The organism is Sphingosinicella xenopeptidilytica (genome assembly GCF_042676985.1).
GTDB classification, from domain to species: Bacteria; Pseudomonadota; Alphaproteobacteria; order Sphingomonadales; family Sphingomonadaceae; genus Sphingosinicella; species Sphingosinicella xenopeptidilytica.
This window is the reverse complement of sequence record NZ_JBHTIK010000006.1, coordinates 1-57,671: the sequence shown is the minus strand read 5'-3', so window position 1 is coordinate 57,671 and position 57,671 is coordinate 1. Positions and strand designations below refer to the sequence as shown.

Below are 57,671 nucleotides of genomic sequence, written 5' to 3'. Positions count from 1 at the left end.
CCTGCCGCCGTGTTCGACCGGTTCTATGTTGCAAACGTTTCTTCCGGATCGGCGACTTATCAACCGATGCCTTTCCTGCTGCGCAGCAAAAACAGCACCGAGAAGGGATTAGGCCTGCCGCTGCCTGCCGGTGCGGTCACGATTTTCGAGACGAGCGAGGGGAACGATCTTCTGGTCGGCAGCGCCGATCTCGCCGATCTTGCCGTGAACGAGCGTGTCGAGTTCCCGATCGGACAGAGCCCGGATGTGCAATGGCGGCTGGTGAAGGGTCGGGAGACCCGGAAGCGACAGGATTGGCGCGTCGATCTCACCAACGCGAAGCCTGTTCCGGTTCGTGCCGAAATCATCGTGCCCTTCGATCTTGCGGAACGCCTGCCGGGAATCGAGCGGGGCCAGGGTGGCTGGGTCTTGCCGGTTACCGTGCCGGAGAACGGCTCAGCCTCACTCTCCTACACTATAAAGCTGGAGCGGCCTCGCTGAGCTCTTCGCTCAGTCGGCATCGTCATTGGCAGGCTGCTCAATGTTTGCGACCAGAACCTGCTGAACATTTCTGACATGATCAGCAATCGATTGCACGGCTTCGTCCACGGCACCCACGGCGATAAGATCCACGATGCGGCGGTGCTGGCTGATGGCCTCCGCCATACGCGCACGCGATGAAGGCAGCCTGTGCCGGAGCGCGCGCATCTTGAGCGCGAGTCGCGAATAGCTTTCCAGCAGGTAGCGGTTGCCGGAGAGTCTCAGCAGCGTTTCATGGAAACTCGTATCGAGCGCTTCCACCGTTTCGAGATCGCTCTTTTCCACGGCAATGGCGGCCTGGGCGACGATCCTGCCGAGCGCCACGATGAGCTTGTCGGGATCGGACTGCATACCGAGCCGTAGCGCATCGGCTTCGAAAAGGCCGCGCGCAATGCAAATTTCGGCGATCTCTTCCGCATCGGGATTGAAGACATAGGTACCGCGCTGCGGGCGCACTTCCACAAGGCCTTCGCTTTGCAGCTGGAGAAGCGCCTCGCGCACCGGCGTGCGGCTCGCGTTGAGTTCGAGCGCGATCTCCTTGTCCGATAACTGCTCACCGGGTTTCCGTCGCCCCTGAATAATCCAGTCGCGGATCGTCTGCGTGATCGTCGTCTTGAGCAGTGAGCGCGGCTCGCTGGGTCCGTCTGGCACTGATTGGACGCTCATCCGTCTGAAGTCTCCGTATCGCACCTCGACGATAGGGCGCGGGCCGCCGCAAGTCGATACTGCCGGTTCGTGGCCGCCGTCATTGCGGGCCGCCGTGACGGGCGAACCAGCCGAGCAGGATGTTGATTTCCGATACGCGGTTGCTTGGATAGCCTTGAATCTCGTGGGCTTCATCGGGGTAGCGCACAAGGGCCGCTTCGATCCCGCGCAGCTTCAGCGCCGTATAGTACATCTCGCACTGGTTGATTGGCGTGCGCCAGTCTTCTTCGCTGCAAACAAGAAGCGTGGGCGTCTTCACGTTACCGACAAGGGAGAGCGGCGAGATCGACGTGTAGTGAGCTCCGTTCGTCCAGGGGACGCCGCCCGCCCAATGCTGCGTGTAGATCGCGGGGTTGTCGGAGAGCAGGCTCCACGAGGTGTAGTCGACCACGGGGTACTCGCTCGCCGCGGCGCGGTAGCGATTGGTTCGGCCGACGATGTAAGCGGTGAGCGTTCCGCCGCCCGAACCGCCGGTCACGTACATGCGGTCCTTGTCCACGAAGGTCAGGGCAGCGAGATAGTCGGCCGCGGCTTCGAATTCCGGATAGTCCGCGCCGGGGAAAGCCTTGTCCGTCGCCTGCGCGAACGCCTCGCCGTAGCCGGTCGAGCCGCGCGGGTTGATGTAGGCGACGACGTAGCCCTTTCCGGCCATCACCTCGTGGCGGTAGTCCCAGCGCGGGCCGAAGTAGAGATGCGGGCCGCCGTGGATGCTGAGGATCAGCGGATATTTGCGGGTGGGATCGAAGCCGGGCGGTTTCACGAGCCAGCCGGCGATCTCCACGTTTTCGACCTTGAACGTGAAGGGTTCGATGGTGGACGGTGCGCGGGTGCTGAGGAAATCGTCGCTGAGACGAGTGATACGGTGCGTACCGGGTTTTCCGACCATGCCGGCGGCGACGTCGCCGGGGGTGCGTTCGTCGGCGGTGGTGATGACGAAGGCGCCGTTCGGGGCAACCGAGAAGCCTGCGCCCCAGACGTAGGCGAGCGCCCAGCTTCCGAGTTTTTCGGCGATCGGCCGGATGCGCCCGTCGAGGCCGAAGCGGGCGAGGCGCGAGATGCCGCGGTCGTCGTAGCTCGCGAAGACGGCGCGGCTGTCTGCCGACCATTGCAGACCGCTGACGGGTCGATCTAGCGGCGCCGAGAGGATTTTCATCGCGTCGCCGCCGGCCGGCACGACCGCGAGCTTGGGGTCCTGATGATTGAGCGGGCTGCGTTCCGTTCTGAGGAAGGCGAGCCAGCGTCCGTCCGGGGAGATCGCGCCGCGGGCTTCTCCGCCGGGCAGGCTGGTCAGCTGCTGAACGGCGCCGCTTTGCGTGTCGACGCTGTAAACATCGCTCTCGCGCGGCGTGTAATCCGCTTCGTGCGCCGTATGCGCCGAGGTGACGAGGAAGCGGCCGTCAGGGGACCATGACAGGGTCCCGGCGACGCCGAGCGGCCCGCCGAACAGCGCCTCGCCGTGCGTGAGGCGGCGCACCTCGCCGGTGGCGACGGTGGCCACGAACACGTCGTGTGTCTCGTTCCCGATGAGGCCCGCGCCGTCGAAACGGAAACGCAACCGCTCCGTGATGAACGGCTGCGGCTGCCAGTTCGCGCCCTCCGGCGGCTTCTCGACCGTGCCGAGCGTCGGGGCCGGCGCGGAGACCTTCATGACGAAGGCGATGCGTGCGCCGTCTGGCGACCATGCGATGCGAGAGGGATTGGCCGGCAGCGTCCCGATACGACGCCTTGTGCCGTCGGTGGGCGAGAGGACGTAGATCTGGCGCGCCTCGTCGGTGGCGTCCGAAAGTGCGACGAAGGCGAGCGCGCGCCCATCCGGCGACCAGCGCGGTTCGGCGACGTCATCCGCCTCACCGCTTGCGGCGCGCTGTGATTTGCCTGCGAAATCCGAAAGCCAGAGCTGACTGCGATAGGTGTCGGCCTTCGGGTCCATCCATTCCTTGAGATAGGCGACCGTTTTCCCATCCGGCGAAAGGGCCGGGTTCATCGCATACGCGATGCCGAACAGGTCGGTCGCGCTGATGGGCGGCTTGGCGAATGCCGTTGAAATCGCGGCAGCGGTCAACGCTGCGCCGATCATGATCGGCTTTGCTTTCTGAAATATCACGTTTCTCACCCCTACCCCGCAGGCTCCATCCAACACCTGAATCTTCATGTTGTTTCATCTGATATATTTCTTTACGGTCCCTGACGAGAGGGAATGCGGACCGCAAGGATGCGCGCAAGGGAAGGGACAGAACACCCGTCATGACAGGCCAGGTTTCCATTAAAAGACGGCACCTCGCGGGCATTGTGATGGGCAATGTGCTCGAATTCTACGATTTTACGGTGTTCGGCTTCTTCGCGCTGCAGATCAGCCGCAACTTCTTTCCGACCGACGACGCGTTCAGCGGGCTTCTGCTCGCGCTCGCCACCTTCGGCGTCGGTTTTCTCGGCCGCCCCGTGGGCGCGCACTACATCGGGCGCTATGGCGATAGGGTGGGCCGCAAACCGGCGATGCTGCTGAGCTTTTCGCTGATGGGCGGCGCGCTGCTGGTGATCGCGTTGACGCCGCCGCATCACATGATCGGCGTTGCGGGCGCTGTCATCGTCGTGATCGCCCGGCTGGTGCAGGGGTTCGCGATCGGCGGCGAGGTCGGGCCGACGACCGCGATGCTGATCGAGGCCGCGCCGCGCGGCCGGAAAGGCATGTATGGCGGCTGGCAGATCGCGAGCCAGGGCATGGCGATCCTGCTCGCCGGAGGCGTCGGCCTTACCATTTCATCGCAGCTGCCGCCTGCGGACGTGGACGCATGGGGCTGGCGCGTGGCGCTGCTTCTGGGCGCCGCATTGCTGCCACTCGGCTTCTGGCTGCGCCGGACGCTGCCGGAAACCCTGCCCGAAGACGTCGCGGCGGCGGATCATCAGCCTTCGCAATCCGCAAGCCTCAGCTTCATTTCGCTGGGGATCGTGCTGATCCTTTCGGGCACGGTGGTCAACTACACGCTCCAGTACCTGACGACCTACGCGATCACGACGCTGGCGCTCGATCCGGTGACGGCGTTCGCCTCCACCTCGGTTGTCGGCGGATGCCTGATGCTGTTCGGCCTCGCGGGCGGTTTCCTGTCGGACTTCACCGGCCGCAAGCCGATGGTGATCCTGCCGCGCATCCTGCTGCTTCTGCTCGCCTATCCGGTGTTTTCGAACCTTGTGGCGGCACCAAGCGAGCAAGGCCTGCTGATCGGTGCCGCGATGCTGGCCGCGCTTTACGCGCTCAGCACGGCAGCCGCGAACGTCAGCGTCGCTGAAGGGCTGCCGCGCGCGCAGCGCAGCCGGCTCTATGCGCTGATCTACTCGATCGCCGTCGCGGTTTTCGGGGGCACGACGCAGTTCATCATCGCGGCGCTCATCAAGTGGACGGGCAATCCGGTGGCGCCAGCCTGGTGCATGGTGGCCGCCAGCATCGCGGCGATCGCGGTTGCCTTCGCGATGCGCGAAACGGTGGGCGAACGCCGCCGCTTCCGCGCGCCGAAGGCGATTGCGGAGGGCGCCGGCGCTTGACGGTTCAGACCGGGAGGAGCGCCTCGGCGAGCGCGCGCCAGTAGCGCACGCCGAGCGGCAGCACCGCATCGTTGAAATCGTAGCGGGCGTTGTGGACGCTGAGACCGTGGCGCCCCTCGATGCCGTTGCCGACGAGCACGAAGCAGCCGGGCTTTTCGGTGAGGTAGCAGGCGAAGTCCTCGCCGCCCATCGTCGGCTCTTCAAGGTCGACGACGTTCACCTCGCCGACAAGGCCCACCATCACAGCGCGCGCCTTTTCGGCGAGCGCGGCGTCGTTGATGAGCGCCGGGAAGCCGACTTGATAGTTGATCTCGGCCTGCGCGCCGAAGCTTGCGGCCACGCCCTGCGTGATCTGGTGGACGAGCGCTTCGGCCTGCTTACGCGCGGGTTCACTCAGCGCGCGGACCGTGCCCACCATTTTCACGTCGTCCGCGATGACGTTGAACGCCGAGCCGCCCATGATCTCGCAGACCGATACCACGACCGGTTCGGCGGGGCTGAAGAAACGGCTGGAGATGGTTTGCAGGGCACCGATCACCTGCGCCGAGACCATGATGGGATCGATACCGAGGTGCGGCCGTGCCGCATGGCAGCCCTTCCCGACGATCCTGATCTCGAACCGGTCGGCGGCCGCATAGATGACACCCGGCTTGATGCCGAAGCTTCCGGCCGCGATGCCGGGTCGGTTGTGGATGCCGAAGATCGCCTCCATCGGAAACCGCGCGAACAGGCCGTCGCGCATCATCGCGAGCGCGCCTGCGTCGCGGTGCGTGCTGCCCGGCACGGCCATGCCGAGCGCCTCTTCGGCGGGCTGGAAAACGAGGTAGATCGTGCCCGCGAAGTTGCGGGTGGCGCAGAGTTCGCGCGCGGCGCCGAGCAGCATGACCGTGTGCCCATCATGCCCGCAGGCGTGCATCACGCCGGGGTTTTGCGACGTATGCGCCTCGTCGCTGTCTTCATGGATCGGCAGCGCGTCCATGTCCGCCCGAAGCCCGATGGCGCGGTCGCCCGGCTTCCCTCGAACCACGGCGACAAGCCCGGTGCCGCCGATGCCGCGGTGGAGTTCATCGACACCGAAGGCGAGCAGCTTTTCGGCAACGAAGTCGGATGTCTGCAGCTCGGCAAAGCCCAGCTCCGGGTGGGCATGGATATGGTGCCGCCAGTGAGCGAGCTCCGAAGGGGCGGTGCGCGCGTCTGCCGTCATTTCCGGCGGGTTATGGCACAGATCACGTCCTCGATCACATTTTCCGCCATCGCATAGAGCTGATCCGCCGTCCGGTTCTGCACCGGGTGCGGCACAAAGATCGAGGCGCCATCGAAGCCGATCGTTTCGCACTGACCGGCGAAGGCGCTGCGAAACTCTTCGGTGAGCACGCTGACGCCGGGCACGCCGCGCGCATCGAGATCGTTGAGGTCGTGGGTCGAGCAGGACGTGCAGGAGCCGCAATCGGAAAGCGCGACGACGACCACGTCCGCCTCCTCGGCGATCTCCTGAAGCATCTCCACGGGTGCGGTGCGCGTGTTCGTCGGCTTCTTCCAGCGCTTTGTGGCGACGCCGCGTTCCGCGAAAAGCTGTTCCAGCCGATCGATGAACTCGTCGCCGCGCATCTTGCCGATATCCATCAGCGCCACGGTGATATCATCGAGCGACCACGGCGGTGTACGGCGCGCGCGGCGGACGGGCGCGGCTTCCGCTGTCGGGTCGCGAAGCACGGTTGTGGTGCTCACAGGGCGATCCTCCTTGTCACGGGTTGCGATTCGTAGCGGAAGCGGCCGCCGGTCCAGCCGCCGCAGATCGCCGAATACAGGCCCGCCTGCCCGCCTGCGCGCACGATGAGCAGGCCTTCGGGCCAGAACTTGCTCACCATCTCACCCGCGCGATCGGCAGCGATGCCTTCACCGACGCCCTGCGCGCCGAAAACCAGCTCCGCGCCCGGGCGGACCATTTCCGCGTGAAGTTCGGCCGTGATGCGCGCGCGGTCCCACCCCGCATTGCGGAAGATCGCGTAATGCTCCGGCGAGAGGACAAGCATGGCGTTGGTGAACTCGGCCAGTTTGGGATGCCCGACCGCCAGCAGGGACATGGCGAGCGATTTCGCCATCTGTTCGGGCGTGGCGGAGCGTTGATCGACGACGCCCTGAATGCCGTCCCCCTGAAACAGCGTGACGGCATTCTCCCCGCGCTCCAGCCCGCGCGCGACCGAGAGCGGCTCCCAGCTCGGGTCCGTCTCGTCCTCCGCGAAGCAGAACGTGTATTTGCCCGGGCCGCCGAGCGTCGACCGGTCGAGATCGCCAGGTATACCGCCGCCGACGTTGCGGATAATGAGTTGCAAGGCCCGGCCGATGGTCGCGTTGGCGCGGTTGCCCTGGCCGAGCGCGTTCATGCCCCAGTTCATGCCGATGCGCTTCGCTATGGGTCCGTTCACGACGATGATCGGCCCCGAAAAGCAGGTCGTGCACAGCAGCCCGTGCATGGTGAAGACCGGCTCCAGCGCGGCTTCGACCGCGGCAATCACGACCGGCATATATTCCGGCTTGCAGCCCGCCATGACAGCGTTGATGGCGATTTTCTCGATCGTGACGGGCGAGAGATTGGGCGGGACGCGCCCGACGACTTCGTGTTTGTCGCGGCGGGTGCCGCCGAGCATCCGCAGGATCCGCTCGTCGGTGGGCGGGATAATCGGAAGGCCGTCCGTCCACCCGCGCTCGAAGGCCGCCTCAAGCGGGTCTTCGAAGCCGGTGATCACGATCTTGCGGGATTCGAGGCCGGAATCGCCGAAACGGGCGACAAGATGCTCATAGACCCCCGGCTCGCGGCTTTTCGAACCGCAGCCCGGCTGGAACGCGCGCAGATCCTCGCCGAGATCGGCAAGCCCCGTGATGCGGCGCCATTCCGCCCGATCCCAGCCGAAAACCCGCTCCGCTTCTTTGCCATCCGCGAATTTGAGCAGGGTGGGCGTGACTTCGATATCGTCGTGAAAGGACTGTTCCAGCGTCGAATCGTCGATGGCGAGCGGGGAGAAGAAGGCCGGATCGTCCTGCACGAAAACGGTCGCCTGCCCCGTTTCAACGAGCCGCGCGATCAGAGGCTGCAGGAGAGTGCAGGTTTCGCAGGCTTTTTTCACATATATCTTGAACGAAACAGCGCTTTCCATGACGTCGTGCGCTTTGTCTTCCACCCCAATGCCCATTCCATATTCCATTGTAATGAATGATATTTTCTTGATTGAGGCGATTTTCGGGAAGCACGCCGTCAGGGTCAATAAGATATATCAAAATCAAATTCTCTGAAATTTCCTAGCATCTGATTGACGTGTGTTCAACTGATATATAAGCTGCAACCAACGATTAGAGCTAAAGTTGGCAAAGAGGGGGTGAAAATGAGGGAATCCGGAACACTGAAGGTGGGAACGGCGCTTGCGACAGTGCTCGCGGGGCTAACGGCGGCGGCGCCAGCCTGGGCGCAGTCGGCAGAAACAAGGCCTGTCGCGTACGAAGAGATCGTCGTCACCGCGACGCGGCGCGCTCAGGCCCTCTCGGACGTTCCGCTCAGCATCGCCGCCTTCGATCAGGAGATTTTCGACAAGAAGGGCGCCAAGTCGATCGAGGACATGGTGCGGATGACGCCCGGCCTCAGCTTCCAGCAGGACACCGGCGGCTTCACGCAGCAGATCGCGATCCGCGGCATCAAGTCCAACGTCGGCGCGCAGACGACGGGCATCTACATCGACGGCACGCCGATCCAGGTGCGCTCGCTCGGTGTCGCCACGACCAACTTCTATCCGACGCTCTTTGACCTGGAGCGTGTCGAGGTGCTGCGCGGACCGCAGGGAACGCTGTTCGGCGCGGGCTCGCAGGGCGGCGCGATCCGCTTCATCACACCGCAGCCGTCATTCGACGGCAAGATGGACGTCTATGCGCGCGGCGGCGTGCAGGTCACCGAAGGCGGCGGGGTCGGCTACGAGATCGGTGCGGCGTTCGGCGGTCCGATCAGCGAGAACGTCGCGTTCCGCGTGAGCGGCTACACGCGGCGCGACGCGGGCTATGTCGACCAGATCAATCGCTTCAGCGGTGATATCGTGGACAAGAACATCAACAGTCAGCAGCGCACCTCGATGCGCGCGGCGCTCGCGTTCAGGCTGAGCGACGAACTGACCGTCACGCCGTCGTTCTTCATGGAGATAGACAAGGCGGACGACCGCGGCTTTTTCTGGGAGAGCTATTCGGATCCCAAAAAGGGACGTTTCCTGAGCGCGTGGAACAAGCAGCCTTTCAAGGATGAGGTGTATCTGCCCGCGCTCAATATCGAATGGAAGGGCGAGGCTGTCGAGGTCATCTCGGAAACCTCCTACTTCCGGCGCAACTTCCGGCGCTCGCTGGATTTCTCCACGTACACGCCGCAGTTCTTCGGCATTCCGCTCGCGCCGTTCGACTATCAGTCGGAAAGCATCCTGACGCCGAAGCAGAAGCAGTTCACGCAGGAATTGCGCGTGCAGTCGGCCGATCCCAACGCGCGGCTGAAATGGGTGTTCGGCGCGTTCTATCAGCGCTCACCGTTTTCGAACCTGCAGCTCGTCGTCGACCCGCAGCTTCCGGCGCTGACGACCTCGCAGGGGTGGACGATGCTGAGCTTCTGGGGCAGCAACCTCATCGGGGACCTCAGCTTCAGCGGCGATACCAATGCGCTCGACAAGCAGATCGCGGGCTTCGGACAGATCGACTACGAAATCGTCGACGGCCTCACCGCAACCGTCGGCGCGCGGTATTCGAAGACCAAGTTCAGCTTCACGAACGTCGGCCGGGGTCCGCTCTCGAACGGCGCCACGACCAGCGGCAAATCGTCGGAAACGCCGTTCACGCCGAAGTTCGCGCTGTCCTACAAGCCGGGCGCGGGCGATCTCGTCTACGCGAGCGCCTCCAAAGGCTACCGCATCGGCGGCGCCAACCGCACGGCGCTGCCGCCGGTCGCCAACTGCCTCGCGAACCTGCAGCAGCTTGGGTATGATTCGGTGCCGCCGACCTTCAAGTCCGACACGCTCTGGACCTATGAACTCGGCACCAAGAACAGCTTCGCGGACGGCCGCGTGCGTGTGGAACTCACCGGCTTCTATTCGCGCTGGAAGGACATCCAGCGCAGCGTCAGCCTTTCGGCGTGCGGGGGCAGCTTCATCGGCAATGCCGGCGAGGCGGTTTCGAAGGGCTTCGACTTCAGTGTGGGCGCGCAGCTCTCCGACAGCGTCTCGCTGAACCTTGCCGGCGGCTATACCGACGCCAAGCTCGACGAGACGATCTTCGGCAGCCGCAACACGTCGACCACGCCGCCGACACCGCGCACGATCGTATCGAAGGGAGATTCGCTGGGTGTTCCCGCGTTCACGCTTTCCGCGGGCGCGCAGTACGACGGGACGCTGATGGGCAGGGATTTCTATGTGCGGGCCGACTATGCCTACACGTCGAAGGTCTCCGGCCTTACGCCCGGCCGCAACCCGGCAAACGTGCTCGCCTATGATCCCGACCTTGTCCGCGACGATGCCGTGAGCCTCGTTTCGCTCCGCACCGGCATGCAGATCGGCGACGCGGACGTCTCGCTGTTCGTCGACAACCTGCTCGATCAGGCGCCGACGATCAGCCGGTATCACGAAGCGGTCGGCATCGACGCGTTCTTCCAGACGACGGTGCGTCCGCGCACGTTCGGGCTGACGGTGACCTACCGGCGCTAGATGGGATTTCGCTGATGCGAAACCAGTTGACCGGCGGGTTGCCGCTGCGCGGACTTTTCACAGCCGCCGCGCTGCTGCTGCTTTCCGGTCAACCCTCCCTGCCCGCGCTGGCAGACGATGGCGCGGTGCTGGCCCTTGTCGGCGGAACGGTATTCGACGGCACGGGCGCGCCGGCGCGGCAGGCAACGGTGATCGTGGCGGGGGACCGGATCCGCGCGGTCGGCCCGCACCTCGCAGTACCAAAAGGGGCAACGATCATCGATGTGAGCGGCAAGGCCATTCTGCCGGGGCTGTTCGATCTTCACACGCATTGGACACCCGAGGGAGAGCCCAGGACGACGCCGCAGATCGCCGCTGCGTATGTGGCCGCGGGGGTAACGACGGTTTTCGATTTTCACCAGCAGCCCGAAAGCTTCGAACCGCGCCGGAAATGGCTTGCCTCGCTCATAGCGCCGCATGTCCAGTTTGTTGCGCGGATCAGCACGCCCGGCGGACACGGCGCCGCGTGGGGCGATCAGAACACGACGACCTGGATCAACAGCCCGCAGGCCGCGCGCGCAGCCGTGGAAAGGCTAAAGCCCTACAAGCCCGATGCGATCAAGATCTTCACCGACGGCTGGCGCTACGATCTGTTTCCCGACAACAGCAGCATGGACGAGAAGACCCTGCACAGTCTTGTCGCGGCCGCCCACCACGCGGGCTGGCCTGTGCTGACACACACGGTGACCGTGGATCGCGGCCTCGCCGCGGCGCGGGCGGATGTCGATGTCATCGCACATGCCTTGCAGGATCGGCCGATCGACCGCGCGGCCATCGGGCAGTTTTCCAGGCACGCCACGGGCCTTGCGCCGACACTCGCGGTATACGAGCCGGGGAAGTACGCGCCGGACGCGCCGTTCGACGAAAAGCAAACCCGCCAATTCGCCCGCAAGTTCGAAACGGCATCGCACAATGTCCGGAAGATGCACGCCGCCGGTATCCCTATCGGCGTCGCGACGGATTCTGGGATGACCAACATCCGCCACGGCGTATCGACGCAGCGTGAACTGGAACTGCTGGTGCAGGCCGGACTCTCTGCATCCGAAGCGCTTGTCGCGGCAACGTCAACGAGCGCGCGGCTGGTGAAGCTTGATCATGACCGCGGCACCATCGCGCCGGGGCAGCGCGCGGATCTTCTGGTGGTGGATGGAAAGCCGTGGCAGCGGATCACCGATATTTACCGCGTGAACAGGGTGCTTATCGACGGGCGCCTGATCTTCGGCGAAGGCGCGCCCGGCGTTTTGCAGGAGACTGCCGCCACGCATCTGCCCCCCGTTTCCGTGCAACCGCTGATCGACGATTTCGAGCGCCTCGATGGTCGCACCGCGCTCGATACCGTGCGCCTCGACACCTTCGATGGCGGCGTTGATCGCTCGTCTCTGATCACGCAGATCGTGCCGGGCGGCACGAAGGGCCACATCCTGCAACTTGCAGGCCGCATGTCCGCGAAAGATGACGCGTTTGTCGGGGTGATCTTTCCCCTGTCACGCGGCTCCGTAGCGCCCGCCGATCTCAGCGGCTATCGGGGTTTGCGTTTCGATCTGAACGGCAAGGGACCGTTCACGGTGCGGCTGTATGGACCGGGTTCGAACTGGGCCGCGACCGTCGAGGGCAGCGCCGATTGGCAGACCGTCGATCTTCCCTTCTCGCGATTGGAACCCGAGACCGGCCGCCATGTAACGGCGCGCGCATGGGATGCCGGCGCGATATTCCAGGTGGAGATCAGCGCGACGCGGCCCGGTGGGTATAGCGTGTCGATGCAGCTTGATAATATGGCCTTCTATTAGGGCCGTTCGCCTTCACCGATCCGATCGGGGTCACCCTCGAACGTCACACCTCGAATGTCACGCCCTGCGCCAGCGGCAGGCTGGTGCCGTAGTTGATCGTGTTGGTGGCGCGGCGCATGTAGGCCTTCCATGAATCCGAGCCCGATTCACGGCCGCCGCCGGTTTCCTTCTCGCCGCCGAATGCCCCACCGATCTCGGCGCCCGACGTTCCGATATTGACGTTGGCGATTCCACAATCGGAACCGCGCGCGGAAAGGAAGCGCTCGGCCTCCCGCATGTCGGTGGTGAAGATCGACGAGGACAGGCCCTGACTGACGGCATTGTTGAGCGCGATGGCATCCACAAGATTCGTGTAGCGCATCACATAGAGGATCGGCGCGAAAGTCTCCTGCAGCACCGGACCTGCCTGAGAGGCCATCTCCACCATGGCAGGGCGGACATAGGCGGCATCGGGCCAGCCGCCGATCTCGACACGCTCGCCGCCCGTCACGATACCGCCCGACGCGGCCGCCGTTTCCAGCGCGCCCCGCATGGACTCCAGCGCCCGGCCATCGATGAGCGGCCCGACCAGATTGGTCTCGACGAGCGGATTGCCGACGCTGACCGATGCATAGACGGATTTCAGCCGGGCGACGAAGCCATCGTAGATCGTCTCGTGCACGAACAGCCGGCGCAGTGTCGTGCATCGCTGACCCGCCGTTCCCATGGCCGCGAACGCGACCCCGCGCAGCGCGAGATCGAGATCGGCGCTGGGTGTGACGATCGCGGCGTTGTTGCCGCCCAGCTCCAGAATGGCGCGGCCGAAGCGGCCGGCGAGCCGCTGGCCGACCTTCCGGCCCATTTCAGTGGAGCCTGTCGCCGAGACGAGCGGGACGCGCGGATCGTCGACCAAAGCCTCCCCGACTTCCCGCCCGCCGATCACGAGCCCGGCGAGGCCATCGGGCGCGCTCGAGCGGACGAGGACGCGGTCCAGCAGGGCCTGAACCGCGAGTGCCGAGATGGGCGCCTTTTCGGAGGGCTTCCAGACAATGGCGTTGCCGCACACCAGCGCGAGCGCGGCGTTCCACGCCCACACGGCAACGGGGAAATTGAACGCGGAGATGATCCCGGTGACGCCGAGCGGATGCCAGGTTTCCATCATCCGGTGATCCGGACGCTCGGTCGCGATGGTGAGGCCGTAAAGCTGGCGCGAAAGACCGACGGCGAAGTCGCAGATATCGATCATCTCCTGCACTTCGCCGAGACCTTCCGATGCGCTCTTGCCGACTTCGATCGAGACCAGCCGGCCCAGTGCCGCCTTGTGGACGCGGAGTTCCTCGCCGAGCAGGCGGACGAGTTCGCCGCGACGCGGCGCGGGCACATCGCGCCAGAGCAGGAAGGCCGCGTGTGCGGCACTGATCGTAGCCTCCACGGCCTTCGCGTCATGAACAGCAATGGAGGCGACCTCCTCGCCGGAGATGGGAGAGTGCACGCGCAGCGGACCCTCGGCGATGCCTACGCCCAATGCCGAGAGAAGATCGGCGATTTCTGCCTTGAGGTCCAAACCGTTGGAAGCCATTGCACCCTTCTCCGTGTTCAAAATCGCTCGCCCAGCGCGTGCGCGATGCACGCGCCGTGCTCGTAAATCTGCTCGCGCACGCGGCGCAGCGGCATGTGCGCGAACGGCGTTTCCGGAAGCGGCAGCGCTTCGCCGTGCAGCAGATACCGCGCCAGCGCCCTGCCGAACACCGTGCCGGGCGCAATGCCGCGGCCGTTGTAGCCCGAGATGCCGAGCACGCGGCCCAGCGTGTGAAAGCGGGGCAGCGCATCGGTGGTCATGCCGATCGTGCCATACCATTCATATTCGAAATCGATGGGCCCAAGCTGCGGGAATATCCGCGCGAGCGTACGTCGCGCCCAGTTTCGGTGCGCGGCCTTCGCTGCACCGCGCAGCGCACCGACGCTGCCGACGACGAGGCGCCCGGCGGCATCCAGCCGGAAGGAACTGAGGATCTGCCGCGTATCCCACGCGCCCTGCTTTCCGGGCAGGACGCTGCCGAGTGCGTCTTCGGAAAGCGGCGCTGTGGCCAGATTGAAATAAGGGAGGCCGGCTAGCTCTGTGCGTACCTCGCCCCAAAGGGCGCCCGTATAGGCGTTGGTAGCGCAGATCACATGTTCGGCGGTCACGGTGCCCGATGCGGTTTCGAGGCGCATGTGCGGGCCCCGTTTGGCGCAGGCCGTGACGGGGCTGGCTTCATGGATCACCGCGCCCGCCGCGATCGCCGCCGCCGCGAGCCCGCGCGCGTAGGCCAGCGGCTGGATGGTTCCGGCCCGCGCATCGAGCAGCGCCGCGCCGTAGACACCGCTGCCGATCGCGGCACGGGCTTCATCCCCGCGCAGCAGCCGTACCGGCGCGCCGCGCGCGGCCCACTGCGCATGGCGGCGTTCGAGATCGCGTTCGCCACTGCGGCCCACGGCGCAGTGCAGCGTGCCGGTGCGAACCGGTTCGCAAGCAATGTTGTGTTGGCCGATGCGTTCGAAGACGAGGCCGGGGCCTTCGCCGAGCGCACCGACAAGGCGCTCGCCATCGTCCGCGCCCATCCGGCGCACGACCTCGTCGGGCGGCAACCACAGGCCCGCGTTGACGAGACCGACGTTGCGGCCCGAACCGCCGTATCCGATGCCCGCAGCTTCGAGGACGACGACGCTGGCACCGGCTTCGGCGAGATGCAGCGCCGCCGACAGGCCCGTGTACCCTGCCCCGACGATGGCGATGTCGGCGCGCGTATCGCCGATGAGCGGCGCGGTTCGCGGCGGCGGCGGGGCGCTTGCCGCCCACAGGCCGTGCGACAGCGGATCGCGGTCCACGGTCACGGCGCTTGCCACCGCGCCAGCAGCAGTTCGGCGGCGGCGAGGTCTTCGAGCGCGAGGCCGACGGACTTGAACAGCGTTATCTCGTCGTCGTTTCGGCGGCCTTCAGTGCGGCCGGCGAGGATGTCGTCGAACAGCTTCACCTTGGCCCGGTCCACGAGGCCCGCTGCGATGGGCTGGGTGAGATCGCCCGCCGTTTCCAGCGCGCCGGGTCCATCGGCGACGATGACGGCGCGCGCGGCGAGCGCATCGTCCGCCTCGCGCATCGACGGCGTGAAGCCGCCGACGAGGTCGATGTGCGTGCCGGGGCGAACATCCGCGCCGTAGATCAGCGGCGCGGTGGACAGAGTCGCGACGCTGACGATGTCCGCCGCGCGCACGGCCTCCCCGAGATCCCGCACCGGCTCTGCGGGAATCCCTTCCGCCGCGAGGCGCGCGGCCATGGCATCCGCCGCTTCGCGACGCCGGCCCCAAACCATGATCCGCCGCGGGCGAACGACCTCGGCATAGCAGCGGCAAAGCGCGTGCGCGACCTGCCCGGTCCCGGCCACCAGCAGAACCGATGCGCCGGGCCGTGCGAGCGTCTGCGCGGCGAGAACCGAGGCCGCCGCCGTGCGTCGCTCGGTGAGCGCGGGGCCGTCGATGAGCGCGCGCGGCTCGCCCGTCGCCGCGTCGAGCGCGACATAGAGCGCCCGCACCGCTCCGCCCGGACGCGCGGCGAGCGCGGGATGTACGGTCACCAGCTTGACGCCGATGAGGCCGCCGGGATTGACGGCGGGCATGACGAGGAGATGCTGGTCGCCCTGTTCGCCGTAGCGGATCGCCATGCGCGGGGGCGCGATCGGCGGTGTGATGAATGCGGCCCGCAATGCATCGACAAGCGCGGACCAGGGCAAAAGCCGGTCCACGGTCGCGGCATCGAGATAGGGGATCGAACTCACAGCAGGCGGATCCGCAAGATCGGGATTTCGGTCGAAAGCAGTTCCTGCGCTTCGGCGGCTTCGAACAGCCTGTCAAGCACATCGAACCCCTCCACGAGTTTTCCGAACGCTGGGAACCCCTGTCCGTCGGGCTGCCGCGCGCCGCCGTAATCCAGCGAAGGCTCGTCGCGGCGGCAGATGAAGAAGCTGTGATAAACCGCGCCCGGCGCGAAGCGCGCGAGGGAGATCGTGCCGCGCTCGTGGCAAAGGCCGGTTTCCGCCGTGGACTCGTGCCGCAGGCTGGGTATGGGCGCCACCTCGGGCTGCCGAACACCGCCCTGCACCACCTCGATCGTCACGGGCTGATCGTCGTCCTGATTGGCATCGGTCGCGATGCGGTAGAAGCTCGTTCCGTCAAAAAGGCCGGCGGCGACGTCGCGCAGGAAATAGCCGGCGGTCTCGGGCGCGCGCGCCACGTCGACATGAACGCGCATGTCGCCAAGCGGCGTGCTGATCAGAACCCGGCGATCGGCGGCTTCACTCACGCGGGGAGCGCATTCTTGTGCACCGCGCCGTCCTTCATCACCATCACGAGCGCCTCGGGCCGCCCGAGGATGCCGATGTCCGCAAGCGGATCACCATCCACCACAATGATGTCGGCCAGATAGCCCGGCCGGATCGCGCCCAGCTCGTCCGCCTTGTTGATGAGCGCGGCGTTCACCGATGTCGCCGAACGCAGGATGTCCGCCGCGCGCATCACCTCGCGGCGCAGCAGGAACTCCTCCGACTGATGCGCCATCAGCGGCCCCAGCAGATCGGAGCCGAAGCCGATGCGCGCGCCGCTCGCCTGCAGCAGATCGAGCGAGTGCAGCGCGTGCTTCTCCACCTCCACAGTCTTCGCGAGGCTGACTGGGGACAGGCCGAGCGCCGCACCCTCATCGATCAGCTTGCGCAGCGTTACCAGGGTCGGCACTGCGTAGACATCCTCTGCGCCCGCCACGGCAAGTGCTGTCTCCTTGTCCAGCATCGTCGCGTGTTCGATCGACCGGACGCCCGAGCGGATGCAGCGCATCACCGCATCCGCCGTGTGCGCGTGCGCCATCACATAGGTGCGGCGCGTCGCCGCCTCGTGCACGGCGGCGGCGATCTCCTCGTCGCAATACTGGGCCATCCAGTAGGGATCGGAGGGCGACGCAACACCGCCGGAAAGAAACAACTTCACCTGCGTCGCGCCAAGCCGCAACTGCTCGCGCGCGGCCTTCCGCACTTCGTCGACGCCGTCCGCGAGCATGGTCAGCGAGCCGCAATAGGCGCAGCCGCATTCGATGCCCGAACCGCGCATGTCGCCGTGCCCGCCGGTCTGGCTGAGCGCGAGGCCGGAGTAGAAGAAGCGCGGCCCCCGGATCAGCCCGCGTTCGATGCCCATGGCGAGCGTGATATCGCCGCCCGCCGCATCGCGGACCGAGGTGAAGCCGCGCTGCAGCGCCTCTTCAAGCGCACGCCGCGCATAAAGTGCGCGGAGGCCCGGGCGCATACGATCGAGCGTGCCGAGGTTCACCTCCGCCGCATAGGCGTGGAAATGCGCGTCGATCAGCCCGGGCATCACGGTGCGGCCGCGCACATCAATCACGCGCGCGGCATCGCTGGCTTGGGGCTGCTCGTGGATCTCCACGATGCGCCCGGCGCGGATCACGAGGCTGCGCCCGGGCAGGAGCGTATCCCCCACACCGTCGAAGACGGCGCAGTTGTTGAGGATGAGGGTCACGGTGCGTCCGTTCCGTTCAGCCCGGCAGGCCGCCATAATAGCGTTCCGCCTGCTCCTTGGTCAGGAAGCCGTTGCGCAGGTCTTCGGCGATCGCCGCCTTCGGGCGCGCCTTCGGATCGCCCCAGCCGCCGCCGGTCGCCGTCACCATGCGCACCACGTCACCCTTGGCGAGCTTCGCGCCCGTCACCTTGCCGTGCACCTCGCGCGTGCCGTCGGCGCGGATGATGTCGAGGTGGTTGGGCGATCCGTCGCGCCCGCCGGCCATGCCCCAGGCCGGGTACTTGAAGCGCCCGAAGCTGCCGGTGACCGTGAAGTCGTCGGTGCGCATCCGATAATCGAGTACGACGCCCTTGCCGCCGCGGAATTCGCCGTGGCCGCCGTCTTCGTTGTGGAAGGCGTATTGATCGACATGGACGCCGTAGCGCGCCTCGGTGATCTCGATGGGCACGTTGTAGGTCTCGCCGTCGGCCGCCGCGAACTGTCCGGATTCGCCGTCCTTACCCGTGCCGCCGCCCCAGCCGCCGACGAGCGGCTGCACGAGGATCGTATTCTTGCCGCTGTCGGCATGTGTGCCGGCGAAAACGACCGAGCAGACCGACAGCATGTGCCCGGCGCCCAGCCGGTCCGGCACATGCGGCGCGAGCGCGCGCCAGATGAGATCGACGCCGTACATCAGCGTTTCCCAATAGGTCGAAACCGGCGCGGGCCGCTCCGCCGTGAACACCGTCTTGTCCGGGCAGATGATCTCTATGGGGCGGAACGAACCGCTGTTCGCGGGCACCTGCGGATTGGTGATCGCCTTGAAGATCAGACGCACCGCGGAGGTGAGCCCGGTGCGCGAATTGTTGATCGGCCCGAGCGTCTGCGGCGCGCTTCCCGAAAAGTCGGCGATGAACTTGTCGTCGGTGATGGTCACCTTCACCATCACTTTCAGCGGCGTGTCGCTGCGGCCGTCGTCGTCGATCAAATCCTCGGCGAAGAATTCGCCTTTGGGGAGGCCGGCGAGCTCGTGCTTCACCATCGCCTCACCATAGTCGAGCAGCTCGTCCTTCGCGCCCAGCACTGCATCATGACCATATTTGTCGAACAATTCACGCACGCGGCGTTCGGCGACGCCGTTCGCCGCGACGCCCGCCCACATGTCGCCGACGCTTTCCTGCGGCACGCGGATGTTGGCGATAATGATGTCGAGGATGTCCTGGCGCAGCGTGCCCGCATCGATGATCTTGCAGATCGGCATCTGGATGCCTTCCTGGAAAATCTCCGTAGCGTTCGTCGAGAAGCTGCCCGGCACCGCGCCGCCGACGTCCAGCCAGTGCGCCTTGTTCACCGCGAAGGCGACGAGCGTGCCGTCGTGGAAAATCGGCGTCGCGATGCCGAAATCGGAAAGATGCGTGCCGCCGCCCCGGTAGGGATCGTTGCCGATGTAGACGTCGCCTTCGCGAATGCCCGCGTCGCCGAACTTTTCGAGGATATCGCGCACGAAGCTGTCGATCATCGCGAGCAGCACGGTGGTGCCCTGCCCCTGCGCGATCAGCTCGCCCTTCGCATCGGTGATGCCCACCGAGAAATCGAGCGCCTCGTAGATGATCGGGCTCATGCTGGTCCGCGCCATTGTCAGGAACATCTCGTCGCCGATCGCGACGAGCGCGTTCTTGATGATCTCGAGCGTATAGGGATCGGTTTTCATGGAAGGATCCTTCAGCCGTTCAGATGGACGTGGAGGTTGCCGTAGTCGTCGACGACGACACGCCGGCCGGGGGTGACGACGAGCGTCGCCGCCGCCTCCTCGACGATGCAGGGGCCGGTGAACGCCATGCCCGGTTCCAGCCGGTCGCGGTCGTAGATGCTCGCCGCGTGGATACCGTGCTCGTCGAAATCGACCGTACGCTCGCTGACGATCGCCGTCTCCGGCGCCTTGCCGGTGGCGGTGAGCTTCTCGGGTTCGTGCTTCGGCACGTCGCCGAGCGCGACGAGATGGAAGTTCACGATCTCCACCGGCAGATCGAGGCGGAACGTGTATTCGCGCTCGTGTGTGGTGTGGAAACGCTCGGCGGCGGCAGCGACCGTCGTCGCGTCGAAGGCGACGTCGGGCAGTTCCACCTTCACGCTGTGCTCCTGCCCGAGATAGCGCATGTCGGCGAAACGCTGGAGCCGCAGCGGCAGCTTGCCCGCCCCGGCCTCGGACGCGAAGCTCGCCTTCGCGGCGTCCGCCATCTCCACGAACAGGCTTTCGATGCGCGCGCTGTTCTCGACTGCGAGCGGCACCACCTGCGTGCGGACGAAATCGCGCCGCATGTCGGTCATCAACATACCCCACGCGGAGAACACCGACGAATTGGTCGGGACGATCACCTTGGGAATCTGCAGCTCCTCGGCGAGCATCACCGCGTGCATGGCGCCGCCGCCGCCGTAGGCGACGAGCGTGAACTCGCGTGGATCATAGCCCTTGTTGAGCGACACGAGCTTCAGCGCGTTCACCATGTTGGCATTGGCGATGCGGATGATACCGCGCGCCACAGCCGCCATGTCCCCGCCGAGCTTTTCGGTGAGCGGGGCGAAGGCCGCCTTCACGTTCTCCATGTCGGGTTCGATCTCGCCGCCAAGGAAGTTCGCGGGGTTGATGCGGCCGGTGACGAGGTTGGCGTCGGTCGTCGTCGGGCGCGTGCCACCGCGCCCGTAGGCAGCCGGACCCGGCGAAGCGCCCGCGCTCTCGGGACCGACATAGAGCCGCCCGCCCTGATCGATACCGGCGATCGATCCGCCGCCATTACCGATCTCGACGATCTCGATGACGGGCGTACGGATCGGATAGCCCGGATTGGTGCGCGACCATTCGATCCGGTATTCGGTGGTGATCCGCGTCTTCGCGTTCTCGATTAGCGAGCATTTGGCGGTGGTGCCGCCGATATCGAGCGCGATGATCTTATCTTCGCTTAGCAGGCGCCCAAGGGCGGCGGCGCCGAGGACGCCGCTCGCAGGTCCGGATTCGACCATGGCGATTGGATTGCGCACCGCGCCTTCCACCGTATCGATGCCGCCGTTCGACTGCATGATATAGGGCTGATGCGGGTAACCGGCGGCCGCGAGACTGCGGCCGAGCGTTTCGAGATAGCGCTTGGCGGCGGGATGCACATAGGCGGTGAGCACCGCGGTCGACGTGCGCTCATACTCGCGCCATTCGCGCGAAATCTCGTGCGAGGCGATCACGGAAACCTCCGGCCAGCGCGCGCGGATATAATCACGGGCGATGACCTCGTTTTCCGGCGAAACATAGGCGTGGAGGAAGCAAAGCGCGATCGCCTCGACACCCTCCTTGCGGAAATCCTCCAGAATGGGATCGAGCCCTGAAGGATCGAGCGGCGTCATCACATCGCCGAGATAGCTGCTGCGCTCATCGACCTCGCGGCGCAGATAGCGCGGCACGAACGGCTCCGGCTTCTTGAAGGCGAGATTGAACAGATCGGGCCGGTTGCCGCGCGCGATTTCCAGAACGTCGCGGAAGCCCTTCGTGGTGATCAGGGCGGTTTTGGAACCCTTACGCGACAGCAGCGCGTTGATGACCACGGTGGTGCCGTGCGCGAAGAAATCGAACTGCGCCGGATCGAGCCCCGCCTTGGCGACGGCGTTCATCACGCCCTGATCGAACTGCGGATAGGTCGTGTCGGTCTTGGCGGTCCGCAGACCCACCACCCGTCCGCTTGCCTTGTCCACATCGTAGCAGACGAGATCGGTGAAGGTGCCTCCAACATCGGTGGCCACGCGCATGTCTGTACTCCCGAACGTTCAGGCGCGCCGCTTCAGGCGTCGCCGATGGTGAGCGTAAATATCCGTGTATCGGCACGGACATGGAAGAAGTGCGGCTCTCCCGGCGGAACCATGACGAGATCGCCTTCGCTGAGCCGGGCAATTTCACCGCCGCTTTCGAGATCGAACGAACCCGAAAGAATGAGCGAGATTTCGGTCACGTCGTGAACGCTGAATCCGTCCTCCGGAACACGAAGCCCGGCCGCGAAACTCGACACGAGCGTCTGGCAGCGCACATTGCCCCGGGCACTTTTGTGATCCACGAGATTCAGAAGCGCTTCGGTGGCGAGGATCGCCGGTACGACCTTCACGCCGAAGGCTCCGGTTCCTCGCTCGGCGGGAACAGCACAGGCGTGCCGACCCACAGCACCTTCACCGGTTCATCGCCGCGGTTCTGCATCGAATAGCTGTGCCGCGCATCGAAGTGCAGATTGTCCCCCGGCCCCAGATCGAAGCTTTCCTCGCCGACCTCGAAATGCAGCTCGCCCTCCAGAACATAATAGAAGGATTCGCCGTCGCGGTGGACGCGCGGAAAGATCGGCCCCGGCGGGATGATGAAGATGAAGCTGTCCATCTTCTGGTTCGTATGTCCGGCGCTCAGCCGGATGTACGTAACCGGGGAATCGATCGGGTAAAATTCGGGCTCCGCCGCCCGGTGCATGATGTTGTTGGTTTGGGGCGGCGCCAGAAAATAGCTGATGTTGACGTCAAGCGCCTGCGCGATGCGCGACAGCGACACGATCGACGGCGTCGCCTTGCCGCGCTCGGCGAGCGATATGAACGACACCGACAGGCCGGATTGCATGGCCACCTCGTTGAGCGTGAGGCGCAGCTTCTTGCGGCGGTTCCGCAGAAGCTCGCCGAACGACATCATCGGATCGCTCGTCGGCGCCGGGGCACTTGCTTTCACCATGGTTTTCCGGCTTTCCACCTGTTCCTGTTCCACCCCAAGGCCGCTCAGAACGTCTTGATGACGTCGATACCGTAGCTGCGCGGCCGCGCCTGGAAGTTATAATCGGGCACGACGACCTTATCGTAGTATTTCTTGTTCGACAGGTTCTTGCCCCACAAGGACGCGCTCCAGCCGCTGTCGAGGCTGATGCGGATCTGGCCGTTGAAGAGGTCGAGCGCGTCGCGGACCGGCACGCCGATCGCGGTGCCGCCTTCGTGGAAGTAGGTCTTGCCGCGGTGCTCCCAGTCGCCGCGCACCAGGAGGCCGAGCCCGTCGCCGATGTCCGCCGAATATTGCAGCGACAGGTTGCTCTTGAACTTGGTGATGTTGGGAAGCTGGTTGCCGACCGTCGCGGGGCTCACATCGTACTTGCGGATTTCGGAGTCGATGTAGCCGACACCGCCGATCAGTTCGAAGCCGGCCGGTAGCAGCGCGCGGAACTCGAACTCGGCGCCGGTGATGCGGGCCTTGTCGATGTTGTTCACGATCTGCGCGTTGACGGCGCCGTTGAAGTTGAAGACCTGCAGGTCGTCCGCCTCGGTGCGGAACACCGCACCGCTGATCGACAGCGCACGCCCGAGCGGCTGCGCCTTGAAGCCCGCCTCGTAATTCTCCGACACTTCCTTGCGGAAGATCGCGTCGGCGACGCGCGTGCCGCTCGACGGGTCGAATTCGGTGCCTGCCGCATTGAAGCCGCCCGAACGGAAGCCCTTTGCGTAGCTGACGTAGAACGAAAGCGTCTGCAGCGGCCGGTAGTTCACCGTGAACTTCGGCTGCCAGGAATCGAACTTTTCCTTGCGCGTGCGCGGATCGGTAATCGGCCGCCAGAGGCCATCCAGCCGGTAGGCGTCCGGCCGCGGGTCCGTCTGCTCGCGGTGATCGGCGTCGTAGCGCATGGCGGCCGAGAGCTCGAGCGTATCCGTGAGGTCGTAGTTCGCCTGAACGAATGCGGCGTAGGCCTTGTCGTCGTTGTTCTCTTCGAAATAAGCGCGGGTCTGGTTCGCCGTCGCGGGATCGAAGTCCAGCTTGGGAATGATCCCGAAGCCCTTGTCTTCCTGTGTCGCCGTGACGAGATCGCGCTCGCGCTTCAGGAAATAGGCGCCGACGATGTAGCGGAACGGCAGTTCGGACGGGCTCGTGAAGCGAAGCTCCTGACTGAAATTCTGCTGGCCGTACACCTGGAACGTCGTGTTGAACGCCGCCGTGAAGAACGGCGTGCCGCCGCCGAGTCCGCCGAACGTGATCTGCGGCGTCGCGCAGGCATAGGGCGTCGAGAGCGGCGCGGTCAGCTCGAAGCAATTCTGGTTGTCCGAATAGTCGTAGCCGTCGAATGTCGTCAGCATCGACACGTCGTCATAGGACGTGATCGACGACAATGTCCCCGCGCCCGTTTCGTAATCGACCTTGAGCGAGACGTTCTTGAGGACGCGTTTGTTGTAACCAAGGTTGTTGCTCGTCGGCGCGATCACCGTGTTCGCGACGCCGTGCGCGTCGGTGATGACAGTGCCGCCGCTGGCATTGCTCGAACGCACGAAATAGGCGGCGCCGCCCGTCGTGCGGCCATAATGCCCGCGCAGATCGAAGGTCAGCACGTCGCTCGGCTTGAACAGCAGCTTCAGATCGCCGGTGAAATTGCGGAAATCATCGACCTTCCTGTCGAGGAAGGTGTTGGTGATCCAGCCATCGGCCTGACGGTGCGAGATGCCGGCGCGGAACAGCAGCTTGTCCTTGACGATCGGGCCGGAGACCGAAGCCTCGGCGCGCGTCGCATCGCCGTTTCCGTAACCGAAGGCCACGCGGCCTTCGTATTCGTTGGTCACCGGCTTGGTGGTGATGTTGATCGCGCCGGCGATGGCGTTGCGCCCGTAAAGCGCGCCCTGCGGGCCCTTCAGCACCTCGATCTGTTGGATGTCGAACAGTTCCTGATTGAACTGGAACGCGCTCGTCTGCAGCACGCCGTCGACGGAAACCGCGACAGGCGTTTCGCCGTTCGGCACCTGCGTCACGCCGCGCACCACGAGGTAGGTCGTGCCTGCATCCTGCGCGGTGTTGAAGGTGACGTTCGGTGTCAGCGCCACGAAATCGCCGGGGCGATCGATCTTGGCGTTCTCGATCTCCTTCTCGCCGAACACGGAGATCGACGCCGGCACATCCTGAAGCGATTCCGAACGCAGGCGCGCGGTGACAATGATCTCCTCGACCGCAGGCGTCTCCTGTTCCTGCGCGATGGCCACATGCGACGTTCCGCAAAGCATGGCGGTAGCGGCCACGCGGTACACGACCCCGACTGATGTCTTCATTGAGACCCCCTCTTGTTGATTCCCATTCCCGTTGGAATCAACTTCTCAGGATCAAACATTTACGTCAACTCAAATTTTGAGTATATAAAAAATATGCACTTAGCCCTCAAACAGGGCTCGGGCCTGAAAAAAACGTCATGAAAATGGAAATGACGGGAAAGCGCGCGAACCGACACAGCGGAGGCATGTGGCCGCGCGCAGCCACGTATACGTCAGCGGGGAAGCCTCAGCCTCCTACAACGCCTCGATAATCGTGACGTTTGCGGTTCCTCCGCCTTCGCACATGGTTTGAAGCCCGTAACGCCCCTTTTCAGCGCGGAGCGCATGAACGAGCGTCGTCATGAGCTTGGCGCCGCTCGCACCAAGCGGATGGCCGAGCGCGATAGCGCCGCCCCGAGCATTCAGCCGGGCAGGATCGGCATCCATGCTCTGCCGCCAGGCGAGCGGGATGGAGGCGAAGGCTTCGTTGACCTCATAAAGATCGATCTCGCCGATGGTGAGCCCCGCCCGCGCGAGCGCACGGCGCGTCGCCGGGATCGGCTCTTCGAGCATGATCACCGGATCGCCTGCTGTGACCGTGAGATTGTGGATGCGGGCGAGCGGCGTGAGGCCATGCGCCTTCAGCGCGCGATCGTTGACGACGAGCACACCGGCCGCACCGTCGCAGATCTGGCTGGAGGTGGCCGCCGTGAGCCGACCGCCCTCGCGCAGCAGCTTCACCCCGCCGATCGATTCGGGTGAGGCGTCGTAGCGGATACCCTCGTCGCGCGCGTGCAGCACCGGGCCTTCCGGCGTTTCGATGGGCAGCGGGAGAATCTCGTCCGCGAACGCACCCGCCTCGGTGGCGGCGGCGCCGCGCTTGTGGCTTTCCAGCGCGAAGACATCGAGATCGTCGCGGCTGAAACCGTATTTCGCCGCGATCATCTCCGCGCCGGTGAACTGGTTGAATTCCTCGACGCCGTAGCGCGCCTTGATCCGCGAGCTCCACGGACCCACGCCGAGCCCCGCTTCCGCATGCAGCCGAAAGTTGGAGCCCATCGGCACGCGCGTCATGCTCTCGACGCCGACGGCGGCGACGATGTCCTGCGTGCCCGACATCACCGCCTGCGCGGCGAAGTGGATCGCCTGCTGCGACGAGCCGCATTGCCTGTCCACCGTGGTCGCGGGGACGCTGTCGGGCAGCTTCGAGGCCATCACCAGATTGCGGGCGAGCGCGAAGCTCTGTTCGCCCGCCTGCGTGACGCAGCCGGCGATCACATCATCAATGGCGGCGGGATCGATGCCGCTGCGGTCGACGAGCGCGTTCAGAATCTCGCCGCCCATGTCCGCCGGATGCCAACCGGCAAGCGCGCCGCCGCGCCGGCCACCAGCGGTACGGACCGCCGCCACGATATAGGCTTCCAAGGCTGGTTCCTCTCTACAGGCTTTTCAGGGATTCAACGGTGTAGGGACGGATCGACGCGGTATCGCCGGCCCGAACCTTGGCAAGCCATTCGGGATCGGCGAGCAGCGCGCGGCCGACGGCGATCAGATCGAAATCGCCGCGCTCCATCATCGCGAGCAGGCGGTCGATGCCGGTGCCTTCGGTGCCCTTCCCGGCGAAGAGCGTGGCGAGGAGGTCGTCCTTGAGGCCCACGGACCCCACCGAGATCGCCGGCAGCGACGACAGGCGCCGGACCCACCCGGCGAAGTTCAGGTCCGAACTTTCGAACTCGGGCTGCCAGTAACGCCGCTGCGAGCAGTGGAAGATATCGACGCCCGCCTCGACGAGCGGCGACAGGAAGGCTTCGAGTTCCTGCGGAGACGCAAGCATCTTCGTGTCGAAATCGTGCTGCTTCCACTGCGATATGCGCAGGATCACCGGAAAATCGGGCGACGTCGCCGCCTTGATCGCGCGGACGATATCGGCAGCGAAGCGCGAACGCTGTGCGATGCCGCCGCCGTAGTTGTCGGTGCGGCGGTTGGTATCCTGCCAGAAGAACTGATCGATGAGATAGCCGTGCGCGGCGTGCAGCTCGACACCGTCGAAGCCCAGCCGGAACGCGGAGGCAGCCGCCGAGACGAACGCTTCGACGACGGCATCGATATCGGCGAGCGACATCGGCTCGGCGCCCTTCCACGGCATAACGCCGGGCCCGCCGACCATGCCCGAGGGGCCGACCTGATCGCCCCGGAGGCCGCCCTCGCCTTCGAAAACGCCTTCGACAGGGGCCGGCGCGATGAGGCCCGCGTGCCAGAGCTGCGGCACCATGCGCCCGCCCGCCGCGTGCACTTCGCGAATGACGCGCGCCCAGCCGTCCAGCGCCTTCTCACCGTGGAAACGCGGCACGTTGTCGTCGATGGACGCGCCGGCATGATCGATGAACGTGCCTTCGCTGATGATGAGCCCGACGCCGTTCTCGGCGCGGCGCCGATAGTAGCGCGCCACATCGGGGCCGGGGACGCCGCCCGGCGACAGCGAGCGGGTCATGGGCGCCATCACGACGCGGCTGGAAAGATCGAGCGTGCCGTGCCGGAACGGCCGAAACAGGACCTCGGCGGCGTCCGTCACTGTCCGGCCCAAAGGTAATGGGCATTGCCAGGCTGCAGGTGCCCGAAACGGCCTTCAACATCGGGAAGCCCGAGCACATCCGCCGTGCCGCCCGTGCGCGACGGATCGGACTGGAGCTGGCGACGGATTTCGAGGCGGCCGATCTGGTTGCGATGCACCTCGTCCGGTCCGTCCGCGAGGCGCAGCAGGCGCGCGGTCGCGTAGGCGGCGGTGAGCAGGTGATCAGAACTGGTGCCGCCGCCGCCGAACATCTGGATCGCCCAGTCGACGATCTGACAGGCGGCTGTGGGCGCGGCGACCTTGATCATCGCGATCTCGGACTTCGCCACCTTGTTACCCACCGTATCCATCATCCACGCCGCCTTCAGCGTCAGGAGGCGAACCTGCTCGATCATGATGCGCGCGCTTGCAATGCGTTCGAGCGTGACGGTCTGCCGGGAGAGCTCGCTGCCGAACGCCACGCGGCGGTCTGCGCGCCGGCACATGCGTTCGAGGATACGCTCACAGAGGCCAATGAGACGCATACAGTGATGGATGCGGCCCGGCCCGAGGCGGCCCTGCGCGATCTCGAAGCCGCGCCCTTCGCCGAGCAGCATGTTGCTGGCCGGAACGCGCACGTTCTCGAACACCACCTCCGCCGCCCGGTCCGGCACGCCGTAGAAGCCGAACACCGGGAGCGGCCGGATCACGCGGACGCCGGGCGTATCCTTCGGCACGAGGATCATCGACTGCTGGCGATGACGATCCGCGCCATCCGGATCGGACTTGCCCATGAAGATGATGATCTTGCAGCGCGGATCGGTGGCGCCGGTCGTGTACCATTTCCGGCCGTTGATCACGTAGTCGTCGCCGTCGCGGATGATCGAGCTGCCGATATTGGTCGCGTCCGAAGAGGCGACCTCGGGCTCCGTCATCGCGAACGAGGAGCGGATCTCGCCGGCGAGGAGCGGCGTCAGCCACGCCTCGCGCTGTTCCGGCGTGCCGTAGCGCCAGATGGTTTCCATGTTGCCGGTGTCGGGCGCCGAGCAGTTGAACACTTCGGGCGCCAGCAGCGAGCGGCCCATGATCTCGCAGAGCGGCGCATAATCGAGATTGTGCAGGCCCGCGCCAAGTTCCGCATCGGGCAGGAACAGATTCCAGAGCCCGGCCTCGCGCGCGATCGGCTTCAGCTTTTCGACGATCGGCAGCACCGCCCACGGCCCCAGCCGTTCCGCTTCCGAATAGAAGGTCCATTCGTTCGGGTAGATGTGCTCCGCCATGAAATCCTCGAGGCGGGCCTTGTAGTCGAGAACCTTCGGGGACATTTCGAACATAACGGGAGGAGCCTTTCAGGGCGCGGGAAACGGATTGCGGCTATTGGCGCGCGGAGGTGCCGCCATCGATGACGAGGACGCTGCCGTTGCAGTAGGATGCCTCGTCGGAGGCGAGATAGAGGCAACCGTTCGCCATCTCCACCGGCGTGCCGGGGCGGCGCATCGGCGCAAGCTGATCGGCCACGACGGGATCATCGAAGATGCCGACAACCGACGCCACCATCGGTGTATCGATGAAGCCCGGCGCGATGCAATTGGCGCGGATATTGTCCTTCGCGTAGCTGACGCAGAGCGAGCGCGTGAGATTGATCATGCCCGCCTTCGCCGCCGTGTATGCATGCGCCGCCGAGAGCCCGAGCAGACCCGAAATGCTGGTGACGCCGACGATGGCGCCGCCGCCCGCCGCGATCATCTTCGGCAGCACGGCGCGGGCCATCAGATAATAGCCATCGAGATTGATGCCGATCACCTCGCGCCACTTGTCGGGCGCGGTATTGACGGTGTCGTTCATCGAGCCGGGACTCTTTTCCGCCCAGCTGTAGCCGACACCGGCGGCATGGACGAGAATGTCCACCTTGCCGAACGCCGCAATGGCCGCCGCGACCACGGCATCGGCGCTTTCATCCTTGCTGAGATCGGCGACATGGATGGCGCCCATGCCCGACGGCACATGCGACAGGCTCTCCTCCAGCGTGGCCAGCGTGCGGCCGGCGCCCAGCACCTTCGCGCCCTCTTCGGCGAAGCGCTCCATGCACGCGCGGCCGACGCCGGTTCCGGCGCCGGTGATGATCGCGACCTTGCCGTCCAGTCTTCCCGCCATGATCCACTCCCCAAGATTGGCGCCCGGCCGTTTCCCGGCGGGGCATGGTTTGCATTCTTTCGGCCGATCCCGGTCAGGACCAGCCTTTTCGGCCCTTCCCGCCCACAAGACCTGCGGCAACCCGCGTTTTCAGCAGCGGGCGCGGGCGAAAGCGTTCGCCATAGGCATCGAACATGATCTCCTGCGCCGTGAGGCACAGGCTGGATGTGGTCGCATCCATCAGCTCGAACGGCCCGAGCGGATGGCCGAGCCCAAGCTTGCAGGCGGTGTTGAGGTCGTCGACGCTGATCACCTCCTCCTCGACGAGGCGCACCGCCTCTATGAGGAAGACGTGCAGCACGCGGTTGACGGCGAAACCGGCGACATCCTTCACGCGGATCGGCACCTTGCCGGTGCTTTCGGCGAGCGCATAGGCGGCCTTCACCGTCTCCTCGGCCGTGTCGAAAGCCGGGATCACCTCGACGAGCTTCATGCGGCTGACCGGGGAGAAATAATGCATACCGATGACATGCGGGCGCCGCGCTTCCGACACGCGCGAGGCGAGAACCGAGATCGGGATCGTGGAGGTGTTGGTGGCGATCATCGCGCCCACCGGCAACGTCTCGTCGAGACGCTGCAGGATATCCGCCTTCACCTCGAGGTCTTCGAACACGGCTTCGGTGGCGATTTCGCAGGCCTTGAAGTCCGCGATATCGACCGTGGCGCGGATACGGGCGGGCGTACTTTCCGCCAGCGCCGCATCGTAGAAGCCGCGCGCAACACCCTTCTCCAGAAGGCCGGCGATTCGGGTCACCGCGCGGGTGAGCGCCCCTTCGTCGCGGTCGAGCAGCAACACGGACTTGCCGGCAAGCGCCTGCACGAGCGCGATTTCCGCGCCCATCAGCCCAGCCCCCACGACGCCTGTCGAATGTTGTTGCACAATCCGCCCCAATAGCCAATGTTGTATGACAATATCGTTTTCTTGATCGCTTGAAACCGATCATGCAAGCGAAATATGACCCGGCGACGGGCACGACCTTTGTGGGAGGAAGCATGGCCGAAGCCACCGCCGCGGCGGTTACCGTGGAACGCATCGCCGACCATATCGCGCTGGTGACGCTGCGCCGTCCGGAGGCGCGCAACGCCGTGAACGCGGCGGTGACGGCGGGCCTGAGAGATGCGGTGAGGACGATAGAAGGCGACCCCGACATCTGGGCCGCGATCGTGACCGGCGAAGGCGGCAAGGCGTTTTCGGCAGGCGCGGACCTCAAGGCCGTCTCGGACGGCGGCATGAGCGGGCTCGTCGATCCGGAATGGGGCTTCGCGGCCTTCGTCCACGCCTCGCGCGACAAGGTTTGGATCGCGGCGGTGGACGGCGCGGCCATGGCCGGCGGTTTCGAGATCGCGCTGTCATGCGACATGATCGTCGCCTCGGAAGACGCGCGCTTCGCGCTGCCCGAGGTGAAGCGCGGACTGGTGGCGGCGGCGGGCGGCATCTATCGCCTACCGCGCACGCTACCCCGCGCGCTCGCGTTCGAACTCATCGCGACGGGCGAACCCATCGACGCCGAGCGCGCACTGGCGTTCGGCCTCGTCAACCGCGTGGTTCCGAAGGCGGACGTTTTGGGCACGGCGCTTGATCTCGCACAGCAGGTCTGTGCGAATGCGCCGGTCGCGGTTCGCGAAAGCCTGAAGGTGGCGCGGCGGGCCTTCGACGAGACCGATCCCCGGCTTGGCGCGCTCAGCCTCGCCGCGCAGGACGTGATCATGCAGACGGAAGACTTCGCGGAAGGACCGCGCGCGTTTATCGAGAAGCGCGCACCGCGCTGGGCAGGACGCTGATCTGCAATGTATTTACCAGAGAAACGCAATAGAATAGGACGCGCCAATAGCTTGGCAGCGTAACAAACCGATGAACAATTGAGCCAGGCCGGAAAGCGAAAGACAAGGCGATGGGGTTGCTCGCTCAGAAAAAAGCAAAGCGCAGCGCGGCCGAGCCCGAAAAGGCCGCCGCCAGCGACAGCGCAAGCTCGCCCGACAAGGTGGTGGATGCGATCCACCGCGGAATCCTCGCCGGCCGCTATGTTCCCGGCCAGAAGCTGATCGAAGCCGATCTCACGCAGAGCCTTGGTGTCAGCCGGGGGCCGGTGCGCGAGGCGCTGAAGCGGCTGGACGCGGAAGGCGTCGTCGAGCTGACCCGCCACCGCGGCGCCTATGTGCGCTCGCTGACCCGCATAGAGGCGGTGGACCTGCTGGAAATCCTGGAGCTGCTGACCAGCTTCATCGCACGCATCGCCGCCACCGCCGTGGCGCGCAAGCGCACGATGGGTGAGCAGAACGCGCGCGAGCTGGAAGAAGCCTTCCATCTGCTGGAGCGCTTCAAGGACCCCACGCTGGAGAACGCGGCCTTTCTGGAACAGCGCAGCCATTTCTATGACGCGCTGATCGCGGTGGGCGAGAATTCCCAGATCCAGTCGGTGATGCCGATGATGCGCATCCACCTGCTGCGCCTGCAGGTGCAGCCGTTCTTCAACTCCGAGGACCGGCAGGACCGGCTGAACGAATATGCCGCGATCACCGTCGCCGTGCTCGGCGGCGACAAGGCCGGCGCGCAGAAGGCCATGCGTTATCACATGACGCATATGCGCCAGCGGATCGCGCAGCTTCCCGACGAAGCCTTCGCCCGAGGCTGAAATCGCCGACTATTCGAGCAGGGTTTCGCGCAAGGTTTCGATATCCTTCGGCGACAGGCGCAACACGGCGTCCGCATAGCCGGTGATATCGCCGTATTGCCGTGTCAGCTCATCGAACATCGCGCCCAGATAGGCCGGATCGGCATCCAGGATCGGCGACCAGAGCGCTTCCGATGACGCCAGCTCCTGCCCAGCATAGGCGAGGAACATCGCGCGCGTCAGTGGCCGGGCAGCATTGCTACATGCGAAATCGGCCATGATCGCATCGTGCTCGACCCCCAGCAGCGCGAGCAGAAGCGCCGATGCGACACCAGTCCTGTCCTTTCCCGCTGCGCAGTGGAACAGAAGCGGCGTGCGGCCCCGCACGATGTGGCCGAACAGCACCCGGAAAGCCTCCGCCTGCGCGATCGGCATCGTGCGGTAGATATCGCGCATGGCATCGCTTCCCGAAGCGCCGCCAAGGCACAGATCGAGCAGCGGACGGGGATCGCCCAGACTCTCCGACGCCATGCGCCAGTGGGGAATCGCTTCGAGCGGCGGAGGCGTCGGTCCATGCAGACGTTCCGGGTCCGAACGCAGATCGACGACGAGCGAGAGGCCAAGCCCGAGAATCGCCTCCACCGCGGCAGGCGAATAACGTGAGAGACTGCCGGAACGAAACAGAAGGCCGGCCTTCACGCGGCGCCCGCCAAACCCCGGCTTTCCGCCCAAATCCCGCAGATTATAGGCCCCTTCGATCATCATCCACACCCTTCTCTCAGCATCACTCGACATCAAGATTGCGCTACAATTTTGTTTTTTGAAATAGCCCTAAGGGTTGACATGAGCACCCGTTCAGTGTTCAAATTTTGACGCAACGAAGATCAAGCCGCGGCTGGACATGCGGCGATGGGGAGGATCATGGCGGTACTTTACACGGACCGGGATCGATATGGGCGCGCGCCAGCATCTCCGCTCGTGGAGGCCGTGCAGAACAGCGTGCGCGATCTCGTGCGCCGGCGCTGGGCGGAAAGCGGCGACGACTGGTCCGACTTCGTGTTCGGCTCCTCCGAACGGCTGGTGACCAAGGCCGATATCGAAGCCATCGAGACGCGCATCCTCGCCACCGGCTATCGCTTCGCCTGGTCCTCGATCCTGTCACAGCGGGACCGGCCCGAGGCCTATACGTCGGGCGACGCCGGCGACAATCCCGATTTCAGTTTCGAGCATCCCGAAGCCGTCACCGAAGCCCCGGATGCCGAAGGCCGCGCACAGCGCGGCACTGGCGACAATGTGGTGATGCGCGCGAAGAACACGCAGGGCATCGCGCTCTATGTCCGCACCAGCGAGCGTGTCGTCGACCTGATGAAGAACGGGGTGCCCGAGGACAGCATCGCCATCATCGACGACAGCGGCGGCACGCTGACGGCGCCCATCCTGGAAAAATTCAAGGGCGTGATCTGCGCCGGCGGCACGGTCCGCTCCCACCTTGGCATCCTGACGCGCGAATACGGCATCCCCTGCCTGATGAACGCGCGGATCAGCGGCATCCGCAACGGTGACCGCGTCGAGATCGAAACGAGCGCCGCGGCGCGCACCGCCGAATCCTATCAAAGCGGCGTCGAGATGCCGGCCCGCGTCTGGAAACTCGCATGAACCGCCCGAGCTACGCCGATATCCTCGAGGCGAACAACCTGATGCAGTCCATCGGGGACGAGACCTACTGGCTGTGCCTGACGCGCACGGTACAGGAATCGAAGCTGTTCCCGGTTTCGGCCTACATCATGTTCTCCTACGTGAACGCCTTCTACCGCTACCCGTCGCTGCTGCGGAAGATCGAGGCGCGGATGTCCGCCGAAGAGATCGCCGACCGCAGCCGCAACATGGGCATCAAGATCCAGAACTCCCACATGGGCTGGTGCCTGCCGGCATTCTACCTGCTGGGGCGCGAATGGCTGATCTCGCTCGGCCTGCTACGGCCGCAGGACGCGCTGGAGGACGTGATCTACGTGCTCGATTTCTGGAAACGCTTCCAGCTTTCCTGGCACCGCAACAGCGGCCATCGCACCAATCGCGAATACGGCCACCGCGCGCAGATCCTGCCCGACCGGCGGCTGGAAATCTTCCGCGACGACATGTTTGCCTGCGAGCCGGGCGACGATCTGCACGCCGCCGCGCACGCCTTCATGGCGACGGCCTCGCAATACGGCTTCCTCGTGTCCTGCGAGAGCCGGATCAGCCTCACCAACTCCGGCCCCTACCGGATCGACGACCGCCACGAGATGCTGGTCCGCGATTTCATGGATATGGCTGAGTGTTCGCTGCCGTGGCTGGACGGTGTCGCAGCCGAAGTGCCGTACAATAATTTCACCGTCGCCATGTCGGTGCGCGATTGCCATTTCCACCTCGTCGACGACTGGGGCAGCTTTGAATCGACGCCCGGCTTCACCGCCGACAAACTCGCCGGTGTCGGTCTCTACACGTCCGATCCGCTCACCGAGGGCTTCGTGCCGCTCGGCATGGGCTCGCGCGAGGAATTGACCGAGACGTTCCGCGAACTGAACGACATCCTGAAGGATGCCACCAACAAATTGTGGATGCGCATGGCCGACTGGACGCGCGACCAGCTTCTTGAGGCCGGCGCGCTCATTTATTTCGCAGTCGTCAAGGACCTCGCCCATGTCGCCGGCGTGTTCGAGGTCGAGGACTGGATGGAGATCGATCCGCGTGCCGAACGGTTCCGGCCGCTGTTCAACGACGAATACGGCAATGTGGCGCTCGGCGAACTCGTCGCGGGCCTCACCTTCCCGAACCAGCAGGCCTCGCCATTCACGATGATGCAGCATTCGGACAGGCCGACGCGCATGTTGACACCGATTCCCTATTCGGTGCTGGCCGGTGAGGACTATGTGCCGACATCCGGCCCGATCCAGCGCGGCACGACGACGCTCGATCCCAAGGTCGATCGCTATTGCACCTCGCGCGGGCGGCTGACGCTGGCGGAATACAACCGGCTGGCGCAGGAGCATGTGCCGGAAGTCTGCTCCGACAAGTATCGCTACCTCTGCGAGACCTGGCTGAAATACAATGCGGATACGCCGCTGGCCGACGAACTCTACAAGGTGGAGCAGCGCCAGTCGCGGACGCTGAAGGATCGCGGCGTGCGGAAGGGCGAAGCCTGATGCAGGTCGGTTCCCTCATCCGCCGCGCGGCGATGCATTACAAGGATGCGCCCTGCCTCGTTGAAGACACGCGCATCGTCACCTTCCGGGATTTCGACAGGCTCACCGATCAGCTCGGAAATGCACTGCTTGCAACCGGCCTCAGACCCGGTGACCGGGTCGGCGTATTGTTGCCTAACGGTATCGATTGCCTCGTCGCTTATTATGCACTGGCGAAATCGGGGCTGGTGCGCGTGTCGCTGAACACGCGCGAAACGCCCGACAACCATGCCTACAAGCTCGCCGACAGCGGCAGCCGCGCGGTGATCTGCGGCGACGAGGAAATCGTTCCCGAGACGCTCGACTTCGTGTTCCGTCCCGACGAGATCGCCGAAATGACATCGACCGGAGCGCAGACACCCTGCGCCGTCGATCGCGATCTGGAAGCACCCTACCGGCTGGGCTACACGGGCGGCACCACGGGCAAACCCAAGGGCGTGACGCTGACCATGCGCGGTGAGACCGCCGAGCTTTCCGCCTTCCTCACCGATCTGATGCCCGAGATGCGGCAGGGCGACACGTTCCTCCACGCAGCGCCTATCGCCCACGCCTCGGGCGCGTTCTTCCTGCCGGCGCTCGTGCGCGGCGTGCGGTCTCTGGTGATGAAGAAATTCGATCCGGCTTCGTTCATCGCACTCGCCGAGGCCGAGCAGGCTTCGATGACCTTCCTGGTGCCGACCATGCTGGCGATGATCATGGAGCAGCCGGCCTGCGAAAGCGCCGACCTTCGTTTGCGCCGCATCGCCTACGGCGCCTCCCCCATCGCCGAGACGCTGCTGCGCAAGGGCGAGGCGCGCTTCGGCAAGGTGTTCGCACAAACCTACGGTCAGGCCGAAAGCCCGATGGTGATCACCTGCCTGAAACCCGACGAGCACGACCGCGTCGGATCGTGCGGGCGCCCGTTCACGACGGTGGAGGCCGGCATCGTCGACGACGACGACAATTTCCTCGCACCCGGCGAGATCGGCGAGATCGTCTGCCGGGGCACGCAGCTGATGGCCTATTACTGGAACCGGCCCGAAGCGACGGCCGAGGCGTTCCGGAACGGCTGGCTCCACACCGGCGACATCGGCCGCATGGACGAGGACGGCTTCTTCTACATCCTCGACCGCAAGAACGACATGCTGATCTCCGGCGGATACAACGTCTATCCGCGCGAGGTAGAGGACGTGCTGCTCGCCTACGACGGCGTCGTCGAGGCGGCAGTCGTCGGCCTTCCCGACGAGAAATGGGGCGACCGCGTGATCGCCGTCATCGCCGGCCGCGACGGGATCGACGGCGATGCCGTGCTCGCGTTCGTGAAGACAAAGCTCGCCAACTACAAGCAGCCGAAATCGATCGAGATCTGGCCGGAGCTGCCGAAAAGCGGCGCCAACAAGATCCTGCGGCGCGAGATCCGCGACACCATAGCCGCCCGCCCGATGGCGGCGGCGCAATGATCGGAACTGCCATGAGCCCCAGCCATCTCGTGCTCCACGGCCTTGCCATCAAAAAGCACGCCGACGCCGGCGACATCGCCGGGCTGATCGGCCTTGCCGCCGACGATACGGCGCGGCGCCTCGACGACGCCGTGGCGAGCGGACGTGCCGTGCAGGTGAACGGCAAGTACCTGCTGACGCCGCTCGCGCGCATCGCGCTCGAAAGCGACTATTCGCGGCACTATGCCGTCCTGCGCGGGAATGCGGATTTCTTCGCGGCCTATGAGGCGTTCGAGCGGATCAACGTGCAGCTGAAGGCGCTGATCACCGACTGGCAGACGATGGACGTGGGCGGACAGCGCGTCGCCAACGATCACAGCAACAGCGCCCACGACGCGAAAGTGATCGACCGGCTCGGAGAGCTTCACGAACGCGCGGATGTCATTCTCGGCAAGCTCGCGGCGGGCCTCCCTCGCCTCGACTATTACCGCCGCAACCTGCTCGCCGCGCTCGAGAAGGCCGAGGACGGCGCCATCGAGTGGGTCAGCGACGCGAAGATCGAGAGCTATCATACATTGTGGTTCGAACTGCACGAGGACCTGCTGCGCATCGTCGGCAGAGAGCGGGCGGAATAGGCCGATGGCGATCCCGCTTGGAGACTGGGTTCTCGCGCTCGACGGCAGCGCGCTGCCGGACAAGGCGCTGATCGGCGGCAAGGCGTGGTCGATCGCGCGCATGGGTGCACTCGGCCTCCGCGTGCCGCCGGCGTTCGTGATCACGACGCGGGCGTGCGCGCACTATCTTCACGAAGGATCGGAACCCGCATCGCTGGCGCGCGAGATCGCGGCGGGGATCGCGTGGCTCGAACAGCAGACGGGCCGCCGCTTCGGTGCTGGTCCCAATCCGCTGCTCGTCTCCGTACGTTCGGGCGCGCCGATTTCGATGCCGGGCATGATGGATACGGTGCTCAACCTCGGCATCACCGATGAAACTGAAGCGCAGCTCGCGGCGGAATGCGGCGACGCCGGCTTCGCCCGCGATACGCACCGCCGGTTCCTCGATCTCTATGCGCATATCGTACTGAAATCGGAGACCGCGCTCGCCGCGAACGGCCATCCTGCGGACTGGCGGAATGCCATCGCCGCCGGTGCCGGGGAATCCGTACCGGACGCGGTCGAGGAGCAGCTTGCGCGCGCGGTGCACGCGGTGTTCGAATCCTGGAATTCGCGGCGCGCGCGGCGCTACCGCGAGCATCACGATATTCCCCACGATCTCGGCACCGCCGTTGCCGTGCAGGCGATGGTGTTCGGCAACATGGACGAGAATTCCGGCACCGGCGTTCTGTTCAGCCGCAATCCCCTGTCGGGCGAACCCCTGCCCTACGGCGAGTATCTTGCCCGCGCGCAGGGCGAGGATATCGTTTCCGGCAAGCACACGCCGCAACCGCTCGAAGCGCTGCGCACGCACCTGCCCGACGTCCACCAGGAACTGCTCACCGCCGCAAGCCTGCTGGAGGACGCAGGGGGCGACGTTCAGGATATCGAATTCACGCTGGAAAAGGGCATCCTGTACCTGCTCCAGACTCGCGCTGCGAAACGCGCACCGCGCGCCGCCGTGAAGATCGCCGTGGACATGGTGGCCGAAGGCAAGATCGACCCTTCCGAAGCGCTCGCGCGCGTCTCCAGCGAACAGATTCGCACACTGCTGAGCCCGCAGCTCGCCAGCGGCGCGGCGCAGGGCGCCGAGATCGTCGCGCGCGGAGAGGCCGCTTCGCCCGGCGTCGGCACCGGCGTGGTCGTGCTCGATTCCGACGAGGCCGAACGGCGCGCCGCGAACGGCGAGGCGGTCGTTCTGGCACGCGCGACGACCAGCCCCAACGATCTGCACGGCATGATCGCCGCGCGCGCCATCCTGACCGAACAGGGCGGATCGACGAGCCACGCCGCCGTCGTCGGCCGCGCGCTCGGCCGGCCGTGCGTCGTCGGCTGCGGCGCGGGCAGCCTCAGCGCGCTTGCCGGTGAAACCGTCACCGTCGATGGCCAGAACGGCATCGTCTATCGCGGCGCGCTGGACGTGGTGACGCCGCACGAAAACGACGACGCGGCGCTGCGGCAGATCGCGGCCTGGGCCGCGCATCAATCGACGGTGCTGGTGACGAGCGAGCACAGCAACGGCGCGAGCGTCCGTTTCGACGAGAACATCGAGCAGACCGAAGCGCTGATCGCGGCGCTGGAACCCGGCGCGACCGTGGAAGGCGCGCTGTTCGCGAATGACGACAAGGCCGTGCGGGCGGTGATCGCGGCAGGCGCGGCGACGATCGTGACCTCTCCCGCGCTTCCGGCCCTTCTGGCGGCGGCGCAGGCCGCTGGCCGCGAATGAAAGGACAACAACGGGTGGGAAACATTTCCACGAACGATATCCAGTCGCTGATCCAGCTGTTCGAGAAGAGCGACTGGCGCGAGATGCATCTGATCCTCGGCGAGACCGACCTGTTCCTCAGCAAGGACCGGAACGCCCAGACGCAGATCTCGCTGACAACGGCGGCCCCATCCGTGCCCGCGCCCTCCCACCGCGCATCGGTTCCGGCGACGCCCGTGGAGACGCCCGATCCAAAGCCGCACGGTAGCAAGATTCCGGCCGGTTGGACATTGGTGAAGGCGCCGAGCCTAGGCACGTTTTATCGTGCGCCGAAACCAGGTGCGCCGATGTTCACCGAAATCGGCGCGCAGGTCGCCGCGGATTCGGAGCTTTGCCTCATCGAGGTGATGAAGCTGTTCACGACATTACGGGCGGGAACGCACGGCACCATCCGCGAGATTTACGCGAAGGACGGCGAACTCGTGGAATTCGATCAGCCGCTGTTCCTGATCGAGCCCGATGCCTGATACCGCACCATCAAACGGACGGCTGTTCGTCGCGAACCGGGGCGAGATCGCGCTCCGGGCCATTCGCGCCGCGCAGGCGCTCGGCATGGAAGCCGTGCTCGGGGTTTCGGCGGCGGACCGCGACGGGCTCGGTGCGCGCACCGCGAACCGCTGCGTCGTGCTCGGCCCCGCGCAGGCGCGCGATTCCTATCTGAATGCCGGATTGATCGTGCACGCCGCCGTCAGCACGGGGTGCACCGCGCTTCATCCCGGTTACGGTTTCCTCTCCGAACGCGCCGAACTCGCCGAACTGTGCGCACAGGAAGGCATTACGTTCGTAGGACCGACACCGGAATCGATCCGGCAGGTGGGCGACAAGATTTCCGCACGTGCGATGGCGCGTGCCGCGAACGTACCGATGACGAGCGGCACCGATGCCGTGGAAGACGTGGCACACGCCCTGAAGCTTGCCGAGGAAATCGGCTATCCCGTGATCACCAAGGCCTCGGCAGGCGGCGGCGGGCGCGGCATGGTGGTGGCGCGGAACGCCGAGGAGCTGGCGGGCGCCTTCGATCAGGCCGTGACGACGGCGCGCGAGGCCTTCGGCGACGGAACGCTGTTCATCGAACGCTATGTCGAGGTCGCCCGGCACATCGAGGTGCAGGTCATCGGCGACGGCAAAGGCGGCGTCGTGCATTTCGGCGAGCGCGACTGCTCGATCCAGCGGCGCTACCAGAAGATGATCGAGGAAGCCCCGGCGGCGATCCTGTCTCCGGCGGTGCGGAAGCGCCTTCACGAAGCCGCCGTGCGCCTGCTCGCCTCGATCAACTACCGGAACGCCGGCACCGTCGAATTCCTCTACGACACGACCACCGAAGAGTTCTTCTTCATGGAGGTGAACGCCCGCATCCAGGTGGAGCATCCCGTTTCCGAGGCGATCACCGGCGCCGATCTCGTGCAGGCGCAGCTGAGGCTCGCGACGGGCGCCGTGAAAGGCTTTTCCCAGAAGGATGTGCACACCGCGGGGCACGCCATCGAGGCGCGGATCATCGCGGAGGACCCCGACCGCGACTTCATCCCCTGCCCCGGCCGCATCACGCGCTGGGACCCGCCCTCGGGCGAAGGCATCCGCGTCGATACGGCGGTCGAAAGCGGCACGATGATCCCGCCCTATTACGACAGCATGATCGCCAAGCTGATCGTGCACGGGAATACGCGCGCGGAGGCAATCGACCGACTCGCCGCCGCGCTCGACGATTTCACGGTCGAGGGCATCGCCACCAACATCCCGCTGCTGAAGGTCATCGTGGCGCACGAGGACTTCCGCTCGAACACCATCAATACGCGCTGGCTGGAAACCGTTCTGCTTCCCGCCTTCCGCGCTGAACAAGGACGCTGAAAATGGCGCATGTTGAGTTTCTCGATCAGACCATCCGGGACGGGCAGCAGAGCCTGTGGGGCATGAGGCTTCAGGCCGGCATGGCGCTGCCCGCCGCCTCGTGGCTCGACAAGACCGGCTTTCGCGTCATCGATCTCACCGGCTCCAATCATTTCGAGGTGCTGATCCGGCATTGCCGGGAGAACCCGTGGGATATGATGGACGCGCTGGTGGAGGCGATGCCGCGCACGGTGCTGCGCTCGGGTATGCGCTCCAACGCCTCGGTGACGTTCCGCACGACGCCCGACGCGCTGATGGATGCGTGGATGCGCCAGCTCAACGTCCACGGCGCGCGGAGCTTCTGGATCTACGACGTGCTGTTCAACATCGACAAGATGCTACGGCTGGCGAAGGTGGCGAAGGAGTTCGGCTCGGAGGTCGCGGGCGCGATCATGTTCACGCTCTCGCCCGTGCACAGCGACGCCTATTATGCGGACAAGGTCGACAAGCTTTCGGCGTCCGACGATATCGACACGATCCTGCTCTACGACACGGCGGGCGTGCTGGAGAAGGAACGGCTTTCGACATTGCTGCCAGCCATTGTCTCGAAGGCACGCGGCAAGCCGATCGAATTCCACGCCAACAATATCCTCGGCCAATCTGGCAAGGCGTATCTCGACTCGATCCCGCTCGGCGCCACCATCCTGCACACCGCCAGCCGTCCGATGGCGAACGGCCCGTCGGTGCCCTCCACCGAAAGCGTCGTCGCGAACATCGAGCTGCTGGGACACACGCACAGCCTCGACAAGAGCCTGTTCGCGCCGGTCGCCGATCATTTCGAGCGTGTCGGCAAGGCGGCGGGTTTTCTCGTGAACCAGCACAACGAATACAACGTGCTTTCGACGCTGCACCAGATTCCGGGCGGCATGGTCGGCACGCTGAAGGCGCAGCTCGCGCAGCACAACATGTCCGACCGTTTCGAGGATGTGCTGAAGGAGGTCGCCGTCGTGCGCCGTGAACTCGGCTATCCGGGCATGGCGACGCCGTTCAGCCAGCTCGTCGGCATCCAGGCCGTGCTGAACGTCGTGAAGGGCGAACGCTACGCCATCATCCCCGACGAGATCGTCGAGTATGCCGCTGGCTACTACGGTGAGACCGTGGCGCCGATCGATCCGAACGTGCTCGACCGCATCATGGAAAGCCCGCGCGCCAAGGAAGTGCTCGACAATCCGCCCGAGCAGCCGACGATCGAAGAGCTGCGCAAGCGTTACGGCACCGACAATGACGATGAGCTGATCCTGCGCGCGCTGATGCCCGAATCCGATCTCCAGAAGATGCGCGAGGCGGGGCCGCTGAAGCGGACCTATCCGCTGCTCTCTTCGCCCGAGCTGGAGGAAGTGGGGCGGCTGATGAAACTCGCGAGCCTGCCCGTGGTGCAATTCAAGAACGCCGAGATGGCCCTGACACTGAGGCGCTGACGGATGCGCCGCGCCGTCATCGTCGACACCGTGCGCTCGCCGTTCGGGCGCGGGCGCGCCGGCGGCGTGCTCGACGGAATCCATCCCGTCGACCTCTATGCCAATGTGCTGCGCGGCCTTGTTGAGCGCACCGGCATCGATCCGGCGCTGGTGGAGGACGTGATCACCGGCTGTGTGATCCAGGTCGGCGAGCAATCGGGCAACATCGGCCGCCACGCCGTGCTTGCGGCGGGCCTTCCGGAAAGCGTGCCGGCGGTGACACTCGATCGCAAGTGCGGCTCCGCGCAGCAGGCGTTCGATTTCGCCGCGCAGGGCGTGATCGCGGGCGCCTATGATGCGGTCATCGCGGGTGGTGTCGAGATGATGAGTCTCGTGCCGATGCGCGCCAACCGGCTTGGCAAGGATACGGACGGCGTGCAGTTGAAGCAGCGCTATCCCGAAGGATTGGTCCGGCAGGGTATCTCCGCCGAGCTGATCGCCGCGCGCTGGGGAATCTCGCGCGCCGAGATGGACGCCTTCTCGCTGCGTTCGCATAGCCGCGCCGCCGCGGCGGAAGATGCCGGGCTGACGGCGCGCGCGGTCGTGCCGATCGACGTTCCCACGGCGGACGGCGTGCGGCGTGTGACACACGACGAGGGCCTGCGCCGGGATACATCGCTTGAACGCCTCGCCAATCTGAAGCCCGCGTTCGAGGACGACGCCATGCTGCGGCGCTATCCGCAGATCCGCTGGAGCGTCACGGCCGGCAATTCCAGCCAGGTGACGGATGGCGCCAGCGCGACGCTGATCATGGAGGAAGCGCTCGCCCGGCGGCTGGGCCTCAAACCCCGCGCGGCGATCACGCATTTTTCGGTTGCGGGTGACGACCCGATCCTGATGCTGACCGCGATCATTCCCGCGACCCGCAAGTTGCTGGCGCGCGCGGGCCTCGGCGTGGACGATATCTCGACCTTCGAGGTGAACGAGGCGTTCGCCTCGGTTCCACTCGCCTGGCAGAAGGATCTCGGCGTCGATCCGGAACGGGTGAACCCTTATGGCGGTGCCATCGCGCTCGGCCATCCCGTCGGCGCCTCGGGCGGGCGGCTTCTCGCCAACCTGCTGACCGCGCTCGAAGAAACAGGCGGGCGCTACGGCCTGCAGACCATGTGCGAGTCCGGCGGCATGGCGAACGCGACGCTGATCGAACGGCTGCAATGAGACAGGACAGATGACCACACGCAACGACTGGACCCGGCGGGAAATCGCTGCGCTGTTCGACATGCCGTTCAGCGATCTCCTGTGGGAAGCGCAGACGATCCATCGCCGCCATCACGACAGCAACGCCGTGCAGCGCTCCACGCTGCTGTCCATCAAGACGGGCGGCTGCGCGGAGAATTGCGGCTATTGCAGCCAGTCGGCGAGCCACGACACGGGGCTCAAGGCCTCGAAGCTGATGGATGTCGACGCGGTGGTCGCGGCGGCTGCCGAGGCGAAGGCGGCGGGGTCCGAGCGTTTCTGCATGGGCGCGGCATGGCGGAGCCCGAAGGACCGCGACATGGACGCGGTCGTCGCCATGGTGCGGCGCGTGAAGGCGCTCGGCCTTGAAACCTGCATGACGCTCGGGATGCTGAGCGACGACCAGACGCGCCGGCTCGCCGAGGCAGGTCTCGATTATTACAATCACAACATCGACAGCGCGCCCGAGTATTACGCAAACGTGGTAACGACACGCACGTATGACGACCGGCTGGAGACGCTGGAACGTGTGCGCGAGAACGGTATCGCCGTGTGTTGCGGCGGCATCATGGGCATGGGCGAAAGCCGCGCGGATCGCGTGGGCTTCATCCATGCGCTGGCGACATTGCCGGAACACCCCGCGAGCGTGCCGATCAACCAGCTCGTGCCCATTGCGGGAACGCCGCTCGGCGACATGCTGAAGGATACGCCGCTCGCACAGATCGACGAGATTGAATTCGTGCGCACCGTGGCGGCCGCGCGCATCGCCATGCCCGCTGCGGTGATCCGGCTTTCCGCGGGCCGCGAAAGCATGACAGACGCAGCGCAGGCGCTGTGCTTCCTCGCCGGTGCCAACTCCATCTTCACCGGCGACCGGCTGCTGACGACCGGGAATGCCGGCACCGACCGCGACGCCGCGCTGTTCGCCAAGCTGGGGATCAAGTCCCCAGTGACAGAGAAGGCGCCGACGGAGAAGACGGCAGCGGCGGCATGAGCGCCCGCCGCATCGAGGCGATCGTTTTCGATGTCTACGGCACGCTGCTCGATGTTTCCGCCATAGGGGTGAACGCGGATGCCGTCTTCCCCGGTCACGGCGCAGCCATCGCGGCGTTGTGGCGGCAGAAGCAGATCGAATACACGATGCTGCGCACGCTCGGCGATCGCTACGCCGATTTCCTGCAGGTGACGCACGACGCGCTCGGCTTCACGCTCGAGCAGCTGAGCCTTCCACAGGATTCAGGAACGATGGCCGCGCTGCTTGCCGATTATCGGCATCTGCGTCCGCATCCCGAAACACTGGCCGCGCTCACGGCACTTCGCGAGGCGGGACTCGCCATGGCGGTCCTGTCGAACGGAACCCCTGACATGTTGGAGGACGCGCTCGGCAACGCCGGCGTGCGCGATCTCCTCGATGCGGTCCTCAGCGTCGATCCCCTGCGCCGCTACAAGATCGCGCCGGATGTCTATCGGCTGGGAACCGACCACTTCGGCCTCCCGGCGAGCGCCATCCTGTTCGTTTCGTCGAACGGCTGGGACATCGGCGGCGCGGGCTGGTTCGGCTACACGACGTTCTGGATCAACCGCGCCGGCGCGGCGACCGAGCGGCTGGGCATCACCCCCGATTTCGTGGGCCGTTCCCTTGATTGTGTTCGCCGATGGGTCGGCGAACACAATCGCTGATGAGCACGCGTTAGTTCCCGGAGAAAAGACGTCCCTCGGGATTGGGAACATCACCTATCGGGAGCGCCTTGACGCCCTCGGGCAGAGGCCCGTCTTCGCTCCTGAGGTCGAGATGTATGGTGGAATTGATCTTCCAGAGACCATCCACCTTCTTGTACGTCTGATAATACACGGCCCATTGCCTGTGCTGCAGGCCGGGCTGGATGACGGTTCCCTTGGGGTCGCCCGGCTCATCCTTTCCGGAATAGAAGACGTACGACGCCTGCCAGATTCCGCGTGCGGTCGTCGGCGACAGGATTTCGATCTCCGCGCCGAAACTGTGAAAGAGGCTGTGCACGCGGCTCGACGTCATGCCTGTCGCGTTCAGATGGTCGTACCATCCTTCGGTACCGGCCACGACCTTGCCCAGCGTGCCGTTCCAGTAATCCGACTCTTCGGTGAACAGCGATGTCCAGCATTTCCAGTCGCGCTGGTTGATGCAGCGCGTGTAGCGCAGAGGTATCTGTCGAATTTCTTCAAGCGCAAGCAGCTTGTCCACGGGCGACATCTGCGCGAGATCCGGCGTCGGCTTGGCATCTCGGAACATCTCGATCGTTTTCTGCCGCCACGCGGCGGCATCAGGCGGTGTCTGCGCCATCGCGGCGTCTCCCCATAGCGCAAAGCCGATCAGCGCGACCTGCGTCATCCTTTTCAGCATTTCTCACCTCCCAAGAATTTATATGCGTAAAGCGCCTATTTCGCGCCGGCCCGGCTGGTGAACAGCGGCTTTGCCGAAGCGTAGACGCGGTCGCCGGTCAGATCGCCGTTGCCGTTGGCCATGTTCGCCGCCGCGAAGAAGGCGACATTGCCGACATTGGTTTTCGGCGCCGTCCACGTGAAGGTCCACGCATAGCCACCGGTCTTGCCCATGCCGGTGGCCTTGCCGCCGATGCTGCCGTGCTCGATATACTGCCGCCCGGCCGCGGTCTTCTTCTGCGTGGTCTTGTCGAGCGCCGCGAAATCGCCCGCCGCCGTATAATTGGGCGTCGAAAGCGCCGTGAGCTGGAAGCCCCAGCGCTTCGCCGTGGGATGCTTGAGCTGGAGCGTGATCGTATAGCTCTTCCCCGGCTGATACACCGGCGGCACACCCTGCAATTCGACGCGGCCGAGCCTGTCGGGATTCAAGGCATAGTCGATGTGACAGGACTGGCAGGTCATTTCCGGCTCGGCACCTTTCATGCCCGGCGCCCCCGTGAAGCCGGGAATCGGTCCTTCCGAATTGGCGAGCGCGGCGCCGGCCATCGTGACCGTCATCGTCGCGGCGAAAATACAGGAACGCAGACCATTCATACTATGAAACCTCCGCAAACGTTCTTTTCCCGAGCCGGGCGCAACCGCGAACCCAATCCTCGATCACAATCCCGTCGCCCGTATCCCCGGTCACTGATGCGCCGCGGGCTTGCAGCGCTTCGGCTGTCGCCGCGCGCAACGCCGGCGGCACCATGCTGCCCTTGCGGTGCACGAGCGTGACCGGCAGGCCGCCGAGATCGTCGCTGGGCAGTGCCCAGCCCGAAATCTCCGGCAGATAGCCATCGAAGGCGAGCACGCCGTCGATGAACTCCGGGATCACACCCGCGAGCGTCACCGCCAGCGCCGCGCCCTGATCCCAGCCGATCAGCAGGATCGGCACACCCGCCGGCACACGTTCCCGAACATCGTGGACGAACTGCTCCACCTGGAAGAGGGAATCCCCGAATGTCGCGGGCTCGGGCTGCGCCGGCCCATAAACGAAGAACCATGCGAAATGCTGGTTCTCGTCCGGCCCGTACATTCGGGGATTGAGCGCGCGCCAGGCCTTGGGAACGACGACCTGACAATGCGCCTTCAAACCTGAAAGCCACGCATCCGTATCGCGGCCGTCCTCTCCTTCCGGATGGAATGCAATGACGATGGCCTCCGGTGCATCCCGTTCCGGTTTGCTCTCCCGATAAACCAACGCCGCTGCCGTCACACCCGTACCTTCCACATCATCCTTAGACAGGATTCCGGCTGAACCCGGAATTTACGCGTCGTCGTTGATCGGCGCGGTCGCAAGGTGATTGCCCGCGATGTAACCAAAGGTCAGCGAGAGCCCGATGGTGGCGCCGCCGCCCCAATAAGCACGTCCCGAAGGCGAGGCGATGCAATTGCCAGCGCCGTAGAGACCCGGAATGGGCTCGTTGGCGATCGACAGCACCTGCGCGTTCTCGTTGATCATCGGGCCGCCGTTCGTATCGGCGCTGCCCGAGACGAGAAGGATCGCGTGATAGGGACCCTTGTCCGCGATCGGATACATCGTCTTGTTCGGCTTGTCGTTCGCCGCGATCGATTCCGGCCCGCCGAAGCGTTCATGCCATTGACGATCGTAACCGAACGAGCCTCGCGCGAAATCTTCGTCATTGCCGGTTTCGGCGAAGCCGTTGAAGCGCTTGATCGTGGCCTTCAGGTTGGGCAGGAAGCTCTCGTCGAGCTGGAAACCGCCGATGCGCGGACCATGCTCGGTCAGGCGCTTGCGGATCGCGTCGGCAAGCGCATCGAGCGTCGGCGCCGTGATGATATACGGCGCGGTCGCACCCTTCGGCGGCAGCGGATAATGGCCCTGCGCGTGATCATAGGCCCGCTGGTCGAGGATCTGCATCAAAACGAGGTTGGTCCACTCGTTCTTGTTCGGATCGTAGTTGAAATGCACCTCGCCACGGTCGCTGTAGGGCCGCTTCTCGTTGACAACGCGCTGGCCGTATTTGTTGACCATCACCATGCTGTCGCCGATGACACCCCACACGTCGGTTGCAAGGCCGGGAGTCTGCAGCACCTGATCGAGCACGAGCTGGAAACGCCAGCCGTTCTGCATGTTGCCGAGCTTCGCGCCGATGGCAGAAGCCATGTAGACGAGATCGCCCTGATTGGTCATCGGGCCACAGCTGCCGAACACGGGGCCGCGCTGGAAGTTGAGGCGAAGTTCCTCATTGAGCGTGAAGCCGCCCGATCCGAAGTGGACGCCCCGGCGCGCGCGGAACGAAATCTGCTTGTCGTCCGAATCCGTGGCGATCACGCCAACGACTGCGCCCTTGCTGTTGGTGACGAGCTTGGTGACGCGGTGCTCGAGCTGGATCGGCGAGCCCTTCTTCGCCAGCCAGTCACCCATCTGACGGATCGTGTCAGCGCCGCCGCCCGTGATGGTGCCGGGCGCGACATCCACCTTGGTCCAGATCAGGCGGCCCTGCGGTGCCTTGTTCTCGGGCGCGGCTTCCCAATAATCGTAGGAATCGTCTTCGCGGGTCTGGAGCGCGCCGAGCTTTTCGAAAAGTTCGACGGCGGGCGCGGCATTATCGTACATTGCCGCCATCTGCTTCACCGACAGCACCGGAATGCCGTAGTTCTCGGCGTTCACGTCGTAGAGCTGCGTGAACGAATAGCGCGCCATGTAACGGATGCAGTCCTCGCGCGGGTCCTGAATGCCCTTCGCGCGCATAAAGCGGTTGTTGGGAATCCAGTAGCCGCCGCCCGAGCGCGCGGTGGCGCCGCCGGCCACGGGTGCCGCTTCCAGCACTGCGACTTTCAGGCCGCGCGACACGGCCGTCACCGCGCCCGCGAGCGCGGCGCCGCCGGAGCCGACGACCACGACATCGACTTCATGATCCCACTTGCGCGGCGTGGCGCCCTGCGCGGCGCCGACGACAAGCGAACTGCCGCCGACGGCGGCGATGGTGGTTCCGCCCGCGGCGCGGATGAAGCTGCGGCGATCCACGCGGGATGGCGGACGTTGGCTCTTGCTCTCAGACATGATCACTCCCTCGGATGCGCTGTTCGTTCGACTATGTCGGCGGTGGTTCTCAGCCTCCGCTCAACACTTCGGCGAGATGCCGCGTGTCATTGTATTCCTTGATCTCGTGGATAAGGCCATCCCTGACCGTGAAGAGAAACTGGTAGCGGTTCTCGTAGGCCCTGCCCTTGTGCGCGCCGCGCGAGAGCGCCTCGATCGCCACCTTGTCCCGCTCGGCGGCAACGCCCGGCACGGCATTCGGCTGGCTCGGCTGATGGTTGCTGTAGGCCGTACGCGGGCCAAGCGCGTCACCCTTCAGCCGTTCATCGTCGAAGACCGTGAGCGAGAAATTCTGGAATCCGGCCGGGATGCCGTTGATCACCTGGATCGCAGTGGCGCGGTCCATGCCCGGCTTGGGGTCGCTCGTCGGCACGATCCAACGCACATCCTCCGCGAGCAGCTTGCCCGCGGCATCGCCGGCCCCCTTCGCCACCGCATCGAGGAAGGCGAGCGCGATCCGCGTGTTCGCGGCACGGTCGTCGTTCACCTTGGCGGCGGTATCGAGATAGTGCCGCGCTTCCAGCAGCTTGCCGTCGGCATCGAAGCGGTAGAGCAGGTGATAGCGGTTCTGCGTCTTGGTGCCGTCCTTGAGATTGATGGCCGACAGCATCTCGATGGCGACGCGGTCGTCCTGCACGGTCGTATGCAGAATACGGTAGGTGCTGCCTGTCGCATACCGATCCGCCTGATCCACCGTGATCCGCCGGATATAATCGGCTTTGTCGCCGCGGTGGAAGCGGTCCCACTGCGTGGTCGGCGTTACCCACGTGAAATTGTCGGCAAGCATTCCACCGAGTTTTCGGGCTCCGCCTGCCGCGTCGCTCCATGACTGCACCTGCGCTTCGATTTCAGCGCACGCGGCCTTCACGTTGCGCTGCTCGGCGCGCGTCAGTTCCGTCGTCGATGGCTTGCAGGGCTGCGTCTGCGGCTTAAAGGCCGCATGGGCTGGCACCGAGAGAAGCGCGGCAGCCAACGCGAGTGGCGCGGCCCTGATGATCCAGCCCCTGGTCATTTCCCGTTCTCTCTCCATCAATACAGCTTCGAGACAGCGTCTTTTGTCTGCGCAAAAGCCGCCTGCGTGTCGCCGTACTGGTTGATCCGCGCGATCTTCATGTCCTTGATCAGCAGCATGAAGTGGTAGACGTTGCTGTAGGGGGCGAGCGTGTTCGTCGTGCCGCCCGACGTCGCTTCCACCGCCACCCGTTCGCCCTGTATGACGATATTTTCGGGCTTCACGGTGAAATGAAGACCGCCGACCGCGTTCTGCAGCTTGTCGAGTTCAGCAACGGCTTCGGCCTTGTTCATCGACACGACGCCATTGCCGGCGCGACGGACTTCCCACGTCGCGTTGTCGGCAAGCATGTCGCGCACGAGCGCCGTGCCGCTCGACGACATGGCCTCGAAGAAGCGGAGCACTTCCCGCTTGATCGCCTGATCGTAATCCCAGGTATGGATCTCGCTATCCTGGAACAGGCGATACTCCTGAATCTTCCCGGCATCGTTGAAGAAGAAAAGCTGCTGGTAGCGGTTGGTGTAGGGCTCGCCGTCCTTGGTGTAGATGTCGGCGATCATTTCGGTCGCCACGCGGTTGCCCTGCGCCGTGGTCGCGAAGATTTCCACCTTGCTGCCCGGCTTGTACATGTCGAACTGCCGCTCGACCACGAGCTGCACGTAGGTCTCGCGCGTTCCGTACTGCTGGGCGGAGGGGTCGGCGACGGGCACGAACCATTTGAAGTCTTCCGCCTGAATCGCCTCCAGGCGCCGGCGGCCCTCGTCGGCATTCGCCCATCCGGCGACCGCGGCGGCCATCTGCTCGCACGCCGCCTTCACATTGCGGACTTCCTGCGGCGTCAGGCTCGCACCAGGATCCTCGCAGGTTCCGGCGGCCGCTGGCATAGCGCCCAGGGCGGCAATCGCCGCACCCAGAAATCCGGCGAGCGCCGTACTCTTCATGGTCAGCCTCATTCCGCCCCTTCCCGCGCTCATCCGATCGCCGTGGTGACGGCCTTGGTTTCGAGATAGTTGGACAGCACCGCCTGCCCCATCTCGCGGCCCCAGCCGGATTGTTTGTAGCCGCCGAACGGCAGCGATGCGTCGAACACGTGATAGCAATTGACCCACACGGAGCCCGCGCGAAGCTTGTGGGCGATGCCGTGCGCCGCCGCGACGTCGCGCGTCCACACGCCGGCGGCGAGGCCGTAGATGCTGTTGTTGGCTTCGGCGATCAGGCGGTCGTCGGCCTCCTTGAAGGGCATGGCGACGAGGACGGGTCCAAAGATTTCCTCCTGCACCACCTTCATGTCCGGCCGCGTGTCGACGAGCACCGTGGGCTTCACATAATAGCCGGCACCCTCGAGCGCCTCGCCGCCGCACAGAGCCCTCGCACCCTGTTCCTTGCCGGAACGCAGGAACCCCGAGACGCGATCGAACTGCACGTCGGAAACGAGCGGCCCCATCTCCGTGTCATCGTCGAGACCGCAGCCCAGCTTGATCTTGCCCGCCGCCGCGGCGATGCCTTCGACAACACGGTCGAAAACCTTCTCCTGCACGTAGAGCCGGCTGCCGGCGTTGCAGCATTGCCCGTGGTTGAAGAAGATCGCCGCGGTGGAGCCGGCGATGGCCGCGTCGATATCCGCGTCCGCGAGGATGATGTTGGGGGATTTCCCGCCGAGCTCGAGGCTGACCCGCTTCAGATCGCGCGCGGCGGCCTGCACAATGAGCTTGCCGACTTCGGTGGAGCCGGTGAACGCCACCTTGTTCACGTCCGGATGCGCGGCGAGTGCGGCGCCGGCGGTTTCCCCGAAGCCCGGCACGATGTTCACGACGCCGGCGGGTATCCCCGCTTCCATCAGGATATCGCCGAGCCGCAGCGCCGACAGCGGCGTTTCCTCGGCAACCTTGAGGACGACCGTGCAGCCCGTGGCAAGCGCCGGCGCCAGCTTCCATGCCGCCATCAGCAGCGGGAAATTCCAAGGAATGATCTGGCCGACGACGCCGATCGGTTCCGGCCGCGTGTAGGAGAAATAGTTGCCGGGCGCAGCAAGCGCCGAGATCGGAATCGTCTTGCCCTCGATCTTGGTGCACCAGCCCGACATGTAGTGGAACATGTCCGCCGCCAGCGGCACGTCCGCCGCGCGCGCCACGCTTGCCGGCTTACCGTTGTCGATGGATTCGAGCTGCGCCAGCTCGTGCAGATTCTCGAGGATCAGGTCGCCGACCCGGTGCAGCAGCTTGCCGCGCTCCGAGGGCGTCATGCGCGACCACGGGCCGCTTTCGAATGCCTTTCGCGCCGCGCGCACGGCACGATCGATGTCCTCCGCCGCGCCTTCCGCGACATTGGCGATGATCTTGCCGGTCGCGGGATCGCGAACCTGAAAGGTCTTGCCGGACGCCGCTTCCACCCATTGCCCGTCAATGAGCATGGGCCGCGTGCGCCCGATCCAGCCCTGCAGATGCGCGGTGAGGCGGGAGATGTTTTCGCTGACCGGGGTACCCATATCCATCGCTCTTCTCCGCGTTATTTTCCGTTTCGCCGCTCAGGCGGCCAGATCCACGATGGACCTGCCGCCGCTGAATTCCTCGATGCCCGCAATCCGGTCGCCCTGGAGCGTAGCGACCAGCGAGTGAACAACACCATCGCCCGACGTCACCTCGATCGAGGCCACCCCCTCTTCGGCGATCAGGCCTTCGGGTATGATCTCCAGCGTCAGAGTGCGCTTCGCCTTCGCGGCCTGCACGAGAGCGGCAACGGCATCGACATCGAGGCCGCCGGCACCGTCCGCGGGCAGCCAGCGGAAATTCTCCGTCACATGTACCTTGAGGGTCCGCGCGTCGCCCGAGCCAAGCGCCGCGATGAACGCGCGCACGGCACGCTCGCACGCAGCGAATGCGTCCGTCACGATGACGGCGGAGTCCATGTAAACGCGGTACTCCTTCACCTGCCCCTTGTCGTTGAACTTGAAGAGCTGGTGATACCGGTTGCGATAGGGCGAGCCGTCCTTGCGGACGATGTCCGAAAGCATCTCGGTGGCAACGCGGTTGCCGTGGGCCGTATGCGCGAAAATCTCCACCCGGCTACCGGGCTGGTAATTCTCGTGTTGGAACACGGTCACATAATCGATGTAGTCCTGCTTGCTCCCCCGCGCCTGTCGCGCCGGATCGGATGTCGGCACGAACCAGACGAAATCGTCGGCAAGCACGGCATCAAGACGCTGACGCCCTTCGGCACGATCGCGCCAGCCGGCCATCGCCGCGTCGAGCTGTTCATAGGCGGCCGCGACGTTGCGGCGCTCCTCCGGCGTAAGGCACGTATCGATATCCTGCTCGACCATCGTCTGTCCTCTGATGCCGTCCATCACACTTCGGGGAGGAATCCTCCGCGCACATACTCGCGGATTTCTGTGATCTTGCCGCCGATCACGCGGCCGGCATGGCTGGCCTCCTGCGGCTTTTCGGTCTTGATGACGAAATGATGCGTGGCGCTGAACGGTTTCCCGTCGCGGATATCCGTTCCCGAAACCGTCGCGCGGACCGTCACGTAGTTGCCGCGAATGATCGGGCTCCGATAGACCTCCTCGAAACCGAGGCCGGTCGTATTCGATTGGAGCCGTTCGATCCGATCGAGCGCTTCAGCCTTGTTCAGCGTGACGATATCGCCGCCGCGGGCGGGAAAAGACCAGGTTGCGTCATCCTTCATCAGATGACGCAACCCAAGAGTACCGCATGTCGACAGCGCATAAAGGAAATCGTCGGCGATTTTCTTCGTCGCCTTGTTGTCATCGCGAATGAAGATCGCGGTATCCATGTAAAGCTTGTAGACGGCGACCTTGCCCTGAGAATTGAACTCGAACAGCTGCTGATAACGGTTCGTGTAGGGCGTGCCGTCTTTCATCACGATATCGGAGATCATCTCCGTCGCAACGCGATTTCCCTCGGCAGTGACATCGAAAATCTCGACCTTGCTGCCGGGAATATAGTGATCGAACTGAAACTCAGTGACGAGCTTGATGTATTCCTCGCGCCCCTGCTTCATCTCCGTATGAGGATTGGAGGACGGCGTGAACCAGACGAGGTTTTCGTCCTGAATGGCCTCCAGCCGGCGCCGGCCTTCGGCCGCATCGCGCCAACCTGCCATGGCGGCATCCATCTGCTCACAGGCGGTCGCGACGTTGCGCCTTTCATCGGCGCTGAGTTCGCGGCCGCCTGTTGCCATTGCTCTCTGAAGCAGGTCGTCGACATCGTGCTGTATCATCCAACCATCCTTGCGAATGCCGACGCCTGCTTCATGCCCTCTCGCGACTATTCCTTCGATTTGAAGTCGGCCTGACCGTTCACGAGGTCGACCGGGAAGGAATTATGCTCGACGAGAATATACCAGCGCCCGTCGATCTTCTTGAGCCACGAGGTTGCACGGTTCGTGAAATCGACGAGATGCTGCAACTTGGGATCTTTCGGCTTCGCCGTGTAATGATCGAAGTGCATCGCGAAGGCGTAGTCACCAACGACCGTAACCTGAAGTTCGGTCGCGTCGCCCGTGCCCGAGCCCGGCTCGATCATCGAGAACCACAGCTTCCAAGTGTGCTCCGCACCTTCGCGTCCGTGGAAAGCGCGCGGCGTGCTGACATCGAGATAGATGAAGCCTTCGGGGGCGTAGGCCTGCGCTACGGCCGCCGCATCCTCGGCCTTCACCGCGGCCATCAGATCGGCGAACAGTTTGCGGATCGCAGCCTCGTCCTCGGCGGTCGATGCCGCTGTCGCCTTCTCCGCCGGAGCCGTCTCCGTGGGCGCCTGCGAGCAGGCGGCAACGGAAAGCAGAGCCCCGGAAAGTACGGCCAATGCCAGTCTCATCATGAAATCTCCCTCTTCAAATCAACTGCGGATGGAACCTGCCATCCCCTAGAAGTGTACACCGAAGGTGATGCCGTAGGTGAGCGGCGCGAGTGGATGACCCATCGCGCCCTCGCGGCGGACCGATTTCTGCTCGTTCTTCTCGTCCAGCAGGTTCTTGCCCCACAGCCGCACGTCCCAGTTGCCCGACGTCGGTGTGAACAGCAGCGATGCGTTCACGAGATTCTGGGAGGGCGACACGAGGTCGTTCTGGTAGTTGCGGTAGATCTTGCTCTTGTAGGCGTAGGACAGGGCCGGTGTGAAAGTGCCCATCGCGCTTTCCATCTCATACTGGATGTAAGCGAAGGCCGAATACTTCGGCGCATTGATCATCTGGTTGCCGGAGGCATCCCCGACAACTGTCGTGTAGCCGCCGCCGACTTCCGGAACATAGAACTGCGCGTCGGCATATTTCGTATATTCGGTGTCGAGGTAAGAGAACGCGAACTGCATCGACAAATTGTCGACGGGCGCGGTGTTCACTTCAAGCTCGAAGCCTTTCACCCGCGCCTTCGCGGCATTGGTCTGCACGGTCACGGCGTTCTGAACGACGTTTACCTGCAGATCCTTGTAATCGTACCAGAACGCGGCGGCATTGATCTGAAGCCGCCGATCCAGAAGATCGGATTTGATGCCGACTTCATAGGCCTGCATCTTTTCCGGCTTCACCGCCGCCGCAGCCGCGTTTCCGGTGTTGAACTGACCCGAGTTGTAGCCGGTGCTGACCGTGGCATAGGCCATGATATCGTCGGTGAAGTTGTGGTCCAGCGTGACACGATACGTCGGCTGGCTGAAGTTCTTCTGCTGATAGAAGACCGTGCCCGCAGTGCCGTTGACATCGGTGTGGCCATCGACCGTCCGCTTGTCGAACGTATAGCGGCCGCCGAGCGTGAGGTTCGTGGTCTCGGCCAGTTCGAAAGTGACCTCACCGAAACCGGCGAGCGAACGCGCACGGGTATGCCCGAACACCTCGATGAACGCACCGCCGACGGCCGTACCTTCGAGTTCGATCGGCGTGAAAGCGGCTTCCATATCAAGATAATAGAGGCCGACGATCCAGCGCACGCTTTGTTCCGCAGGCGAAAGCAACTGGAACTCCTGCGTGAAACCTGAAGCGTTCTCGAAAATATCGCCTTCGAGCGTTTCCAGAGCGCCACCGTCGGAGTCGTAGGCCCAGAGCGTGTCGACATCGGTATACGCCGTCAGCGAGCGGAAGGTCGCCGCGCCGAAATCGTGCGAGATACGCAGATTGAGCGACCACACGTCGGTTTCCGTGAACGATTCGAAGCTCTCGTTGACATCGTAGAAGCCCGCAGGCGGCAATGCGCCGTTGAGGCCCACAGTGCCGCGAAGCAGCCTGTTTTTCGTCGCCTCGTTGTGGTTGGTGAAATACTGGCCGGTGAGGATGATGTCGGTGTCCGGCGTCGGCGTCCAGCCGAGCTTGGCGCGGATGTCGAAGGAATCGCCGTCATAGGCGTCCGAGCCGGTGTTGACGTTCTTGCCCCAGCCATCCATCTGATTGCGATAGGCGACCGCGACATTCGCCGCGAGCGTGTCCGTAAGGGCGGTATTCCCGTAGAACTGCGCGTCGATCGTGTTGTAGTTGCCATAGCCGACGCTCGCATCGACTGCGGTATCCTGCGACGGATCGCGCGTGATGATGTTGATCACGCCGCCGTTCGCGTTGCGGCCGAACAGCGTGCCCTGTGGGCCTTTCAACACCTCGATGCGCTCGACATTGTTGAGGTTGAAGTTGGCCTGCAGCGGGCTGATCAGCAGCACGCCGTCGACAAACAGACCGACCGACGACTCGTTGCCGGCCGTCGAGATGATGGAGCCGATACCGCGAATATAGGGGCTGCCGGCCTTGCCTGACTGCCAGTCCAGCGAGGGAACCGCGGTCGAGAGCTCTTCCGTGCTCTGAACGCCGCGCGCTTCGGCGCCTGCGCCGGAAAGCGCAGAGACGGTGACCGGCACATCCTGGAGTCGCTGTTCGCGCTTCTGTGCGGTAACGACGATTTCCTCGACGCCGCCCGTGGACACGTTGTCGCCTGCCGCCTGCGCCAGCGCAGCGTGGGAAATACCGGTGAGCACAGTGGCTATCGCAAGCCGGGAAACGAGCATTCTGGTGCGCATGTTGATTCTCTCCCCAAAAATCCAGGGGAGGACCCGACCTCCCCCGCGTTTATTTCGTGATGGCTCAAGGCCACCCGATCTTTGCGTGCGACCATATCAAAGAAAATGACCTTGGCAAGAGTGATATGGCAAAATTGTGCTACAATCAGTTAGCACAGGTCTCTACAACGATACGCAGATTGGTGCATTTGTGCGGGTGGAGGGATACGATGCGTTTTCGGTTGAACGGCATTGCGCGGGAACACACCGGTCCTTCTGAGATGCCGTTGTTATGGTATGTGCGTGACCTGGCGGGGTTGACGGGAACGAAGTTCGGGT

General features: G+C 64.8%; 49 protein-coding genes (1 of these 49 running past the window's edge). 17 read left to right on the top strand and 32 right to left on the bottom strand.

Annotated elements, in window-relative coordinates; translation table 11 throughout:
• Positions 1–480 carry the 3' end of a DUF4139 domain-containing protein gene (locus ACFQ00_RS12145; protein WP_381491060.1) on the top strand. The gene continues 1,083 nt to the left of window position 1, outside the view, so 480 of the gene's 1,563 nt are visible here — the last part of the coding sequence; its start codon lies beyond the left edge, outside the window; its stop codon occupies positions 478–480.
• Between the two features lie 9 nt (positions 481–489).
• Here the strand turns inward: ACFQ00_RS12145 and ACFQ00_RS12140 are convergent, their stop codons facing one another.
• Both ACFQ00_RS12140 and ACFQ00_RS12135 read right to left on the bottom strand, forming a co-directional pair.
• Entirely contained in the window at positions 490–1,185 is a 696-nt protein-coding gene (locus ACFQ00_RS12140) for a GntR family transcriptional regulator (RefSeq protein ID WP_381491057.1), read from the bottom strand.
• Positions 1,186–1,264: 79 nt separating this feature from the next.
• Positions 1,265–3,328 (bottom strand): LpqB family beta-propeller domain-containing protein, encoded by a 2,064-nt coding sequence (locus tag ACFQ00_RS12135; RefSeq protein WP_381491054.1) that lies wholly within the window; start codon positions 3,326–3,328, stop codon positions 1,265–1,267.
• A gap of 140 nt (positions 3,329–3,468) precedes the next feature.
• Here ACFQ00_RS12135 and ACFQ00_RS12130 point away from each other — a divergent pair, with 140 nt between their 5' ends.
• Complete coding sequence (locus ACFQ00_RS12130) at positions 3,469–4,761, top strand: MFS transporter (protein WP_381491052.1); 1,293 nt, start codon at positions 3,469–3,471, stop codon at positions 4,759–4,761.
• 4 nt (positions 4,762–4,765) lie between these two features.
• On the opposite strand, the gene ACFQ00_RS12125 is transcribed toward ACFQ00_RS12130, so the two are convergent.
• From ACFQ00_RS12125 to ACFQ00_RS12115, 3 genes are read right to left on the bottom strand one after another with little or no spacing between them, the layout of a single operon-like run.
• A complete protein-coding gene (locus ACFQ00_RS12125) occupies positions 4,766–5,965 on the bottom strand; it encodes a M20 aminoacylase family protein (RefSeq protein ID WP_381491049.1) in 1,200 nt (399 codons plus the stop codon).
• Positions 5,962–6,489: a UGSC family (seleno)protein gene (locus ACFQ00_RS12120; protein ID WP_381491046.1), complete on the bottom strand. Its 528-nt coding sequence runs from the start codon at positions 6,487–6,489 to the stop codon at positions 5,962–5,964. Before ACFQ00_RS12120 ends, ACFQ00_RS12125 begins: the two co-directional genes overlap by 4 nt.
• Positions 6,486–7,952 carry a hypothetical protein gene (locus tag ACFQ00_RS12115; protein ID WP_381491044.1) on the bottom strand — a complete coding sequence of 489 codons (1,467 nt, stop codon included), beginning with the start codon at positions 7,950–7,952 and terminating at the stop codon, positions 6,486–6,488. The genes ACFQ00_RS12120 and ACFQ00_RS12115 overlap by 4 nt, the downstream gene beginning before the upstream one ends.
• Before the next feature lie 189 nt (positions 7,953–8,141).
• Between ACFQ00_RS12115 and ACFQ00_RS12110 the strand changes: the two genes are divergently transcribed.
• Together ACFQ00_RS12110 and ACFQ00_RS12105 are read left to right on the top strand one after the other, a co-directional pair.
• Positions 8,142–10,481, top strand: a complete 2,340-nt coding sequence (locus ACFQ00_RS12110) for a TonB-dependent receptor (protein ID WP_381491041.1) — start codon at positions 8,142–8,144, stop codon at positions 10,479–10,481.
• Between the two features lie 14 nt (positions 10,482–10,495).
• Complete coding sequence (locus ACFQ00_RS12105; protein WP_381491038.1) at positions 10,496–12,307, top strand: amidohydrolase family protein; 1,812 nt, start codon at positions 10,496–10,498, stop codon at positions 12,305–12,307.
• 43 nt (positions 12,308–12,350) lie between these two features.
• Here the strand turns inward: ACFQ00_RS12105 and amaB are convergent, their stop codons facing one another.
• From amaB to ACFQ00_RS12030, 15 genes are all read right to left on the bottom strand, one after another.
• A complete protein-coding gene (gene amaB / locus ACFQ00_RS12100) occupies positions 12,351–13,865 on the bottom strand; it encodes an L-piperidine-6-carboxylate dehydrogenase (protein ID WP_381491036.1) in 1,515 nt (504 codons plus the stop codon).
• A gap of 17 nt (positions 13,866–13,882) precedes the next feature.
• The gene (locus ACFQ00_RS12095) at positions 13,883–15,160 is read right to left on the bottom strand and encodes an NAD(P)/FAD-dependent oxidoreductase (RefSeq protein ID WP_381491034.1); all 1,278 of its coding nucleotides are present in this window, start codon (positions 15,158–15,160) and stop codon (positions 13,883–13,885) included.
• Positions 15,157–16,098, bottom strand: a complete 942-nt coding sequence (locus tag ACFQ00_RS12090) for a hypothetical protein (RefSeq protein ID WP_381491031.1) — start codon at positions 16,096–16,098, stop codon at positions 15,157–15,159. Before ACFQ00_RS12090 ends, ACFQ00_RS12095 begins: the two co-directional genes overlap by 4 nt.
• Positions 16,095–16,622, bottom strand: a complete 528-nt coding sequence (locus tag ACFQ00_RS12085) for a peptidylprolyl isomerase (protein WP_381491029.1) — start codon at positions 16,620–16,622, stop codon at positions 16,095–16,097. The genes ACFQ00_RS12090 and ACFQ00_RS12085 overlap by 4 nt, the downstream gene beginning before the upstream one ends.
• Complete coding sequence (locus ACFQ00_RS12080; RefSeq protein WP_381491027.1) at positions 16,619–17,842, bottom strand: metal-dependent hydrolase family protein; 1,224 nt, start codon at positions 17,840–17,842, stop codon at positions 16,619–16,621. The genes ACFQ00_RS12085 and ACFQ00_RS12080 overlap by 4 nt, the downstream gene beginning before the upstream one ends.
• Before the next feature lie 16 nt (positions 17,843–17,858).
• Positions 17,859–19,532 (bottom strand): hydantoinase B/oxoprolinase family protein, encoded by a 1,674-nt coding sequence (locus tag ACFQ00_RS12075; protein WP_381491024.1) that lies wholly within the window; start codon positions 19,530–19,532, stop codon positions 17,859–17,861.
• Between the two features lie 11 nt (positions 19,533–19,543).
• Positions 19,544–21,610 (bottom strand): hydantoinase/oxoprolinase family protein, encoded by a 2,067-nt coding sequence (locus tag ACFQ00_RS12070; RefSeq protein ID WP_381491021.1) that lies wholly within the window; start codon positions 21,608–21,610, stop codon positions 19,544–19,546.
• Positions 21,611–21,642: 32 nt separating this feature from the next.
• Positions 21,643–21,960, bottom strand: a complete 318-nt coding sequence (locus ACFQ00_RS12065) for a cupin domain-containing protein (protein WP_374596691.1) — start codon at positions 21,958–21,960, stop codon at positions 21,643–21,645.
• The gene (locus ACFQ00_RS12060; protein ID WP_381491018.1) at positions 21,957–22,562 is read right to left on the bottom strand and encodes a helix-turn-helix domain-containing protein; all 606 of its coding nucleotides are present in this window, start codon (positions 22,560–22,562) and stop codon (positions 21,957–21,959) included. The genes ACFQ00_RS12065 and ACFQ00_RS12060 overlap by 4 nt, the downstream gene beginning before the upstream one ends.
• A 44-nt stretch (positions 22,563–22,606) precedes the next feature.
• Positions 22,607–24,901: a TonB-dependent receptor gene (locus tag ACFQ00_RS12055; protein WP_381491014.1), complete on the bottom strand. Its 2,295-nt coding sequence runs from the start codon at positions 24,899–24,901 to the stop codon at positions 22,607–22,609.
• A 234-nt stretch (positions 24,902–25,135) separates the two neighbouring features.
• Positions 25,136–26,290, bottom strand: coding sequence for an acetyl-CoA C-acetyltransferase (locus ACFQ00_RS12050; protein WP_381491011.1), 1,155 nt, complete (start codon positions 26,288–26,290; stop codon positions 25,136–25,138).
• A 28-nt stretch (positions 26,291–26,318) separates the two neighbouring features.
• Positions 26,319–27,452, bottom strand: a complete 1,134-nt coding sequence (locus tag ACFQ00_RS12045) for an NADH:flavin oxidoreductase (RefSeq protein WP_381491008.1) — start codon at positions 27,450–27,452, stop codon at positions 26,319–26,321.
• Positions 27,449–28,765, bottom strand: coding sequence for an acyl-CoA dehydrogenase family protein (locus ACFQ00_RS12040; RefSeq protein ID WP_381491006.1), 1,317 nt, complete (start codon positions 28,763–28,765; stop codon positions 27,449–27,451). Before ACFQ00_RS12040 ends, ACFQ00_RS12045 begins: the two co-directional genes overlap by 4 nt.
• Before the next feature lie 40 nt (positions 28,766–28,805).
• Positions 28,806–29,585 (bottom strand): SDR family NAD(P)-dependent oxidoreductase, encoded by a 780-nt coding sequence (locus ACFQ00_RS12035; RefSeq protein ID WP_381491003.1) that lies wholly within the window; start codon positions 29,583–29,585, stop codon positions 28,806–28,808.
• Positions 29,586–29,658: 73 nt separating this feature from the next.
• Positions 29,659–30,480 carry a 3-hydroxyacyl-CoA dehydrogenase family protein gene (locus ACFQ00_RS12030; RefSeq protein ID WP_381491080.1) on the bottom strand — a complete coding sequence of 274 codons (822 nt, stop codon included), beginning with the start codon at positions 30,478–30,480 and terminating at the stop codon, positions 29,659–29,661.
• Positions 30,481–30,617: 137 nt separating this feature from the next.
• On the opposite strand from ACFQ00_RS12030, the gene ACFQ00_RS12025 reads away from it, so the two are divergent.
• Both ACFQ00_RS12025 and ACFQ00_RS12020 read left to right on the top strand, forming a co-directional pair.
• The gene (locus ACFQ00_RS12025; protein ID WP_381491000.1) at positions 30,618–31,406 is read left to right on the top strand and encodes an enoyl-CoA hydratase-related protein; all 789 of its coding nucleotides are present in this window, start codon (positions 30,618–30,620) and stop codon (positions 31,404–31,406) included.
• Positions 31,407–31,516: 110 nt separating this feature from the next.
• Complete coding sequence (locus ACFQ00_RS12020) at positions 31,517–32,257, top strand: GntR family transcriptional regulator (protein WP_381490997.1); 741 nt, start codon at positions 31,517–31,519, stop codon at positions 32,255–32,257.
• Between the two features lie 9 nt (positions 32,258–32,266).
• On the opposite strand, the gene ACFQ00_RS12015 is transcribed toward ACFQ00_RS12020, so the two are convergent.
• Positions 32,267–33,001, bottom strand: coding sequence for a tyrosine-protein phosphatase (locus ACFQ00_RS12015; protein WP_381490995.1), 735 nt, complete (start codon positions 32,999–33,001; stop codon positions 32,267–32,269).
• Between the two features lie 156 nt (positions 33,002–33,157).
• On the opposite strand from ACFQ00_RS12015, the gene ACFQ00_RS12010 reads away from it, so the two are divergent.
• Genes ACFQ00_RS12010 through ACFQ00_RS11960 form a run of 11 tightly spaced genes read left to right on the top strand, consistent with a single transcriptional unit; the run spans position 33,158 to position 45,490 of the window.
• The gene (locus ACFQ00_RS12010) at positions 33,158–33,892 is read left to right on the top strand and encodes a PEP-utilizing enzyme (RefSeq protein ID WP_381490992.1); all 735 of its coding nucleotides are present in this window, start codon (positions 33,158–33,160) and stop codon (positions 33,890–33,892) included.
• Positions 33,889–35,418: a hypothetical protein gene (locus tag ACFQ00_RS12005; RefSeq protein WP_381490990.1), complete on the top strand. Its 1,530-nt coding sequence runs from the start codon at positions 33,889–33,891 to the stop codon at positions 35,416–35,418. Before ACFQ00_RS12010 ends, ACFQ00_RS12005 begins: the two co-directional genes overlap by 4 nt.
• Positions 35,418–36,896, top strand: a complete 1,479-nt coding sequence (locus ACFQ00_RS12000; RefSeq protein WP_381490988.1) for an AMP-binding protein — start codon at positions 35,418–35,420, stop codon at positions 36,894–36,896. Before ACFQ00_RS12005 ends, ACFQ00_RS12000 begins: the two co-directional genes overlap by 1 nt.
• Entirely contained in the window at positions 36,893–37,510 is a 618-nt protein-coding gene (locus ACFQ00_RS11995) for a hypothetical protein (protein WP_381490986.1), read from the top strand. The genes ACFQ00_RS12000 and ACFQ00_RS11995 overlap by 4 nt, the downstream gene beginning before the upstream one ends.
• Positions 37,511–37,514: 4 nt before the next feature.
• Complete coding sequence (locus ACFQ00_RS11990) at positions 37,515–39,254, top strand: pyruvate, phosphate dikinase (protein WP_381490983.1); 1,740 nt, start codon at positions 37,515–37,517, stop codon at positions 39,252–39,254.
• A 14-nt stretch (positions 39,255–39,268) separates the two neighbouring features.
• Positions 39,269–39,760 carry an acetyl-CoA carboxylase biotin carboxyl carrier protein gene (locus tag ACFQ00_RS11985; protein WP_381490980.1) on the top strand — a complete coding sequence of 164 codons (492 nt, stop codon included), beginning with the start codon at positions 39,269–39,271 and terminating at the stop codon, positions 39,758–39,760.
• Complete coding sequence (locus ACFQ00_RS11980) at positions 39,753–41,138, top strand: acetyl-CoA carboxylase biotin carboxylase subunit (protein ID WP_381490977.1); 1,386 nt, start codon at positions 39,753–39,755, stop codon at positions 41,136–41,138. The genes ACFQ00_RS11985 and ACFQ00_RS11980 overlap by 8 nt, the downstream gene beginning before the upstream one ends.
• A 2-nt stretch (positions 41,139–41,140) precedes the next feature.
• Positions 41,141–42,595 (top strand): pyruvate carboxylase, encoded by a 1,455-nt coding sequence (locus tag ACFQ00_RS11975; protein WP_381490974.1) that lies wholly within the window; start codon positions 41,141–41,143, stop codon positions 42,593–42,595.
• 3 nt (positions 42,596–42,598) lie between these two features.
• On the top strand, positions 42,599–43,792 hold the full coding sequence (locus ACFQ00_RS11970; protein ID WP_381490972.1) for a thiolase family protein: 1,194 nt from the start codon (positions 42,599–42,601) through the stop codon (positions 43,790–43,792).
• A gap of 10 nt (positions 43,793–43,802) precedes the next feature.
• Positions 43,803–44,804 (top strand): biotin synthase BioB, encoded by a 1,002-nt coding sequence (gene bioB / locus ACFQ00_RS11965; RefSeq protein WP_381490969.1) that lies wholly within the window; start codon positions 43,803–43,805, stop codon positions 44,802–44,804.
• Entirely contained in the window at positions 44,801–45,490 is a 690-nt protein-coding gene (locus ACFQ00_RS11960) for a haloacid dehalogenase type II (protein ID WP_381490966.1), read from the top strand. Before bioB ends, ACFQ00_RS11960 begins: the two co-directional genes overlap by 4 nt.
• Positions 45,491–45,500: 10 nt before the next feature.
• Here the strand turns inward: ACFQ00_RS11960 and ACFQ00_RS11955 are convergent, their stop codons facing one another.
• Genes ACFQ00_RS11955 through ACFQ00_RS11905 form a run of 11 tightly spaced genes read right to left on the bottom strand, consistent with a single transcriptional unit; the run spans position 45,501 to position 57,353 of the window.
• Positions 45,501–46,187, bottom strand: a complete 687-nt coding sequence (locus ACFQ00_RS11955; RefSeq protein ID WP_381490963.1) for a nuclear transport factor 2 family protein — start codon at positions 46,185–46,187, stop codon at positions 45,501–45,503.
• Between the two features lie 35 nt (positions 46,188–46,222).
• On the bottom strand, positions 46,223–46,819 hold the full coding sequence (locus tag ACFQ00_RS11950; protein WP_381490960.1) for a choice-of-anchor V domain-containing protein: 597 nt from the start codon (positions 46,817–46,819) through the stop codon (positions 46,223–46,225).
• A 1-nt stretch (position 46,820) separates the two neighbouring features.
• A complete protein-coding gene (locus tag ACFQ00_RS11945) occupies positions 46,821–47,495 on the bottom strand; it encodes an alpha/beta hydrolase (protein ID WP_381490957.1) in 675 nt (224 codons plus the stop codon).
• A gap of 36 nt (positions 47,496–47,531) precedes the next feature.
• Entirely contained in the window at positions 47,532–49,292 is a 1,761-nt protein-coding gene (locus ACFQ00_RS11940; RefSeq protein WP_381490954.1) for an FAD-dependent oxidoreductase, read from the bottom strand.
• A 49-nt stretch (positions 49,293–49,341) separates the two neighbouring features.
• On the bottom strand, positions 49,342–50,343 hold the full coding sequence (locus tag ACFQ00_RS11935; protein ID WP_381490951.1) for a nuclear transport factor 2 family protein: 1,002 nt from the start codon (positions 50,341–50,343) through the stop codon (positions 49,342–49,344).
• A gap of 17 nt (positions 50,344–50,360) precedes the next feature.
• Complete coding sequence (locus ACFQ00_RS11930) at positions 50,361–51,284, bottom strand: nuclear transport factor 2 family protein (protein WP_381490948.1); 924 nt, start codon at positions 51,282–51,284, stop codon at positions 50,361–50,363.
• A gap of 29 nt (positions 51,285–51,313) precedes the next feature.
• Positions 51,314–52,834, bottom strand: coding sequence for an aldehyde dehydrogenase family protein (locus ACFQ00_RS11925; RefSeq protein ID WP_381490945.1), 1,521 nt, complete (start codon positions 52,832–52,834; stop codon positions 51,314–51,316).
• A 33-nt stretch (positions 52,835–52,867) separates the two neighbouring features.
• The gene (locus ACFQ00_RS11920) at positions 52,868–53,686 is read right to left on the bottom strand and encodes a nuclear transport factor 2 family protein (protein ID WP_381490942.1); all 819 of its coding nucleotides are present in this window, start codon (positions 53,684–53,686) and stop codon (positions 52,868–52,870) included.
• On the bottom strand, positions 53,686–54,582 hold the full coding sequence (locus tag ACFQ00_RS11915) for a nuclear transport factor 2 family protein (RefSeq protein ID WP_381490939.1): 897 nt from the start codon (positions 54,580–54,582) through the stop codon (positions 53,686–53,688). Before ACFQ00_RS11915 ends, ACFQ00_RS11920 begins: the two co-directional genes overlap by 1 nt.
• A 47-nt stretch (positions 54,583–54,629) precedes the next feature.
• Positions 54,630–55,181, bottom strand: coding sequence for an SgcJ/EcaC family oxidoreductase (locus ACFQ00_RS11910; RefSeq protein ID WP_381490936.1), 552 nt, complete (start codon positions 55,179–55,181; stop codon positions 54,630–54,632).
• Between the two features lie 45 nt (positions 55,182–55,226).
• The gene (locus tag ACFQ00_RS11905; protein ID WP_381490933.1) at positions 55,227–57,353 is read right to left on the bottom strand and encodes a TonB-dependent receptor; all 2,127 of its coding nucleotides are present in this window, start codon (positions 57,351–57,353) and stop codon (positions 55,227–55,229) included.
• Positions 57,354–57,671 lie beyond the last annotated feature (318 nt).

Bases quoted from the DNA above. Each gene is read 5' to 3' on its own strand.
- ACFQ00_RS12140 (WP_381491057.1), bottom strand. From the start codon at position 1,185: ATGAGCGTCCAATCAGTGCCAGACGGACCCAGCGAGCCGCGCTCACTG.
- ACFQ00_RS12130 (WP_381491052.1), top strand. From the start codon at position 3,469: ATGACAGGCCAGGTTTCCATTAAAAGACGGCACCTCGCGGGCATTGTG.
- ACFQ00_RS12125 (WP_381491049.1), bottom strand. From the start codon at position 5,965: ATGACGGCAGACGCGCGCACCGCCCCTTCGGAGCTCGCTCACTGGCGG.
- ACFQ00_RS12115 (WP_381491044.1), bottom strand. From the start codon at position 7,952: ATGGGCATTGGGGTGGAAGACAAAGCGCACGACGTCATGGAAAGCGCT.
- ACFQ00_RS12110 (WP_381491041.1), top strand. From the start codon at position 8,142: ATGAGGGAATCCGGAACACTGAAGGTGGGAACGGCGCTTGCGACAGTG.
- ACFQ00_RS12105 (WP_381491038.1), top strand. From the start codon at position 10,496: ATGCGAAACCAGTTGACCGGCGGGTTGCCGCTGCGCGGACTTTTCACA.
- amaB (WP_381491036.1), bottom strand. From the start codon at position 13,865: ATGGCTTCCAACGGTTTGGACCTCAAGGCAGAAATCGCCGATCTTCTC.
- ACFQ00_RS12075 (WP_381491024.1), bottom strand. From the start codon at position 19,532: ATGAAAACCGATCCCTATACGCTCGAGATCATCAAGAACGCGCTCGTC.
- ACFQ00_RS12070 (WP_381491021.1), bottom strand. From the start codon at position 21,610: ATGCGCGTGGCCACCGATGTTGGAGGCACCTTCACCGATCTCGTCTGC.
- ACFQ00_RS12060 (WP_381491018.1), bottom strand. From the start codon at position 22,562: ATGGTGAAAGCAAGTGCCCCGGCGCCGACGAGCGATCCGATGATGTCG.
- ACFQ00_RS12055 (WP_381491014.1), bottom strand. From the start codon at position 24,901: ATGAAGACATCAGTCGGGGTCGTGTACCGCGTGGCCGCTACCGCCATG.
- ACFQ00_RS12040 (WP_381491006.1), bottom strand. From the start codon at position 28,765: ATGTTCGAAATGTCCCCGAAGGTTCTCGACTACAAGGCCCGCCTCGAG.
- ACFQ00_RS12035 (WP_381491003.1), bottom strand. From the start codon at position 29,585: ATGGCGGGAAGACTGGACGGCAAGGTCGCGATCATCACCGGCGCCGGA.
- ACFQ00_RS12025 (WP_381491000.1), top strand. From the start codon at position 30,618: ATGGCCGAAGCCACCGCCGCGGCGGTTACCGTGGAACGCATCGCCGAC.
- ACFQ00_RS12020 (WP_381490997.1), top strand. From the start codon at position 31,517: ATGGGGTTGCTCGCTCAGAAAAAAGCAAAGCGCAGCGCGGCCGAGCCC.
- ACFQ00_RS12015 (WP_381490995.1), bottom strand. From the start codon at position 33,001: ATGATGATCGAAGGGGCCTATAATCTGCGGGATTTGGGCGGAAAGCCG.
- ACFQ00_RS12010 (WP_381490992.1), top strand. From the start codon at position 33,158: ATGGCGGTACTTTACACGGACCGGGATCGATATGGGCGCGCGCCAGCA.
- ACFQ00_RS12005 (WP_381490990.1), top strand. From the start codon at position 33,889: ATGAACCGCCCGAGCTACGCCGATATCCTCGAGGCGAACAACCTGATG.
- ACFQ00_RS12000 (WP_381490988.1), top strand. From the start codon at position 35,418: ATGCAGGTCGGTTCCCTCATCCGCCGCGCGGCGATGCATTACAAGGAT.
- ACFQ00_RS11995 (WP_381490986.1), top strand. From the start codon at position 36,893: ATGATCGGAACTGCCATGAGCCCCAGCCATCTCGTGCTCCACGGCCTT.
- ACFQ00_RS11990 (WP_381490983.1), top strand. From the start codon at position 37,515: ATGGCGATCCCGCTTGGAGACTGGGTTCTCGCGCTCGACGGCAGCGCG.
- ACFQ00_RS11980 (WP_381490977.1), top strand. From the start codon at position 39,753: ATGCCTGATACCGCACCATCAAACGGACGGCTGTTCGTCGCGAACCGG.
- ACFQ00_RS11975 (WP_381490974.1), top strand. From the start codon at position 41,141: ATGGCGCATGTTGAGTTTCTCGATCAGACCATCCGGGACGGGCAGCAG.
- ACFQ00_RS11970 (WP_381490972.1), top strand. From the start codon at position 42,599: ATGCGCCGCGCCGTCATCGTCGACACCGTGCGCTCGCCGTTCGGGCGC.
- bioB (WP_381490969.1), top strand. From the start codon at position 43,803: ATGACCACACGCAACGACTGGACCCGGCGGGAAATCGCTGCGCTGTTC.
- ACFQ00_RS11960 (WP_381490966.1), top strand. From the start codon at position 44,801: ATGAGCGCCCGCCGCATCGAGGCGATCGTTTTCGATGTCTACGGCACG.
- ACFQ00_RS11955 (WP_381490963.1), bottom strand. From the start codon at position 46,187: ATGCTGAAAAGGATGACGCAGGTCGCGCTGATCGGCTTTGCGCTATGG.
- ACFQ00_RS11950 (WP_381490960.1), bottom strand. From the start codon at position 46,819: ATGAATGGTCTGCGTTCCTGTATTTTCGCCGCGACGATGACGGTCACG.
- ACFQ00_RS11940 (WP_381490954.1), bottom strand. From the start codon at position 49,292: ATGTCTGAGAGCAAGAGCCAACGTCCGCCATCCCGCGTGGATCGCCGC.
- ACFQ00_RS11935 (WP_381490951.1), bottom strand. From the start codon at position 50,343: ATGACCAGGGGCTGGATCATCAGGGCCGCGCCACTCGCGTTGGCTGCC.
- ACFQ00_RS11930 (WP_381490948.1), bottom strand. From the start codon at position 51,284: ATGAAGAGTACGGCGCTCGCCGGATTTCTGGGTGCGGCGATTGCCGCC.
- ACFQ00_RS11925 (WP_381490945.1), bottom strand. From the start codon at position 52,834: ATGGATATGGGTACCCCGGTCAGCGAAAACATCTCCCGCCTCACCGCG.
- ACFQ00_RS11920 (WP_381490942.1), bottom strand. From the start codon at position 53,686: ATGGACGGCATCAGAGGACAGACGATGGTCGAGCAGGATATCGATACG.
- ACFQ00_RS11915 (WP_381490939.1), bottom strand. From the start codon at position 54,582: ATGATACAGCACGATGTCGACGACCTGCTTCAGAGAGCAATGGCAACA.
- ACFQ00_RS11910 (WP_381490936.1), bottom strand. From the start codon at position 55,181: ATGATGAGACTGGCATTGGCCGTACTTTCCGGGGCTCTGCTTTCCGTT.
- ACFQ00_RS11905 (WP_381490933.1), bottom strand. From the start codon at position 57,353: ATGCGCACCAGAATGCTCGTTTCCCGGCTTGCGATAGCCACTGTGCTC.